Origin of the sequence: Methylomonas sp. ZR1, from assembly GCF_013141865.1 — a bacterium.
Classification (GTDB): Bacteria; Pseudomonadota; Gammaproteobacteria; order Methylococcales; family Methylomonadaceae; genus Methylomonas.
In genome coordinates this window covers 403,701-461,371 of the sequence record NZ_RCST01000001.1, presented here as the reverse complement: position 1 = coordinate 461,371, position 57,671 = coordinate 403,701, and the positions used below count along the sequence as shown (strand labels likewise).

The 57,671-nt window shown below is 51.6% G+C and carries 55 protein-coding genes and 1 rRNA gene (2 of these 56 cut by a window edge); 24 read left to right on the top strand and 32 right to left on the bottom strand.

Translation table 11 applies throughout. The features are described 5' to 3' along the window. From DDY07_RS02085 to cutA, 14 genes are all read right to left on the bottom strand, one after another. Positions 1 to 1,112, bottom strand: a 16S ribosomal RNA gene (locus DDY07_RS02085); it reaches 422 nt to the left of the window's first position. 459 nt (positions 1,113 to 1,571) lie between these two features. Continuing rightward, positions 1,572 to 2,546: a GDP-L-fucose synthase gene (locus DDY07_RS02080; protein WP_171694623.1), complete on the bottom strand. Its 975-nt coding sequence runs from the start codon at positions 2,544 to 2,546 to the stop codon at positions 1,572 to 1,574. A 4-nt stretch (positions 2,547 to 2,550) separates the two neighbouring features. After that, positions 2,551 to 3,672 (bottom strand): GDP-mannose 4,6-dehydratase, encoded by a 1,122-nt coding sequence (gene gmd / locus DDY07_RS02075; RefSeq protein WP_171694622.1) that lies wholly within the window; start codon positions 3,670 to 3,672, stop codon positions 2,551 to 2,553. An 80-nt stretch (positions 3,673 to 3,752) separates the two neighbouring features. Next, entirely contained in the window at positions 3,753 to 5,354 is a 1,602-nt protein-coding gene (gene xrtD / locus DDY07_RS02070; protein ID WP_171694621.1) for a VPLPA-CTERM-specific exosortase XrtD, read from the bottom strand. A gap of 185 nt (positions 5,355 to 5,539) precedes the next feature. Further along, positions 5,540 to 6,067 carry a hypothetical protein gene (locus tag DDY07_RS02065; protein WP_171694620.1) on the bottom strand — a complete coding sequence of 176 codons (528 nt, stop codon included), beginning with the start codon at positions 6,065 to 6,067 and terminating at the stop codon, positions 5,540 to 5,542. 179 nt (positions 6,068 to 6,246) lie between these two features. Beyond that, a complete protein-coding gene (locus DDY07_RS02060) occupies positions 6,247 to 7,443 on the bottom strand; it encodes a class I SAM-dependent rRNA methyltransferase (protein ID WP_171694619.1) in 1,197 nt (398 codons plus the stop codon). 6 nt (positions 7,444 to 7,449) lie between these two features. Continuing rightward, a complete protein-coding gene (locus DDY07_RS02055) occupies positions 7,450 to 8,094 on the bottom strand; it encodes a zinc-ribbon and DUF3426 domain-containing protein (RefSeq protein ID WP_171694618.1) in 645 nt (214 codons plus the stop codon). 4 nt (positions 8,095 to 8,098) lie between these two features. Then, on the bottom strand, positions 8,099 to 8,983 hold the full coding sequence (prmA, locus tag DDY07_RS02050; RefSeq protein WP_171694617.1) for a 50S ribosomal protein L11 methyltransferase: 885 nt from the start codon (positions 8,981 to 8,983) through the stop codon (positions 8,099 to 8,101). Between the two features lie 65 nt (positions 8,984 to 9,048). Beyond that, entirely contained in the window at positions 9,049 to 10,392 is a 1,344-nt protein-coding gene (gene accC / locus DDY07_RS02045; protein WP_101051644.1) for an acetyl-CoA carboxylase biotin carboxylase subunit, read from the bottom strand. Between the two features lie 20 nt (positions 10,393 to 10,412). Next, positions 10,413 to 10,853: an acetyl-CoA carboxylase biotin carboxyl carrier protein gene (gene accB / locus DDY07_RS02040; protein WP_171694616.1), complete on the bottom strand. Its 441-nt coding sequence runs from the start codon at positions 10,851 to 10,853 to the stop codon at positions 10,413 to 10,415. Next, entirely contained in the window at positions 10,843 to 11,304 is a 462-nt protein-coding gene (gene aroQ, locus DDY07_RS02035) for a type II 3-dehydroquinate dehydratase (RefSeq protein ID WP_101051646.1), read from the bottom strand. Before aroQ ends, accB begins: the two co-directional genes overlap by 11 nt. 114 nt (positions 11,305 to 11,418) lie before the next feature. Beyond that, the gene (locus DDY07_RS02030) at positions 11,419 to 11,946 is read right to left on the bottom strand and encodes a TlpA disulfide reductase family protein (protein ID WP_171694615.1); all 528 of its coding nucleotides are present in this window, start codon (positions 11,944 to 11,946) and stop codon (positions 11,419 to 11,421) included. Further along, positions 11,943 to 14,162 carry a protein-disulfide reductase DsbD gene (locus DDY07_RS02025; RefSeq protein WP_171694614.1) on the bottom strand — a complete coding sequence of 740 codons (2,220 nt, stop codon included), beginning with the start codon at positions 14,160 to 14,162 and terminating at the stop codon, positions 11,943 to 11,945. Before DDY07_RS02025 ends, DDY07_RS02030 begins: the two co-directional genes overlap by 4 nt. Next, a complete protein-coding gene (gene cutA, locus DDY07_RS02020) occupies positions 14,144 to 14,461 on the bottom strand; it encodes a divalent-cation tolerance protein CutA (protein WP_171694613.1) in 318 nt (105 codons plus the stop codon). The genes DDY07_RS02025 and cutA overlap by 19 nt, the downstream gene beginning before the upstream one ends. 72 nt (positions 14,462 to 14,533) lie before the next feature. Here cutA and DDY07_RS02015 point away from each other — a divergent pair, with 72 nt between their 5' ends. Then, entirely contained in the window at positions 14,534 to 14,974 is a 441-nt protein-coding gene (locus tag DDY07_RS02015; RefSeq protein WP_171694612.1) for an FxsA family protein, read from the top strand. Positions 14,975 to 15,035: 61 nt separating this feature from the next. Here DDY07_RS02015 and DDY07_RS02010 read toward each other — a convergent pair whose 3' ends face one another. Then, complete coding sequence (locus tag DDY07_RS02010) at positions 15,036 to 15,272, bottom strand: DUF2892 domain-containing protein (RefSeq protein WP_101051651.1); 237 nt, start codon at positions 15,270 to 15,272, stop codon at positions 15,036 to 15,038. Between the two features lie 101 nt (positions 15,273 to 15,373). Here DDY07_RS02010 and uvrD point away from each other — a divergent pair, with 101 nt between their 5' ends. Next, entirely contained in the window at positions 15,374 to 17,539 is a 2,166-nt protein-coding gene (gene uvrD / locus DDY07_RS02005; RefSeq protein WP_171694611.1) for a DNA helicase II, read from the top strand. Positions 17,540 to 17,605: 66 nt separating this feature from the next. Here uvrD and pyk read toward each other — a convergent pair whose 3' ends face one another. Together pyk and gap are read right to left on the bottom strand one after the other, a co-directional pair. Beyond that, positions 17,606 to 19,039, bottom strand: a complete 1,434-nt coding sequence (gene pyk / locus DDY07_RS02000) for a pyruvate kinase (RefSeq protein ID WP_033158956.1) — start codon at positions 19,037 to 19,039, stop codon at positions 17,606 to 17,608. Between the two features lie 9 nt (positions 19,040 to 19,048). Then, a complete protein-coding gene (gene gap, locus DDY07_RS01995; protein ID WP_101051653.1) occupies positions 19,049 to 20,062 on the bottom strand; it encodes a type I glyceraldehyde-3-phosphate dehydrogenase in 1,014 nt (337 codons plus the stop codon). 277 nt (positions 20,063 to 20,339) lie between these two features. On the opposite strand from gap, the gene ylqF reads away from it, so the two are divergent. Continuing rightward, on the top strand, positions 20,340 to 21,260 hold the full coding sequence (gene ylqF / locus DDY07_RS01990) for a ribosome biogenesis GTPase YlqF (RefSeq protein WP_171694610.1): 921 nt from the start codon (positions 20,340 to 20,342) through the stop codon (positions 21,258 to 21,260). A 51-nt stretch (positions 21,261 to 21,311) separates the two neighbouring features. On the opposite strand, the gene DDY07_RS01985 is transcribed toward ylqF, so the two are convergent. Beyond that, positions 21,312 to 21,968 (bottom strand): methyltransferase, encoded by a 657-nt coding sequence (locus DDY07_RS01985; RefSeq protein ID WP_165786256.1) that lies wholly within the window; start codon positions 21,966 to 21,968, stop codon positions 21,312 to 21,314. A 337-nt stretch (positions 21,969 to 22,305) separates the two neighbouring features. On the opposite strand from DDY07_RS01985, the gene DDY07_RS01980 reads away from it, so the two are divergent. The 3 genes from DDY07_RS01980 to DDY07_RS01970 all read left to right on the top strand — a co-directional run bounded on the left by DDY07_RS01980 (position 22,306) and on the right by DDY07_RS01970 (position 24,581). Beyond that, a complete protein-coding gene (locus DDY07_RS01980; protein WP_171694609.1) occupies positions 22,306 to 22,746 on the top strand; it encodes a regulator in 441 nt (146 codons plus the stop codon). Positions 22,747 to 23,232: 486 nt separating this feature from the next. Then, complete coding sequence (locus tag DDY07_RS01975) at positions 23,233 to 23,502, top strand: hypothetical protein (protein ID WP_171694608.1); 270 nt, start codon at positions 23,233 to 23,235, stop codon at positions 23,500 to 23,502. Positions 23,503 to 23,537: 35 nt separating this feature from the next. Further along, complete coding sequence (locus DDY07_RS01970) at positions 23,538 to 24,581, top strand: methyltransferase domain-containing protein (RefSeq protein WP_171694607.1); 1,044 nt, start codon at positions 23,538 to 23,540, stop codon at positions 24,579 to 24,581. Between the two features lie 223 nt (positions 24,582 to 24,804). Here DDY07_RS01970 and DDY07_RS01965 read toward each other — a convergent pair whose 3' ends face one another. Beyond that, positions 24,805 to 26,151: a peptide MFS transporter gene (locus DDY07_RS01965; protein ID WP_101051667.1), complete on the bottom strand. Its 1,347-nt coding sequence runs from the start codon at positions 26,149 to 26,151 to the stop codon at positions 24,805 to 24,807. Between the two features lie 268 nt (positions 26,152 to 26,419). On the opposite strand from DDY07_RS01965, the gene DDY07_RS01960 reads away from it, so the two are divergent. Both DDY07_RS01960 and DDY07_RS01955 read left to right on the top strand, forming a co-directional pair. Beyond that, complete coding sequence (locus tag DDY07_RS01960; RefSeq protein WP_171694606.1) at positions 26,420 to 28,162, top strand: NAD-dependent malic enzyme; 1,743 nt, start codon at positions 26,420 to 26,422, stop codon at positions 28,160 to 28,162. Positions 28,163 to 28,205: 43 nt separating this feature from the next. Continuing rightward, positions 28,206 to 28,718: a YgjV family protein gene (locus DDY07_RS01955; RefSeq protein ID WP_171694605.1), complete on the top strand. Its 513-nt coding sequence runs from the start codon at positions 28,206 to 28,208 to the stop codon at positions 28,716 to 28,718. A gap of 57 nt (positions 28,719 to 28,775) precedes the next feature. Here DDY07_RS01955 and DDY07_RS01950 read toward each other — a convergent pair whose 3' ends face one another. The 6 genes from DDY07_RS01950 to DDY07_RS01925 form a co-directional block, all read right to left on the bottom strand. Continuing rightward, positions 28,776 to 29,393, bottom strand: a complete 618-nt coding sequence (locus DDY07_RS01950) for a hypothetical protein (protein ID WP_171694604.1) — start codon at positions 29,391 to 29,393, stop codon at positions 28,776 to 28,778. A 56-nt stretch (positions 29,394 to 29,449) separates the two neighbouring features. Beyond that, positions 29,450 to 29,785, bottom strand: a complete 336-nt coding sequence (locus DDY07_RS01945; protein ID WP_020482603.1) for a DUF1508 domain-containing protein — start codon at positions 29,783 to 29,785, stop codon at positions 29,450 to 29,452. A 320-nt stretch (positions 29,786 to 30,105) separates the two neighbouring features. Further along, positions 30,106 to 30,693 (bottom strand): TIGR04282 family arsenosugar biosynthesis glycosyltransferase, encoded by a 588-nt coding sequence (locus DDY07_RS01940; RefSeq protein WP_367650846.1) that lies wholly within the window; start codon positions 30,691 to 30,693, stop codon positions 30,106 to 30,108. A 33-nt stretch (positions 30,694 to 30,726) separates the two neighbouring features. Further along, complete coding sequence (locus DDY07_RS01935; protein ID WP_171694602.1) at positions 30,727 to 32,877, bottom strand: FAD-dependent oxidoreductase; 2,151 nt, start codon at positions 32,875 to 32,877, stop codon at positions 30,727 to 30,729. Between the two features lie 22 nt (positions 32,878 to 32,899). Continuing rightward, positions 32,900 to 33,862: an arsenosugar biosynthesis radical SAM (seleno)protein ArsS gene (gene arsS, locus DDY07_RS01930; protein WP_171694601.1), complete on the bottom strand. Its 963-nt coding sequence runs from the start codon at positions 33,860 to 33,862 to the stop codon at positions 32,900 to 32,902. Positions 33,863 to 33,864: 2 nt separating this feature from the next. Then, positions 33,865 to 34,560, bottom strand: coding sequence for a DUF3047 domain-containing protein (locus DDY07_RS01925; RefSeq protein WP_171694600.1), 696 nt, complete (start codon positions 34,558 to 34,560; stop codon positions 33,865 to 33,867). A 236-nt stretch (positions 34,561 to 34,796) separates the two neighbouring features. On the opposite strand from DDY07_RS01925, the gene queG reads away from it, so the two are divergent. Continuing rightward, complete coding sequence (gene queG / locus DDY07_RS01920) at positions 34,797 to 35,897, top strand: tRNA epoxyqueuosine(34) reductase QueG (RefSeq protein WP_171694599.1); 1,101 nt, start codon at positions 34,797 to 34,799, stop codon at positions 35,895 to 35,897. Between the two features lie 212 nt (positions 35,898 to 36,109). After that, positions 36,110 to 36,631 carry a putative metalloprotease CJM1_0395 family protein gene (locus DDY07_RS01915; protein ID WP_171694596.1) on the top strand — a complete coding sequence of 174 codons (522 nt, stop codon included), beginning with the start codon at positions 36,110 to 36,112 and terminating at the stop codon, positions 36,629 to 36,631. Here DDY07_RS01915 and DDY07_RS01910 read toward each other — a convergent pair whose 3' ends face one another. Together DDY07_RS01910 and DDY07_RS01905 are read right to left on the bottom strand one after the other, a co-directional pair. After that, the gene (locus tag DDY07_RS01910; protein ID WP_020482610.1) at positions 36,632 to 36,901 is read right to left on the bottom strand and encodes a PilZ domain-containing protein; all 270 of its coding nucleotides are present in this window, start codon (positions 36,899 to 36,901) and stop codon (positions 36,632 to 36,634) included. It lies immediately after the preceding gene. Positions 36,902 to 36,987: 86 nt separating this feature from the next. After that, entirely contained in the window at positions 36,988 to 38,229 is a 1,242-nt protein-coding gene (locus DDY07_RS01905) for a glutaredoxin domain-containing protein (RefSeq protein ID WP_171694594.1), read from the bottom strand. A 159-nt stretch (positions 38,230 to 38,388) separates the two neighbouring features. On the opposite strand from DDY07_RS01905, the gene mrcB reads away from it, so the two are divergent. Both mrcB and lolA read left to right on the top strand, forming a co-directional pair. After that, positions 38,389 to 40,716: a penicillin-binding protein 1B gene (gene mrcB / locus DDY07_RS01900; protein ID WP_171694593.1), complete on the top strand. Its 2,328-nt coding sequence runs from the start codon at positions 38,389 to 38,391 to the stop codon at positions 40,714 to 40,716. 2 nt (positions 40,717 to 40,718) lie between these two features. Then, positions 40,719 to 41,345: an outer membrane lipoprotein chaperone LolA gene (gene lolA / locus DDY07_RS01895; protein ID WP_171694592.1), complete on the top strand. Its 627-nt coding sequence runs from the start codon at positions 40,719 to 40,721 to the stop codon at positions 41,343 to 41,345. 6 nt (positions 41,346 to 41,351) lie between these two features. Here lolA and DDY07_RS01890 read toward each other — a convergent pair whose 3' ends face one another. Genes DDY07_RS01890 through DDY07_RS01875 form a run of 4 tightly spaced genes read right to left on the bottom strand, consistent with a single transcriptional unit; the run spans position 41,352 to position 47,301 of the window. Further along, positions 41,352 to 43,139 carry a sigma-54-dependent Fis family transcriptional regulator gene (locus DDY07_RS01890; RefSeq protein WP_033158939.1) on the bottom strand — a complete coding sequence of 596 codons (1,788 nt, stop codon included), beginning with the start codon at positions 43,137 to 43,139 and terminating at the stop codon, positions 41,352 to 41,354. 42 nt (positions 43,140 to 43,181) lie between these two features. Next, a complete protein-coding gene (locus tag DDY07_RS01885) occupies positions 43,182 to 45,830 on the bottom strand; it encodes a hybrid sensor histidine kinase/response regulator (RefSeq protein WP_171694591.1) in 2,649 nt (882 codons plus the stop codon). After that, positions 45,827 to 46,285 carry a hypothetical protein gene (locus DDY07_RS01880; protein WP_033158938.1) on the bottom strand — a complete coding sequence of 153 codons (459 nt, stop codon included), beginning with the start codon at positions 46,283 to 46,285 and terminating at the stop codon, positions 45,827 to 45,829. Before DDY07_RS01880 ends, DDY07_RS01885 begins: the two co-directional genes overlap by 4 nt. Then, positions 46,282 to 47,301 (bottom strand): hypothetical protein, encoded by a 1,020-nt coding sequence (locus DDY07_RS01875; RefSeq protein ID WP_101051673.1) that lies wholly within the window; start codon positions 47,299 to 47,301, stop codon positions 46,282 to 46,284. The genes DDY07_RS01880 and DDY07_RS01875 overlap by 4 nt, the downstream gene beginning before the upstream one ends. 695 nt (positions 47,302 to 47,996) lie before the next feature. Here DDY07_RS01875 and DDY07_RS01870 point away from each other — a divergent pair. The 9 genes from DDY07_RS01870 (at position 47,997) to DDY07_RS01830 (ending at position 56,035) form a co-directional block, all read left to right on the top strand. Then, positions 47,997 to 48,185, top strand: a complete 189-nt coding sequence (locus tag DDY07_RS01870) for a hypothetical protein (RefSeq protein WP_171694590.1) — start codon at positions 47,997 to 47,999, stop codon at positions 48,183 to 48,185. A 204-nt stretch (positions 48,186 to 48,389) separates the two neighbouring features. After that, on the top strand, positions 48,390 to 48,698 hold the full coding sequence (locus tag DDY07_RS01865; protein ID WP_171694589.1) for a hypothetical protein: 309 nt from the start codon (positions 48,390 to 48,392) through the stop codon (positions 48,696 to 48,698). 478 nt (positions 48,699 to 49,176) lie between these two features. Further along, positions 49,177 to 50,181: a tRNA dihydrouridine(20/20a) synthase DusA gene (gene dusA / locus DDY07_RS01860; RefSeq protein WP_171694588.1), complete on the top strand. Its 1,005-nt coding sequence runs from the start codon at positions 49,177 to 49,179 to the stop codon at positions 50,179 to 50,181. A gap of 39 nt (positions 50,182 to 50,220) precedes the next feature. Then, positions 50,221 to 50,766, top strand: coding sequence for a GTP cyclohydrolase I FolE (folE, locus tag DDY07_RS01855; protein WP_033158934.1), 546 nt, complete (start codon positions 50,221 to 50,223; stop codon positions 50,764 to 50,766). 2 nt (positions 50,767 to 50,768) lie between these two features. After that, on the top strand, positions 50,769 to 51,752 hold the full coding sequence (hemH, locus tag DDY07_RS01850; RefSeq protein ID WP_171694587.1) for a ferrochelatase: 984 nt from the start codon (positions 50,769 to 50,771) through the stop codon (positions 51,750 to 51,752). Positions 51,753 to 51,785: 33 nt separating this feature from the next. After that, the gene (locus DDY07_RS01845; RefSeq protein WP_171694586.1) at positions 51,786 to 53,378 is read left to right on the top strand and encodes a DNA mismatch repair protein MutS; all 1,593 of its coding nucleotides are present in this window, start codon (positions 51,786 to 51,788) and stop codon (positions 53,376 to 53,378) included. Continuing rightward, positions 53,375 to 54,571 carry a formate-dependent phosphoribosylglycinamide formyltransferase gene (purT, locus tag DDY07_RS01840; protein ID WP_171694585.1) on the top strand — a complete coding sequence of 399 codons (1,197 nt, stop codon included), beginning with the start codon at positions 53,375 to 53,377 and terminating at the stop codon, positions 54,569 to 54,571. The genes DDY07_RS01845 and purT overlap by 4 nt, the downstream gene beginning before the upstream one ends. Before the next feature lie 24 nt (positions 54,572 to 54,595). Beyond that, positions 54,596 to 55,171 (top strand): lytic transglycosylase domain-containing protein, encoded by a 576-nt coding sequence (locus DDY07_RS01835; protein ID WP_033158930.1) that lies wholly within the window; start codon positions 54,596 to 54,598, stop codon positions 55,169 to 55,171. Next, positions 55,172 to 56,035, top strand: a complete 864-nt coding sequence (locus tag DDY07_RS01830) for an HDOD domain-containing protein (protein WP_171694584.1) — start codon at positions 55,172 to 55,174, stop codon at positions 56,033 to 56,035. Positions 56,036 to 56,078: 43 nt separating this feature from the next. Here DDY07_RS01830 and DDY07_RS01825 read toward each other — a convergent pair whose 3' ends face one another. Next, complete coding sequence (locus DDY07_RS01825) at positions 56,079 to 56,657, bottom strand: nucleoside triphosphate pyrophosphatase (protein ID WP_171694583.1); 579 nt, start codon at positions 56,655 to 56,657, stop codon at positions 56,079 to 56,081. Positions 56,658 to 56,726: 69 nt separating this feature from the next. Here DDY07_RS01825 and DDY07_RS01820 point away from each other — a divergent pair, with 69 nt between their 5' ends. The 3 genes from DDY07_RS01820 to plsX all read left to right on the top strand — a co-directional run. Further along, complete coding sequence (locus DDY07_RS01820; RefSeq protein ID WP_171694582.1) at positions 56,727 to 57,245, top strand: DUF177 domain-containing protein; 519 nt, start codon at positions 56,727 to 56,729, stop codon at positions 57,243 to 57,245. A gap of 1 nt (position 57,246) precedes the next feature. Beyond that, positions 57,247 to 57,429: a 50S ribosomal protein L32 gene (gene rpmF, locus DDY07_RS01815; protein WP_033158926.1), complete on the top strand. Its 183-nt coding sequence runs from the start codon at positions 57,247 to 57,249 to the stop codon at positions 57,427 to 57,429. A gap of 210 nt (positions 57,430 to 57,639) precedes the next feature. After that, positions 57,640 to 57,671, top strand: partial view of a phosphate acyltransferase PlsX gene (plsX, locus tag DDY07_RS01810; protein ID WP_101051676.1) — the start only. The gene runs 997 nt beyond the window's last position; only the first 32 of its 1,029 coding nucleotides appear in the window; it begins with the start codon at positions 57,640 to 57,642; the stop codon falls past the right edge of the window.

The window sequence follows — 57,671 nt, the reverse complement described above, 5'->3', positions numbered from 1 at the left end:
AGGATAAGGGTTGCGCTCGTTACGGGACTTAACCCAACATTTCACAACACGAGCTGACGACAGCCATGCAGCACCTGTCTCAGAGTTCCCGAAGGCACTCCGCTATCTCTAACAGATTCTCTGGATGTCAAGGGTAGGTAAGGTTCTTCGCGTTGCATCGAATTAAACCACATGCTCCACCGCTTGTGCGGGCCCCCGTCAATTCATTTGAGTTTTAGCCTTGCGGCCGTACTCCCCAGGCGGTCAACTTAATACGTTAGCTCCACTACTAAGTTCTTTAAGAACCCAACAGTTAGTTGACATCGTTTACGGCGTGGACTACCAGGGTATCTAATCCTGTTTGCTACCCACGCTTTCGTACCTCAGCGTCAGTTTTAGTCCAGGGAGCCGCCTTCGCCACTGGTGTTCCTTCAGATCTCTACGCATTTCACCGCTACACCTGAAATTCCACTCCCCTCTACTAAACTCTAGTTGCCCAGTATCAAATGCAGTTCCCAGGTTAAGCCCAGGGCTTTCACATCTGACTTAAACAACCGCCTACGCACGCTTTACGCCCAGTAATTCCGATTAACGCTTGCACCCTCCGTATTACCGCGGCTGCTGGCACGGAGTTAGCCGGTGCTTCTTGTATAGGTAATGTCAGTCTACCGGGTATTAACCGATAGGTATTCCTTCCTATTGAAAGTGCTTTACAACCCTCAGGCCTTCTTCACACACGCGGTATTGCTGGATCAGGCTTTCGCCCATTGTCCAATATTCCCCACTGCTGCCTCCCGTAGGAGTCTGGGCCGTGTCTCAGTCCCAGTGTGGCTGATCATCCTCTCAGACCAGCTACGGATCGTCGCCTTGGTAGGCCTTTACCCCACCAACTAGCTAATCCGACATAGGCTCATCTATTAGCGCCAGGCCCGAAGGTCCCCAGCTTTCCCCCGTAGGGCGTATGCGGTATTAGCGTGAGTTTCCCCACGTTGTCCCCCACTAATAGGCAGATTCCTATGCATTACTCACCCGTCCGCCACTCGTCAGCGCCCGAAGGCCTGCTACCGTTCGACTTGCATGTGTTAAGCATACCGCCAGCGTTCAATCTGAGCCATGATCAAACTCTTCAGTTTAATTTTAACTTGTCACTAAATAAGATTAGTGACCAATCTTGACTCGACTACAGAACATCTTTTCTTGCGAATTGACGTGGTGTCTGTGTCGACTATTTTTAAACAGCACATAGTCGCTACACATACCCACACAAATTATTTCGATTTCGTTTGTTAAAGAGCCAGAGCATTTCGCCCTGTTGAGCCGACATATTTTACAGCGTTTTCAGTGTTTGTCAAATTTATTTTTAAGTCGCTTCAAAAACCGAAACCAAAAAAACAAACCCGCCAATCAACAACCTCAAACCCGCCGAACTAAGCCGACCGCTTCACCACCAAAACTTAAAAGCCAGAGCAGTGAAGAGCCGCTCATTCTAATCACACAACATACTCGCGTCAAGAAATTATTTCTATTCGCGCAAACTTTCTTTTCCCTACTTGATAAACATGCCTCGCAGGCGCGTAGGGATTTGGGCAACACTATTCTGCTTTAAACTGGCCTTGATGCTCTAAAAACCAACGATAGGTAAGCTCCAGACCTGTTTTAAGCGGTATCTTTGGTTGCCACCCCAAAGACTTAAGCTTTGAGACATCCATCAGTTTTCGCGGAGTACCATCCGGCTTGGTACTGTCCCAGCTAATTTGCCCTTGAAAACCAACGACATCTTGGATGGTTTCAGCCAATTCACGCACCGTTACATCTTCACCAGTCCCAACATTTAAATGCGATAGCATGGGTTCAGTGCAAGATTGATATTGCTCTTTGTCCAAGGCCATCACGTGCAAACAAGCAGCAGCCATATCCTCGACGTGTAAAAACTCGCGCATAGCCTTACCGGTTCCCCACACACTGACAGTTGGAGAATTACCAAGCTTGGCATCATGAAACTTTCTGATTAATGCCGGGATAACATGGCTATTTTGCAAGTGAAAATTATCGTTTTCACCATACAAATTGGTCGGCATCACAGACCGATAATCTACGCCGTACTGCCGGTTATATGACTCACACAACTTAATCCCGGCAATCTTGGAAATTGCATACGGCTCATTGGTCGACTCTAAAACGCCTGTCAACAGCGCGCTTTCTCGCATCGGCTGCTCAGCGAATTTCGGATAGATACAAGAGCTACCCAAAAACAGCAGTTGCTTGCATCCAATCCGCCAAGCCTGATGAACCACATTGGCTTCCATCATCAGATTTTGATAGATAAATTCCGCCGGATATTCATTATTGGCATGAATGCCGCCAACCTTGGCCGCCGCGAGAATCACCTGATTCGGACGCTCTTGTTGCATAAAGTCCTGCACAGCGATTTGATCGGTCAAATCCAATTCAGCATGCGTACGCACTACAATGTTTTGATAACCCGCCTCAGTCAATTGCCGATAAATCGCCGAGCCTACCATACCTCTATGGCCCGCCAGATAAATCTTATCTTTCTTGTCTACCATGCTGTTACTCCCGGCTAACCGCCACGTTATAACCTTGTTCTTTCAGCAGAGCATGTTTTTGCGCTTGCTCAAGATCATAAGCCACCATTTCGGATACCATTTCTTGCAAAGTAATTTGCGGCACCCAACCCAATTTGTTCTTGGCATTAGTCGGATCGCCCAACAGCGTTTCCACTTCGGCAGGTCTAAAATAGCGCGGATCGATAGCGACGATGTTTTGTCCAACCGCCATACCAGGCGCTTTGTCACCGGTAATAGCATCGACATAACCTTTTTCTTCAACGCCCGCACCTTCCCAACGAATAGTCACACCCAATTCTTTAGCCGACATTTCGATAAATTGTCTCACCGAATACTGCACACCTGTAGCAATCACAAAATCTTCAGGCTGATCTTGCTGCAACATCATCCATTGCATCCGCACGTAGTCCTTCGCGTGCCCCCAGTCTCGTAGAGAATCCATATTGCCCATATATAGACATTTATCCAGACCAATTGCGATATTACTGAGGCCGCGAGTTATTTTGCGCGTCACAAAAGTTTCGCCTCGGCGCGGCGATTCGTGGTTGAACAAAATACCGTTACACGCATACATGCCATAAGCTTCACGATAATTAACGGTGATCCAATAGGCGTAGAGCTTGGCTACTGCATAAGGCGAACGGGGATAAAACGGCGTGGTTTCTCTCTGCGGAATTTCTTGGACCAGACCATACAACTCAGAAGTGGATGCCTGGTAAAAACGCGTAGTTTTCTCCATACCGAGGAAACGAATGGCTTCCAAAAGCCTTAATGTCCCCATACCGTCTACATCGGCCGTATATTCAGGAGACTCAAACGATACAGCAACATGGCTCATCGCGCCCAAGTTGTAGACTTCATCCGGACGAATTTCGCTAAGGATACGGGTGAGGTTCGAACTATCCGTCAAATCGCCGTAATGAAGAAAGAATTGGGGATCCTTAATATGTGGGTCTTGATAAATATGATCAACGCGTTCGGTATTAAATAATGACGACCGCCGTTTGATGCCATGCACTTCATAGCCTTTTTCCAACAGAAACTCGGCAAGATAGGATCCGTCTTGCCCGGTTATGCCTGTGATCAATGCTTTTTTTCTACTCATTTACAGCTCCTTTTCTTTTGAGTCAAATCGACGTAAAACCGCATAAATTCGTCAGGCAATAAAGCCGACGTCTTAATTGATTAACCCGGTAAAGCCGAATAAACCGGCTCAATGATCTTACCCGGCAAATAGGCGGGTAACTCAGGCAATAAATCTTTTAAAAATAAATGCAGGCGTTTGTCGGCAACGGCAATATCTTCCACCTTATCCACAGGAGTCACCAAGCGAATCAAAGCCCCATCGGTGCGATTCATAGTGATGGCATCATAAAATAGATACCATTTGACCATATATTCGTTAGTTATCATCCGGCCGCGCTGTTGAAACCAAAAATACACTAATTGTCTGCTTTCGCCTTTTTGGATAATGGCCCGATTTACCTGCAATGCCTGCCCGTCCAGTTGCAAATCTGTGAACTCGCGCTGCTCGAAACTGCTGATCTGCCAACCATCCCCAGGAATACAACTGCGGGGCGAATGTACTACGGCGCCCTTGCGTTGCGATTGGTAGTACGCGCTGTAAAAATTAACGCTGTTCCGAGTTTCAGGCTGAACAAAATTGACAATAACATAATCCGTCAATTTCAACTCGTTTAGATAAAATTGCGTTAAATAGTCATTGCGTCCCTGCCAACTTCCCAACGTCGTCGGAAATGTTAAAAACGCTTTTCGCGCTGGAATAATGTCTTCCCGCCCCTTAAAGACCTCTGAAGCACCTGCACCTATACAAAGCAATAGCAACACAGCGAAAACCGATTTGTTCAATATTGCGACAATATCTCGACGCGCCGTGTGGCTCCATTCTTCCGGAATCTGCACCAGTTCGCCCATTGCCAGTTTCCTACCGCTGATTCGGCTAAAAACCCACATCTCGATAAATAGCAGAAACATGCACAGCAAAAATACCGCCCAGCCTTCAAAATCATGCAAAAAGCCTTCAGCCATCTCAGTGCCCCAGTTATCAACCAGGACCCCGATGACACCAATCCGAAAGCTGTTCATGAAAATAGTCAGGGGCATCGACGACAGAAAAATCAGCAACTTCTGCCAGAATGGACCTTTAAACAGATAAGCGCATAGGAAAGCCAGACTGGCCAAAGGAAACAAATAACGCAATCCGCTACAGGCATCGACCACTTGCAACTTATAGCTGCCTAGATCGATAACATTCCCTTCCAGGTAAACCATGATGTCGCAAGCGCGTATAAATTCCACGCCCAACCAGGAAGAAATCAATTGCAGCTTTGACGACAGGTTATTCAGTATGAAAGATGGAAACGGCACCATGAAGACTAAAAACAACAGTGGGATAGCCCCAACCCGCAGCCCGCGCAGCCCGAAAGCACTGCCAAACATCCCAGTCAACACCACCAGAAAAGCATACTGCTCCATGGTTTTTATGGTTGCCAACCCGCCCAGAATAAAAAGAATCAACCCTAAGCAGATAATGATGATACCGGGCAGCGACGCTTTAAATCCTTGAACCAAGACTAGCTCGCCGCGCCGCACCCAAAGCAGGTAAATAGTGATGATAGGTATAAAAAACCCGTGACTGTATTCCTCAACGTTCGTCCATGTCGTCGCCATTTCGACAAGGCTATCCCTGAACACCACGCACAGCAGCAATAAAGCCGCACCCCATAATGACCAGACAATGGCCGGTTTCGTATTCTCTGTATTCATTCCGTGTCGAAAATAAGAATTGATGTTTAAATTTCCCCCATACCGGCACTGTTTGTTATGCGGTATGGAAATTTTGTCCTACTTGCTAACCCGATCAATCGCAATAGCCCTGACCGGTAAATCCAACCATTATCCCCGAGCTTTATTAAAGCCGAGTGACACATCATGACAGACAAATAACACTTTTAGGCTTCGGGATCGGCAGTAAAAATCGGGTTTGTTTTGTCGTCTTCATGCAATTTAGCTTTTTCTTCAGGATAAATATGCCAAAAAGATTGATCGATAGCACCGTCGGTATAGCTGTTTTTACGATCATGGGTAAATGGACACCACCAGTTTTCCACCACTTTCACCAAGTAAGCATGCCATTCGAATAAGCCCACACTCACCGGACAATACCAGGTGCAATTCAATATCCAGAATAATTTCGATTGCGCCATGCTGAATTTGAATGACCCGTCCATCGTAATCTGATTCTTTAAATCATACCGATGGCTCGCCCTGGCCGGCAGAAAATCACTCCATTTTTTAACATTTTCCGCACCGACCAATTTCAGGCTGAAATACGTCAAATAAGCGCTGGTAATCACAAACGGCAAGGTCAAAATCGGCAAATAGATAAACAGCAAACCAATAGCTCTGGATATAACCGGCATTTGTTTATGATGGCAACCGATATTGACGCGGTCTGCACAAGATTCGCAGGCTTTCATGTTTATTTCTCCTCTGGAGTCGTTATTATTATTTGCTCGCTATGGAGCAGTTGAAAAATGCTGCGACAACCCTCGCAACAGAATTTTTTTTCGCCCAGCAAAGTGTTGAGCTCAAATCCGGGAATCAACACCCGCTGACCGCACAGACCGCATTGGGGCTTGGAGTCCACCATAATTGACTATAGCCGGCTCGATACTGCACAAAAAAAGGTTTTCAAATAATCGGTCTCAGGCAAGGCCGGATGAATCGGATGATCCGGGCCTTGAGCGCCGGCACCGAAAAACACCAAGTGCCGGTCAATGTGCCGCGCCGAAGAACGCAATATTTCATGCAAATTATCTCTACTCAAATGATGCGAGCATGATGCCGAGACCAAAATACCATTATTCGACAAAACCTGTAGCGCCAAATGATTCAAGCGCCGATAGGCTTCGTACCCGGCTTTGAAATCTTTTTTACGTTTAATCAGCGCCGGCGGATCCAGGATGATCGCGTCGTAATGTTGTTGCTGTTCACGGGCTTGCTTCAAAAACTCGAACACGTCATTGCGCACGAATTGCATTTTGCCCTGCACCTGATTCAATTCGGCACTAGCGGAAGCTAAAGCCAACGCACTCTCGGAGCTATCCACACAACACACTTCCGCAGCGCCCGCCACTGCGGCAGGTATACCCCAAGCACCGGCATAGCTGAATAAATCCAACACCCTTAAACCATGGCAAGCTTTAGCAAACTGCGCCCTGCTGTTGCGATGATCGTAAAACCAACCGGTTTTTTGGCCTTCGGCCACATTGACGATAAAACGCACGTTGTTTTCTTCAATCAGCAATTGCTCAGGCAACTCGCCGTAAATCAGCTCAGGCTCCAGAGAGAGACTTTCCAACTGGCGCTGACTATTATCGTTTTTCAGCAAAATAGCCGTTGGCGCCAGCAGCTCAAGTAGGATCTTGACCAGCACATCCTTATAACGCTCCATTCCGGCAGTGGTAATTTGCACGGAAAGCACAACCCCAAAGCGATCAATTACCAAGCCTGGTAGACCATCGCTTTCGCCGAACACCAAGCGATAATAGGGCTTATCGAACAAACGCTCACGCAACCCTAAAGCTTGGGCCAAGCGCGCTTTAAAAAAACTTTCATTGATTTTGATATTGGTTTTACGCGTCAACAAGCGCGCGCAAATGAGTGCATGAGGATTCAGATACGCTATCCCCAAAGCTTTACCGCCAGAATCGTGAACAAGGACTAAGTCGCCTGCCGCAAACTGCTCCAAAGGGCTGCGCTGGGTATCGACCTCGTTGCTGAACACCCACAAATGCCCTTGCCGCAGACGTTTGTCTTCGTTTTTTTTTAGAAACAGTTCCGGGTAGCTCATATTGCCCTAAAGTAAGGTAAAGGTATAACCGCCAATTGGCGCAGCAGGCGCCACAACAAACAACCGAATTTCGACCGTTTGCTCCGGGGCGAGTGTTGTGGGTTTTAGAAGGTACTCCGCAGAACTAAACACCCGCTCCGCAATGGCCTGTCCATTAAAATTCAACACACTCAGCTTCAAATCAGGCGCGGCTTGCGCAAAAGGCGCCTGATTACTAAGTACAGCGTTAAACAAATAACTGCTATCGCTTCGAACTCGCAAATCGCTATGCGAAACGCTCAATTCCTCAAGATTTCTATATGGCGGTAACCGACAAGATAATGTCGCACAAACTTTATCTAAATGTGCTCTGAGCTGAGGCTGCATAGTTAAACGATAACCTTCGAAATACAGTATTTGTGCCACCAATAACAATGCCAATAAGCTGGTGGCAACAAACCAAACCCGCCGAGTCTGCGGCCCCTGGTCTAAAGTTTGGAGGTCTGGATACGGCAAGTCGTCGTTCAGTCGCGAATCTTTATCTTCACTAAGGAATCGCAACGCATCGAAAGAGTTACCGCAAACCGAACAATCCAACAAGCCACGCGATTGCCGCAAATGCTCGACGGTAACTTCGTGCTGCTCAGCGCAATGCGGACACCGGCTAAACATCTATTCAGTCGGGTTTATGGGCATCCAATCGACACCAGTCTTCCTGGCTGACCGGCGGCGCCACAACAAACCCCTGCTCTCGATAAGCTGCCGCTACAGACTCGGCTTGTTCGTTCAAGATGCCCGACAAAACCAACTGCCCGCCCGGCCTGACCAATGCGCCAATCGTTGGGGCCAGCTCAATCAGCGGTTTAGCGAGAATATTGGCAAGTACCAAATCAGCTGCAAACCCGGAAAACTGTTCGGGCAGATAATAATCAATCCGTTGCTGAACCTGATTTTTTTCGGCGTTGTATTGACTGGCGGTCAACGCCTGCGGATCAATATCTACCGCATGCGCCCGCTTGGCACCCAGTAACAACGCTGCGACGGCAAGAATCCCCGATCCACAGCCGTAGTCGATTAACACTTTATCCTTAATATCGTTACCGGCCAACCACTCCAAACACAATGCAGTCGTCGGATGAGTTCCGGTACCGAATGCCAAGCCGGGATCCAAAGTCATGCAAACCGTACCCGGCTCGTGCTGTTCCTGGCCGCTGGGGCAAATCCATAAACGATTGGCAAACTTCATCGCCTGGAAATGCTCCATCCACGCCCGCTCCCAGGCTTGATCTTGCAAAACCTCGGCTACCCATTCCTGCAAAGGCTGACCGATAAACTGATTGAACAACAAGTTGCGAACAATATCCGGATCGGTATCGAGCTCGAACAAAGCCGTGACCCGAGTACGAGTCCAGATTTTGGTTTGATCAATGGCCGGTTCGTAAACCGGCTCATCATCGGCATCGCTGTAAGTCACCGAGACCGCGCCCAATTCGCTGAAAAACTCCGATATGTCCGGAGCAGTGGTTTCGTCGGTGATAACGGAAAGCTGATGCCAGGCCATAGTTATATAAAGCGTTTAGCAGGGAAAGAAGACGCCATTTTCGTCATCTCCTCGCCCTTACCGAATTAATGGATACCCAATTTCTTTTCGAGGTAATGGATATTTTGCCCACCCAGAGCGAACGCCGCGTCAGCCATAATGCTCTGTTGCAAGGGGATATTGGTTTTGATGCCGTCTATCACCATTTCACTCAGTGCGGTCTTCATCCGGGCAATCGCACTGGCTCTATCGTCGCCGTGTGCAATCAGCTTGCCGATCATGGAATCGTAATACGGCGGCACTTTATAGCCATTATAGATATGCGTCTCGCAACGGATACCCGGGCCACCCGGCATATGGAATTGATCGATCACGCCGGGGCTGGGCATAAAAGTTTTCGGATCTTCGGCATTCAAACGGCATTCGATCGCATGACCGGTAAACTTCACCTGTTCTTGCGTGATCGATAACGGCTCGCCCGCAGCGATGCGTAGCTGTTCCTTCACAATATCGAAACCGGTAATCATCTCGGTGACCGGATGCTCGACCTGCACCCGCGTATTCATTTCTATGAAGTAAAACTGGCCTTTTTCATAGAGAAACTCGAAAGTACCGGCACCTAGATAACCAATTTCCCGGCAAGCCAGCGCGCAACGCTCGCCCATCTGTTTGCGTTGCTCTTCGGTAATACCCGGCGCAGGCGCTTCTTCCACCACTTTTTGATGACGGCGCTGCATGGAACAATCCCGCTCGCCCAGATGTATCGCATTGCCGTGCGAGTCTGCCAACACCTGAAACTCGATATGCCGCGGATCTTCCAGAAACTTTTCCATATAGACGGTGCTATTGCCAAACGCGGTGCCGGCCTCGGCCTTGGTCATTGCAATGGCATTTAGCAACGCGCTCTCGGTGTGCACAGTGCGCATGCCACGACCGCCGCCGCCGCCAGCAGCCTTAATGATCACAGGATAACCAATTTCCCGCGCCATTTTCAGATTGGTTTCCTCGTCATCCCCCAAAGGATCGCCGTTACCCGGCACACAAGGGATACCCGCAGCCTGCATGGCTTTTTTTGCGGCGATTTTGTCACCCATCATCCGAATGGTATCAGGCCTTGGACCGATAAATACAAAGCCGCTTTGACTCACTTTCTCAGAAAAATCGGCATTTTCGGATAAGAAACCGTAACCGGGATGGATGGCTTCGGCATCGGTGACTTCTGCGGCGCTGATAATCGCCGGGATATTCAAATAGCTGGCGGCCGACGCAGCAGGACCGATACAGACTGCTTCATCGGCCAGTCTGACGTGTTTTAAGTCACGATCTGCTTCGGAATACACTGCCACGGTTTTAATACCCAATTCGCGACAGGCCCGCAAAATGCGCAAAGCAATCTCGCCGCGATTGGCGATAACAATTTTCTCAAACATTAGTCCAGCCCCTTTGTCCGTTATTCAATGATGAACAAAGGTTGGCCATATTCGACCGGATGGCCGTTTTCAACCAGAATCTGTTTGATTTTGCCGCTTTTATCCGCTTCGATCTGATTCAAAATCTTCATCGCTTCGATGATGCACAAGGTTTGACCATTGCTAACCGACTGACCTACCTCGACAAATGCCGCTGAACCAGGCGATGCAGAGCGATAAAAAGTCCCAACCATCGGCGACTTCACAACATGACCACTGACTTTCTCTTCCACTGGCGCGACCGCGGCGGAGGCTGCAGCAACCGCTACCGGTGCCGAAGCCACCGGCGCAGCATATTGTACCGGCGCAGCCGCCGAATAACGGCTGATTTTCACTGATTCTTCGCCTTCGCGAATCTCTATTTCAGCAATATCGGATTCCTCGATAAGATCAATCAGTTTTTTTATTTTTCTAATATCCATTGTTCTGAGTTCTCTCTAGTAATATCTGATGAGCGGCTTGCAAAGCCAATTCGTAACCGTTCGCCCCCAATCCGCAGATAACGCCGACGGCGATATCCGAAAAATACGAATGCTTCCTGAAAGGCTCACGGGCATGCACGTTCGATAAATGTACTTCTATGAATGCAATCTTGGTTGCCAGCAAGGCATCGCGAATAGCCACGCTGGTATGGGTAAATGCGGCGGGATTGATAATGATAAAATCGACGCCCTGCCGATAAGCCTGATGAATTTGTTCAACAATTTCATGCTCGGCGTTGCTTTGCAGGAAATTTAATTGATGCCCCAATGTTTGGGCCAACCGCTCCATCCCCTGCTGAATGCTTTGCAATGTTTTGCTACCGTAAAGCCCAGGTTCCCGGACGCCTAACAGATTTAAATTGGGTCCATTGAGAACCGTGAGGTTTGCCATTGCCGGTGTCGAACAAAAATTAGCCAAATAAGAATGAATTCTGCCTAATTTGTAGGTTTTTGTCCAGATAAACCGCTTTTCACTTCATTAGCCTGCGTTTTAGCGATTTTTCAGTCATTTTGCCGTCAACAACGGTGCAATCACTTCCAGCACTTTTTCTCGGGTCAATTCGCCTAATTGATGATGCACAATTTGCCCTTGTTGATTAATGATCACCGTGAATGGCACGGTGTTGATGACATTGCCCAGCTGTTGAGCCAACATTGTTGCACCTTCGCCGCCAATCAACACCGGATAATTGATCTTGATACGCTTAAGGTAGTCTTCTACCGGTTGCTTGTCTTCGATGGCAATACCGACAAACTGCACGCCTTTGTCTTTATACTCGTCCTGCAGCTTGATGAACTCGGGAATTTCCTTCAAACAGGGCGGACACCAGGTTGCCCAGAAGTTGATAATCAATATTTTGCCTTGCCATTGCGCGACCGATTGCGGCGTATCCGCCAGGTCAGGCAAGCTAAAATTGATTTGCGGAGTCGGTTTACCGGCTTCAGGGGCTGCGAAATATTGTCTGACAAACAGACCGGCCGCCAGTGCAACAAAGGCAATAGCGGTGACTATCAGTATGATTTTTTTATTCATAGTTGTTGCAAGGTTCTTAAAAAAGTAGCGGCATCCTGGTAGCCGATCACGCGCTGCGCAGCCTGTTCACGGCCATCGGCACCAAAAAATATGATGCCCGGCGGCCCAACTAGCTCGAAGCGTTTTAACAAGGCTTTATCTGCCTCATTGTTATCGGTCACGTCGGCCTGGAGCAGCACAAAATCAGCCAATTGTCGCTTAACCTGCGGATCGGTGAAGGTGTAAGCCTCCATCTCTTTACAGGAAATACACCAATCGGCATAGAAATCCAGCATCACCAGCTTGCCGCTGGCCGTTGCTTGCTGGATGCGCTGGTCCAATTCCGCCACCGATGCCACCCGCTGAAAACTAAGCCCCTGAACCGGTTCCTGCGCTTGCGCATTGAAACCCATGCCTTGCAGGGGCCGTAGGGGATTATCGTTTCCGGCGCTCAAGCCGATCAACTGCAAAACGCCAAATACGAGCATGATAATGCCCAAACCTTTCCGCAGTTTACGCCAACCGGAAGCCGTTTCCGGCAAAGAATCGATTGCCCCGAGAAATATGGCCGGAATAACCAACAATAAAGCCCACAAAAACATCGTCACCGCAGCCGGCAGAATCCGCGATAACATCCACACCGCCACGGCCAGCATCGCGACGCCGAATACGGCTTTGGTGGCATTCAGCCAATCACCGGCCTTGGGCAGCAGTTTTCCAGCTGATGCGCCCAACAGTAATAACGGTGCACCCATACCAAGGCCCATCATGAACAACGCCAAACCGCCCAACACCACATCACCGGTTTGACCGATGTAAATCAATGCCGCTGCCAGCGGGGCTGCCACGCAGGGCCCGACGATCAGCGACGACAGCGCCCCCATGATACCCGCGCCGAGATATGAACCATCGCGATGCTTATCGCTGGAGTGATGCAAGGCAGACTGCAGCGATTTCGGCAGCTCCAAATGGTAAAAACCAAACATAGACAGCGATAACAGTACGAATAATCCTGAAAACACGGCGATTACCCAAGGCTCTTGAAAGGTCGCTTGCAGATTGCTGCCGAACAAAGCCGCCAAGATACCGAACAGTGTATACATCAACGCCGAAGCCAGTACATAACTCAAGGACAGCAAGAAGGCCTTGCGCGTACCGATTTGGTCACCATGGCCGACGATGATGCCGGACAGAATTGGAATCATCGGAAACACACATGGGGTAAAGGCCAGCAACAAGCCAAACCCGAAAAAACTGAGTAAAGTCAGTGCCAAGCTATCATGCCGCAAGGCATTGACAATTTTATCCTGCTCCGACAACTCGGCAACCGCGGCCGGTTTGGCTTGCGGCAATGCATCAGTAGGCGGCAAGTCAAGGCTCACCTTGGATTGCATGGGCGGATAGCACACACCGCGGTCGGCGCAACCTTGAAACTTTGCCAGCAACTCAATGGTTTCGCCGGCCTTGCTATCTCGCAACAGCGGTATATCGACGCTGATCTGGTTTCGGTAGATTTGCACCTGACCGAACTCAGCGTCGTGGTAAGCAGCGCCTTCCGGAAGTTGCAACGGCGACAACCGCGTCTGGGTAGAGCCCTCCGCTTTGACCGACAACTTATCCTTATAGAGGTAATAACCCTCGGCAATTTGCCAGGTTGCTTGCACAGTATGCGGATCTTTCAAAGTCGCGAAAAACTGAAAGGCTTGTTCCGCCGGCAATAACTCCTCAGAAAACAAGCCGGGCGACAAACCCTTTAGACCTTTGACGAACTGGTTGAGCGCCCCATTGTTTGCGGCGGCCGAAGCTGCAGGGAGCGCCACATCCAACAGTACTTTTTGCGGCGGATAACAAACCCCGGCATCCGCACAACCTTGGTATTTAACCAGCAGCTTTAATTGGGTTTCACGACCTTGACTAATCAGCGGCACCACTACATCCAGCGTGTTGCGATACACCACCACCTCGCCCAGACTTGGGTCATGCTCGGTAACGCCTTCCGGCATGCTCGCCTGGCCCAGCTGAATCGATTCGGTTTGTGACTGGAACTTGGTCTTATCGCGATACAGGTGGTAGCCTTCGACTATCTGCCAATGCAATTCAACTTTATCGGCAGTTTCGGCCGTGGCAGTTAACTTGAATGCCTGCTCCGGGGGCAAAAAATCCTGGCTGTCCAGCGCCGCCGCAGTGCGCCAAAAAACAGCGAATAAACATAATAAAATCAGTCGATGCCAAGGCATGAGTCTATCCATTTCAAATAATCCAGCGAGCCGCTTTCTATCGCGACCGCAATAATTTCCGGGAGTTGGTAAGGGTGTAGGCTTTTCAGCGTCGCTTCAATGGCCGCATAGCGGTCTTGAGGACTTTTGATGAGCAGCAAATGTTCCTGAGCGGTTTCAATTTCACCTTGCCATTCATAAACCGAGCGCACACCTGGCAAGATGTTCACGCAGGCCGCTAATTTTTGGGTTATCAGAGTGCCGGCCAGTTTGTCAGCAACCTCTAGGTCCGGGCAGGTACAAAGAATCAATTGATACATCGCGATATTATCCTGGAATTTGCACCAAGATGCTCTTAGTATTAGCGGCTTTTTACCGCAACCGGACTCACCATGAAAACCATGCAAATTCTGTTTATCGCTTTTTTGATCGTGCCGTTTGTGGAAATATACGTGCTATTGCAAGTCGGCGGCTTGATCGGCGCCTTTCCCACTATTTTGCTGGTGGTTTTTACTGCGGTTTTGGGCGCTTGGCTACTACGTCGGCAAGGTTTCACCACCTGGCAGCGCTTCCAGTCCGGGTTGGCACAAGGGGAAATTCCGGCTTATGAAATGATCGAGGGCCCGATATTGCTGGTAGGCGGAGCGTTGTTATTGACGCCGGGATTTTTCACCGACCTGTTGGGTTTCGCTTGTACGATTCCAACCTTACGCAGAAAGATTGCTCAGTACATTATCGAGCATCATTTGCTGCAAACTCAGATGGGCTCTGTGTTTAAACAGGCACGAGACTCGCAAACCATTATCGAAGGCGAGTACAACAAACAAGATTAATAAGGTTTTTTTGAATCCGAATCCGCGCCAAAGGCGCAGATTCGGAGCTGGCCACTAGCAGTTATTGACCGGTAGACCCTGCATCAGCACCCAAGGTATTTTTGTCCATACCGGAATATACCGGGCACCAGCCGGAATAACTGGTCGCAACCAAGACCAAGCCAACCAACAACATCAGGATGCTGGCGGTAAACAGCGATACGCTGAGCAACACCACGCCAGAAACCATGCGAACTTTCTTATCTTTCTCGCCGATGTTGTGCTCAAATTTGATCAAACGTTTATAATCGAAGCTCATTTCCAATCCTCTCTGTGTTGTAGTTATTAGTCCCGACGCACGGCCTTCCCTTAAAGGCAAGCAAATATACACAGCTCTTCAAAATCTGCAAGTTATAAAAAATGGACGTCTCTTCTATCATCACCTCTTTAAACGACGACCAACGTCTGGCCGTTTCCGCGCCCATGCAAGCCATGCTGGTACTGGCCGGCGCCGGTAGCGGCAAAACCCGGGTACTGGTCCATCGCATTGCCTGGCATATTCAAGTCAACCACATTTCGCCCTACAACATCCTGGCGGTGACCTTTACTAACAAAGCCGCCAACGAGATGCGCCATCGCATCGAAGATTTACTCGAAACTCCGGCCCGTGCCATGTGGATAGGCACTTTCCACGGCCTGGCCCACCGCTTATTGCGGCAGCACGCCAAGCAAGCCAATCTACCCGAAACCTTTCAGGTGATGGATAGCGACGATCAAATGCGTATCATCAAACGGCTGATGAAAAACCTGAATCTGGATGACAGCAAGTGGCCGCCCAAGCAGGCGCAATGGTTTATCAACGCGCAAAAAGACGAAGGCATCCGCGCCAAGCACGTGCAGGACAGCGGCGATTTTTATAACCGGCAGATGAAGGAAGTTTACCTGGCATATGAAGAAGTGTGCCAACGCTCCGGCTTAGTGGATTTTGCTGAATTGTTACTGAGAGCTCATGAATTGCTGCGCGATAACGACGACTTACTGGCCTTTTACCGGCAGCGCTTCCAACAAGTCCATGTCGACGAATTCCAGGACACCAACACCATCCAATACGCTTGGCTGCGCCTGCTTACCGATGGCAACAACAATCTGTTCGTGGTCGGCGACGACGATCAATCGATCTACGGCTGGCGCGGCGCTAAAATCGAGAATATTTTTAATTTCCAAAAGCACTATCCGGAGCACGGCATCGTCCGTCTGGAACAAAACTACCGCTCCAGCGGCCATATTCTGAAAGCCGCCAACACCTTGATCGCCAATAACGACAATCGGATGGGTAAGGAATTGTGGACTGATGCCGGCGAAGGCCATGCCATTTCTCTGTACTCAGCGTTCAACGAGCAAGATGAAGCCTATTTCGTCGTCGAGAAAATTCGGCAATGGGTGAAAGACGGCGGCTTGCGCAGCGACACCGCAATTCTGTATCGCTCCAATGCCCAATCCCGGCAATTTGAAGAACGCTTGATGACCACCGCCACGCCATATCGGGTTTACGGTGGCCTGCGCTTTTTCGAACGGATGGAAATCAAGAACGCCCTCGCCTATCTGCGTCTGTCCAGCAATCCGCACGACGATCCTTCGTTCGAACGGGTGGTGAATACGCCGACGCGCGGCATCGGCGCCAAAACCCTGGACGACATGCGCATCCTGGCCCGCCAACAACAGTTGTCGCTGTGGCAAGCAGCCTTGGCAATGCTGGAACACAATCAATTACCGGCGCGCGCCGCCAATGCCTTGCGCGGTTTTTTAAACCTGATTATCGCGCTCGGCGACACGACTAAAGATCTGAGCCTGCATGAAACGGTCAAACAAGTCGTCGAGACCAGCGGCTTGATCGAGCTGTATAAAAAAGAAAAGCAAGATAAAGGCGAAGCCCGGGTGGAAAACCTGGAGGAGTTGGTCAACGCCGCCCGCTTATTCGATTACGACAGCGAAAACGCCGAAAACATGGGCGAATTGGACATGTTTTTAGCGCACGCCGCATTGGAAGCCGGCGAAATGCAAGGCGAAGTCGACGAAGATTGCGTACAGTTGATGACACTGCATTCCGCCAAGGGTTTGGAATTTAAACTGGTGTTTCTGGTGGGCCTGGAAGAAGGCCTATTCCCTTCGCAACAAGCGCTGGACGATCCCGGGCGATTACAGGAAGAGCGCCGGTTGTGCTATGTCGGCATAACTCGGGCAATGCAGCAGCTATATCTGACGCACGCCGAGTCGCGGCGGCTTTACGGCAAGGATAGTTATCCGCGCGCCTCGCGGTTTTTGCGCGAACTGCCGCCGGAATCGATTCAGGAAATCAGGTTACGCGCCAACGTCAGCAGACCGGCCAGCAATAGTGCACCACAAACCAAAAGCCTGGGCAGCAAGGGTACTTACAAACTGGGCCAGCCTGTCAGGCACGAGAAATTCGGCGAAGGCGTGGTCCTGCAAATGGAAGGCGAAGGCGAACAGGAACGGGTGCAAATCAACTTCCGCAACGCGGGCATCAAATGGCTGATGCTGGCTTATGCCAAACTGGATGCTGCTTAGAATAGGTTGAAGACGCGGCGTGCGGATAAACCGAACGCCGCGAAACAAGGCAAGCCGACTAAAAAATTAGTCGGTGACGGTGATAACTTTCAGGGAGTTAGTGCCGCCGCTGGCGCCGGTCAAGTCGCCTTTGGTGCGGATCAGTGCATCGCCCGCTTTTACGACACCACGGACTTTCAAAGCCTTGATCAGGCTGTCGGTCACGCTGGCCGACTCCATTTTCTCCTTAGCAAACGGAATCGGAAACACACCTTTGTAAAGAGTCACACGCCCCAAAGTGCGCTCCTGACTGCTGAAGGCAAAGATAGGAATATCCGAGCTGATCCGCGACATCCAAAGCGGAGTAGAACCCGACTCGGTCAAAGACGCTATACCGGCAATTTTGGTATGGTTGGCCATATACATCGCAGACATCGCAATCGCTTCGTCCATCCGTTCGAACTTGTCGGTCATCCTGTGCATGGACTTGGTCACGCTAGGTTGCTTTTCAGTTTCCAAACAAATGCGAACCATGGCTTGCACGGTTTTCACCGGATGCTTGCCTGAGGCGGTTTCCGCGGACAACATGATCGCATCGGTACCATCGACAATGGCGTTGGCCACATCGAATACTTCCGCACGGGTCGGGATTGGATTCTCGATCATCGACTCCATCATTTGCGTAGCCGTGATCACCGCCCGGTTCAACTCGCGCGAACGGCTGATCAGCAGTTTTTGCGCAGCCGGCAAATTGGCGTCGCCGATTTCCACACCCAAGTCGCCACGCGCGACCATGATCGCGTCCGAGGCCAGGATGATTTCGTCGATAACTTCCATCGCTTCCGCGCGCTCTACCTTGGCCACCAAGCCGGCGTAAGAACCGGCTGCTTGCAACAGCTCACGGGCTTCGTTCATATCGGCTGCCGTACGCGGGAAGGAAATCGCCACGTAATCAGCTTGAATCACCGCGATGGTTTTGATGTCTTCTTTGTCTTTGTCAGTCAAAGCTGCCGCGGACAAACCGCCACCCAACAAATTGATGCCTTTGTTGTTGGACAAATCGCCGCCAACTACTACCGTGGTATTGACGCGGGTGTTGTTTTCAACATTGACCACGTCTAATACAACCCGCCCGTCGTCCAGCAACAACCGTGTACCCGGCTTCACTTCCCGCGCCAACGGCTCGTAGCTGATGCCGACTTGGGTGTTGTCGCCATCCAGTTTGCCTAGATTAATGTCCAAAGCAAAAGCTTGACCTTCTTCCAACCAAACTTTGTTCTCTTTAAACCGCTCGATACGGATTTTCGGACCTTGCAAATCGGCCAGAATACCGACGCGACGCCCGGTTTTTTTACTCAGCTCGCGAACCCGGTTGGCGCGGTCGATATGATCCTGTGCCGAACCGTGCGAGAAATTAAGCCTGACAACGTCGATTCCAGCCTCGAACAACTCTTCAAGTACACCGGGCTTGTCCGTAGCAGGTCCCAGCGTAGCCAGGATTTTCGTTCTTCGTAACAGCATGTAAACCCTTTATTTGGCGTTAAACAAAGCAACCGTGGTATCGAGCATACGGTTTGAGAAACCCCACTCGTTGTCATACCAGGACAGAACTTTCACGAAATTGCCGCCGGTGACTTTGGTCAGGCCTGCTTCGTAGATAGAAGAATGTGGGTTATGGTTAAAGTCCATGGACACCAAAGGCTCGTCGTTGATCGCCAAAATGCCTTTCAATGGGCCGGCAGCCGCTTCGCGCAGCACGCTATCGATTTCTTCTTTGGTGGTGTTGCGTGAGGCTTGGAAGCACAAATCCACGACAGACACGTTGATGGTTGGTACGCGCATAGCAAAACCGTCCAGTTTGCCTTTCATTTCCGGCAATACCAAGCCTACCGCGGCAGCCGCACCGGTTTTGGTTGGGATCATGGATTGAGTAGCTGAACGCGCGCGGTGCAAGTCGCTGTGGTATACGTCGGTCAACACTTGGTCGTTGGTGTACGAGTGAATGGTAGTCATCAAACCGTGATCGACACCGATGCTGTCCATCAAAGGTTTAACCAAAGGCGCCAAGCAGTTAGTGGTGCAAGAAGCATTGGAGATAACGGTGTCGGACGCTTTCAAAGTTTGGTGGTTAACACCGTAAACAATCGTGGCATCGACATCGTTGCCGCCAGGTGCAGAAATAATGACTTTTTTAGCACCGGCAGTGATATGCGCAGACGCTTTGGCTTTGCTGGTGAAGAAGCCGGTGCACTCATGAACCACATCAATTCCCAACTCAGCCCAAGGCAATTTAGCGGGATCTCTTTCAGCAAATACCCGGATTTTATCGCCGTTGATCACGATGTAATCGCCGTCGACAGACACATCAAACGGAAATTTACCGTGTACGGTATCGTATTTGGTCAAGTGTGCGTTGGTTTTGGAATCGCCCAAATCGTTGATAGCGACCACTTGGATCTCGTTGGTGCGACCTGATTCGTACAAAGCGCGCATGACATTGCGACCGATACGACCATAACCGTTAATTGCAACTTTAATTGCCATAGAGTTTTCTCCGGGATGAGTGTGAAAGACTTGCGTCGAGATGTGCCAAAAGCACCAAAAATAGGCTGGATTGTAGCAACAAGCAGTCCTGTACGTCTACCGCCGCGGCGCGTTGCGGCGTACAGAAATCCGGCTTTTTAAACATGTCGGGGCTCTACCCCTGTTGAAGGGCGCTTACCATCCTGCACCTATAGGCCCTAAAGACAAACCAGTAATCAATAGCGCCGGCCCGATAAAAGGTACAATTCTATTTTTTCCACTTACCGCAGCACAACCCATGCAAATTCAATGGTATCCCGGCCACATGCACAAGGCCAGCAAGGAGATCAAGTACGCCTTGCCCGACATCGATTTGCTGATCGAAATACTCGACGCCCGCATTCCTTACAGCAGCCAAAATCCCATGCTGGCGAATCTACGTGGAGACAAACCCACTATCCGCGTTCTCAGCAAAACTGACTTGGCCGATCCTGAACTGACTAAAACATGGCAAGCCTATCTAGAACGCGAACAGGCCGTCAAAACCCTGGCCGTCACTACCCAACAACCGGAAAAAATCAAACAGATTATTGACTTGTGCGCGAAGATGCTGCCGGAGAAAACCGCCGCCAACAAAGTCATCCGCACCATGATCATGGGCATACCCAACGTCGGCAAATCCACCATTATCAATGTGCTGGCCGGCCGTACCATCACCAAGACCGGCAACGAACCTGCCGTTACCAAGCAACAGCAGAAAATCAATTTGGCCAATAACATCGTACTATCCGACACCCCTGGCGTACTCTGGCCCAATGTGGAAAACCGCCACAGCGGCTACCGGTTGGCAGTAAGCGGTGCCATCAAGGATACGGCTTTCCAACACGACGACATCGCGCTGTATGCCCTGGAATATCTGCGTACAGCCTACCCGGAGCAGCTAAGCCAGCGCTATCGTTTGGCACCTTTGCCAGAAGAACCGCTCGCGCTATTACAAGCCATCGGCGCGAAACGCGGCTGTTTGCGTAGCGGCGGCATCGTCGAATTGGACAAAGCCGCCAAGCTACTAATGAATGAATTGCGCGCCGGTACTTTGGGTCAAATCACCCTGGAAACCCCCGAGATGATAGAAGCGGAAATGCTGGAACTGGCCGCCATCCGCGAGCAAAAGGCCGCTAAACAAGCAGCCAGACGGCGCGGCGGCAACCCACAGAATTAAAAGTCGCCAGACTAGAGTTCATCTCATCCCAAGTCCCAAGCGCGTCAGCTATTACGCTTTCATAACCTTATAAATATGGTGCGCGCCGGCATGATTAACGGTGCTTTCTTCCACGGTAACCGAAAAACCGAAATCCGGGCCGATGTTTTTCGGGTCGTGCTCCTCGCCGACAAAATCCGAGTAGGGAATATAAATCCGCGTGTGCTCGGTAATATAGTCTTTCACTTGATGGAAAAACCGTCTCAATATATCGCGCCCACCGTCTTCGTTCAGCCCGAAGGTGCCGTCGGACGGGTAATAATTAAAATTAAAAACGATCAGATCAAACAGCGTGTGCGGCACATCGGCAAATAAATCGCTGTGCAGAAAATCGATAGGCGCCAATTCAGGATTAAAGCGCGTGTTTTCCAAGGTGCAATCTACTGCGTCCCGATTAAAATCGACACCCATGACGCTGGCGCAGCCTATTTTTTTTAACAAAAACGCGAAATAGCCGCTGCCGCAGCCCATATCCAAAGCCATTTCGGCGGACGGTTGTTGCAGAATGAAATTCCCAAAAAATGAGCTGGTCAACCCAAAGTCGGACGGAAACACATTTTTCGCAATCTTCAAAGTTATGCCATCCAACTCCGTCATATAGGGTTGTTTTTCCAAATAGTGGGCCAATTCCTGCTTGCGAGCATCGATGCTCATATCCGGCTGTTTCATAATTTGCGATAGAGTTGAGTGGCGCCACGCTTTTGGACGCGATTGTTTCAGGAGCCCGCCATAAACGGCTGGCCGGTTCATACTTGAATCCTACAACAAAACCAAACCCTGTGCAGTTATTGCCTACCGTGCCAGGCCTGCATCATTGGCCAACTGCCTGCCTTTGATGTCGGCCACGCGGTTCGACCACCACGTAAGAGCGGGCAATTTGCCCGCCCTTTTCGGGCAAATATCAGCTTACCCAGGCCACCGCCTCACCTACACTGCAACTGTCCGCGATATTCAGAGCCCAAACATCAGCCTGCATACCCAGCCACTATCAAGCAGAGAACACACCATGAACACATATCTTTTCGACGACCGCCGTATCGATTGGCAAACCCTGGAGGGCTTCGAGCATTTACGCTATTTCATTCTAAACATCGACACCGACGCCAACATTGTCGACGTCTTGTTCAAATTTGCCGCCGGCCAACAAATAGTGCTGCACCGACACAAAGCGCCAAACCACATTTTCGTCATTCAAGGCGAACATAGAATCTACCACGCCGACGGCACCTTGAAGGAGATCAGACCAGTCGGCAGCTACACCGTCAGCCCAGCCAGCGAGGTTCCGCACCGGGAAGGAGGCGGCGACATTGACGTCATCCTGTTGTTCAGCATCCGCAGCACGGGGGTGCTTTACGACATACTGGACAACGATGCCAACGTTATTGGTAGCCTGGCAATGTCCGACTTCGTGGCATTACACCAAGCACAGTCCGGGCAAACGGGATAAAAATCACGCAATCCCGGTCATTCTGAACGGGTGCAATGAAAACCTCGCTCTCCGCTCCGTTACTGTGTGCTCAGAAATTGAGCTGTACCGGCACTATCCAGTAGCGCCAGACTTTACTACTATTATCTCAGCTCGGCCGTCTATTCATGGCTTGGGCTTTAACTATTTATTAACCCGAGCCTATTTATCGTGGGTATGCCGTTGGGGCTGAGATTCTATGATTATTTGTCAAGCAGTGCCTGAAACAATCAGTCTTTCCGTTCACAGAGGCGTCATCATCAATAACATCAAATTTAAGTCCTTCCCCTTTTAAAAAGAGGATCGATGGGGCTTATACGGCATGAACAATGCCCAAGCGGAACTTAACGGCATTGCGTTTATCATCAGAACCAAGCAGCGATTTATCTATTGTGGAATATTGTTGTAAGGTTTAAGCCAACCCTTACAACTTAGAGCGTGTCACCGATCCGATTAAGGAAATTTCCCATGCTCTCCCCTATTCTATTCAGCAGCAGTAGCGCCAATTTCCCGGACGAGTTGATACGTACATTACCGTTCAGAATTGCCTTCACAGCTTATGCCGGAATGCCGGTGATTCTGACGACCCATCACAGCTTTTCAGACACACAAACCAATTCGGTATCGACTTGGCAGCGGCTAGGCCAATACTGGAGTGATTGCATCGATTGCCTTATCCTGGCTGCGGGCCTTACCCTGCGCGGCTATCTGTGCCGCAGCCATTTAAAACGCCCTTAGCACTTATCTTCAATAATAAAAACACGAGGCTTTCCATGACTACCAGTATCGAAATCAGCGAATCGGTCCGCCATTATTATGGTCAGGTCTTGCAATCCAGCAACGATCTGAAAACCAGCGCCTGTTGCAGCATCGACGCCATGCCAAGCTATTTAAAAGCCTTGCTGACCAACCTGCATCCCGAAGTGTTGGAACGGTTTTACGGCTGCGGCTCTCCCTTACCCCCCGCATTAACGGGTAAAACCGTGCTGGATTTGGGCTGCGGCACCGGCCGCGATTGCTATCTGTTGTCGAAGCTGGTCGGCGCGTCAGGACGGGTAATCGGCGTAGACATGACTCCCGAGCAACTAGAAGTGGCCGTGCGTCATCGCAACTGGCATGCCGAGCGCTTTGGATTTGCCAATGTTGAGTTTTTGCACGGTCACATCGAAAACCTGCACACCGTAGGTATCGCCGACAACAGTGTCGACGTGGTGGTCTCCAATTGCGTGATCAACCTGTCGCCGGAAAAACCCAGCGTGCTGGCGGAAATATTCCGGGTGTTGAAGCCCGGCGGCGAGCTGTATTTTTCCGATGTTTTTGCCGATCGCCGCATCCCGTTCGAACTGCGCCAAGACCCGGTGCTATTAGGCGAATGTCTGGGCGGTGCTTTGTATTGGGAAGACTTCCGACGCATATTGCACGACCTAGACTGCCCCGATGTCCGCAAGGTCAAACAAAACGCCATCAGCATCGACGACCCGGACGTGTTCGCCAAAATCGGCATGGTCAAGTTCGATTCGGTGACGGTGCGCGCCTTTAAAATGCCCCTGGAAGACCGTTGCGAGGACTTCGGCCAGGTCGCAACGTATTTGGGCACTATTGAGCAGCACCCGCACAGCTTTGATTTGGACGATCATCATCATTTCGAAACCGGCCGGCCGTTAAGAGTCTGCGGAAACACCGCCGACATGCTGGCAGGTAGCCGCTATGGCGAACACTTCCAAATATTGGGCGACAAAACCCGCCATTTCGGCTTATTCGACTGCTCGCCCGGACCCGGCAGCGAATCAACCAAGACTGACAGCGCCTGCTGCTGAGATGGACTGATCCGGTAAATTGGGCGAACGACAGGCGATGTTGTTCATGTGGTGATACGCTCGCGTTGCCGCAATAAAGCCATGCATCGCCATACCGACAACTGCAAAACCGGTTGGATAAAGAATCCTGAGAAGAATCAAAAAATTGCCAGGTAGCAGCTAAACGCAGCCCGTCCCCAAACCTGTCAATCGCAAGTGGTCGGTCTACACTGATACATGATGGCTAATCCGACCCGACCGCCCTCTTTAATAGCGGTTTGAACGCCCATATAGCTAAGCCGGTAGCGCCGCCCATCGCTGCCAATAACAGAAAGAAATCCTGTCTGGGCATTTGCTCGTAAAAACTGCCGATGTAACCAGACAAATAATTGCCAAAAAACGTCGACAGAAACCACATGCCCATTAGCACGCCTACCAAGCGCGGCGGCGAGACTTTACTGACCAGCGACAAGCCAACCGGCGACAGATAAAGTTCGCCGAGCGTGTAAATCAAGGTACACAATGCCAGCCATAGAAAGCTGATTCTGTCGGTGGATTGCACACCGCTGACCGCGAAAATCAGTACCAAAAACGACGCACCCAACAATATCGAGCCGAATGCCATTTTGCCGACACTCGAACTTTGCCGGCCCTGGCCGGCGCGGTAGCGAGAAACACGGTCGAGCAACGGTACCAACAAGAATATAAAGGCCGGATTCAGGGATTGAAACCAGGTGGAGGGCATTTCCCAGCCGAAGATATGCCAATCGGTGTTGTGCTCGGCGAACAGTTGCAGCGTGTTGCCTTGTTGCTCGTAAACTGCCCAGAACAAAATATTCAGCACTGCTAAAGCCGTTAAGCCGCCTAGTGCCTGCCATTCTTTAGTAGTCAGCGGTTCGGGCTTTATCACCTCAGCCGCAGGTTTAACAAATTGATCCGCACCCAGATATTTCTGCCCAAACAGATAGACCAGCAAACCCAGCAACATCCCGACGCCGGCGGCGCCGAAGCCGTAATGCCAGCCGTAGCGTTGCCCCAAGGTGCCGCAGATCAACGGCGAGAAAAACGCGCCCAGGTTGATGCCCATATAAAAAATCGTAAACGCGCCGTCGCGGCGCGGATCGCCGGGGGGATATAAATTGCCCACCTGTGTCGAAATGTTGGGCTTGAAACAGCCGTTACCTAAAATCAAAAACAACAGCGCCAACAAGAAAAACGCTTCGGCAACCATCAAAAAATGGCCGATAGCCATCAACACGCAGCCGACTATCACGCATTTGCGCGGCCCCAACACTCGGTCGGCCAAAATGCCGCCGAACAGCGGGGTGAAGTACACCAAGCCGGTATATAAACCGTAAATCTGCGAGGCCAGGGCTTGCGTGGATAAAGGCCCGAAAAAGGCTTCCAAACCAGTCCGTAGCATCGCAAATCCGAATACCAAGGTATCGGTTTGCGCGGCTTGAATTAAATGCTGGGTCATATACAACACCAGCAAAGCGCGCATGCCGTAATAGGAAAAGCGCTCCCACATTTCAGTGAAAAACAGCACGAATAAGCCGATGGGATGACCAAACAGAGTTTTTTGATTCACGAGGGAAAGTCTTGTTAAGTGTCTTTGCAAAGCCTGCTGAACATCATCTCACAAGCGCCAATCTGGGGCATTTTTGCGGTAAACACTCAGTAATTGCACCGCCTTGAAACACGGCAACTATAAGCGACAAAAAAAGTGCCGATTCAGCGTGTTTTCGGCTACCGCATCGCCGATTAGGCTGTTATAAAGGGAACACGCGCCATCGTTTGTGCTATTCGAGCTCCTGGTTTGCCCCTGGATTTCGATTAAATATTTTCAAGGAAACTTAATGACAACGCTAAGCGATTATTTCGACTACCGGCTAGATGCCGACGGTAATAAATATGTAGAGGTTTCGATTCGGGGCGTGACCTTACTCAGGCTACCGGCCACCAATAAAGGCACCGCGTTTAGTGTGCAGGAACGTATCGAACTGGGCTTGGATGGCATGCTGCCGCCGCAAGTCACGGATATGGCGCAGCAACTCGACCGCTTGTATGTCAATTATCAAAAACAAGCGAACAATATTTCCAAGTATCAATTTCTCAGAGCTCTGCAGGACCGCAACGAGGTGTTGTTTTACGCGCTGTTAGAACGGCATCTTGAGGAAATGGTGCCCGTTGTCTACACCCCAACCATAGGCTTGGCGGTGCAACAATTCAGTTCCAACTTCACCAGCACGCGCGGTTTGACTTTTTCCGCAGCCAATATCGATCGGGCCGAAACGATTTTACAAAACTACCCGTTACACGATATTCGCATGATTGTGGTGACCGATTCTTCGTCGATTTTGGGTATCGGCGACCAAGGTATGGGCGGTTTGGCGATTTGCATCGGCAAACTGGGGCTGTATACCGTCGGCGGCGGCATGTGCCCGTTTCAAACCTTGCCGGTCAATCTGGATGTGGGCACCAACCGCAGTGAATTGTTGGACGATCCGTTCTATTTGGGCGCGCATAGCAAGCGCTTGCACGACCAGCCTTATTTCGAATTGGTCGATAAATTTGTTAACGCGGTACAAACAGTCTGGCCCAAAGCCATTATCCAATGGGAAGATTTTGCGAAAAACATCGCCTTCGATTTGTTGGCCAAATACAAAGATCTGCTGCCCTGTTTTAACGACGACATCCAGGGTACCGGGGCGATGGCCTTGGCAGGTCTGCTCTCGGCTTGCCATAAAAAAGGCGAAACCCTCGCAGAACAAACCGTGGTGGTGGTGGGCGCCGGTGCCGGCGGATTCGGCGTAGCCAGTACCATTAAAAAAGGCATGCTGCGCGAAGGTTTAACCATGGAGCAAATTCTGCAGCGGATTTTCGTGGTGGATGCGCATGGCCTGGTGGTCAAGGAAGCTACGACCGAGGCCTACAAATTACCGCTATCGCATACTCAGGAAAGTTACCACGACTGGGATATTCCCGATGATAGGGTGCCCAACCTACTGGAGGTGGTCACTCACGCCAAGCCAACGGTATTGCTCGGACTAACCGGTGTAGCGGGTTTGTTCACCGAGACTGTGATTAAAACCATGGCGGCAAACCACGCCCAGCCCATTATTTTCCCTTTATCCAACCCCACCGCCAATTGCGAAGCCACGCCGGAAGACATCTTGGTGTGGACGCAAGGGTCGGCTATGGTCGCGACCGGCAGCCCATTCGCTGACGTCGAATATCAAGGCCGGCTTTATCCGATTGGGCAGGGCAATAATGCCTTTATATTTCCGGGCTTGGGCTTTGCCGCGGTGTTGGGCGAGTGCAGCCGGATTAGCGACGCAATGGTCTTGGAGTCTGCCTATGCTTTGGCCGACTACATCGTGGAGAAATGTTCGGCTGCCGACCTGATTTTCCCGCCGGTGGGCGATCTGAAGCAAGTCAGTTTATTTGTGGCTAATCGGGTATTGGCTAAAGCGCTGGAAGACGGCTCCGCGACCCGGCAAGATTTAGTGGGCATCGATCTGGAAGCTTACGTTAAGGCCAATCTCTGGAAAGCCGAGTATCTGCCGTTCAAATATGCCGGGGCAACGGCAACGCATTAATGGAATTTCCCCGCTTACAAAGCTCAGCGGTAAGGCTTATAGCTTGCAACTGGATTTGAATCTGCTGCACCTCGCCTACCTGATTGGCGGGATTGGTATTCTGGTGGAATGGCGGGCTTATTGTTTGCCGGATGGCTTAGCGTTTCGGCGTTGGTCCGCAGCCGGGGCCGTGCTGTGGGCCGCTCAATACCTGTTGCTGGATGCCTGGACCGCTGGTTTGACCATGGCCAGTACCGCCCTGCGCACCCTGCTGTCCAGCCGTTTGGAGAGCGGTTTGCACAAACACTGGACGGCGGCGAGCTTCGTGGCTTTGTTTAGCGGGCTTACGGCATGCTCTTGGCAAGGCCCTGTCTCTTTATTGCCGGCCTTTGCCGTGATCAACACCACACTGGCTCTGTTTTACCTGAACAATCGCCACATGCGCGTTGCGCTGTTGGCTTCCAGTCTTGCATGGATAAGCAACGATTACATCTGGCAGGCCTGGCCGGCATTGGTGGCCGAGACCGTGGCGATGGGCATTAATCTGCGGACGATACGCAAGCTGTTTGCCCAATAACAACGCGCACCTTAAATATGCCGTCCCCTACCCCATAACGGCGTTTCTGAAATGGCTTTATGCCGTTTCAGTCTGCCCAACGGGTTCTTCCAGGACTATCCAGTTATTTTCAAGCAAGGCGCAATACGGGCGTAGCGCGGCCATCAGCGTTTGATAAATAGTGAATGCATCGGTTGGGTCTTTTTGCTTAAGCTCGGATACCTCGGTCAGAAACCGATAGAGCATTTTTACCAAATTCTCGATGGACATTGCCAGCCAGGCATCGTTGGTTATCCATTTATCGATAAACTCATCCAGGCGTGCGAAGGTCAGTTTTAGCAGCGGATAAGCAGTTTGGGCCTCCTTAAATTCCCGGAGCAGCATGTAATCTAGGTAAGCCCGCTCCGATGCCACCCGTGGCCGGTTGGTAATACTCAGGTAAGTGGCTTTGTGGTGGGCATAGACGGCATCGAATTGTTCGCAAAACTCGGTTTCGGTGGTCATCGCCAGCCAAGTCTCTAGACTCTCGATGCTTACGCCGTAACACTCCTTGATTGAGTTTGCCATTTTGTCGAATTGCTCGATGAATGCCGGCTTGGTCAGTTCGCCTTTAAGCAGATTTTCAATCGCCACCAGTTCGCTTGCAGTCACGCATACCGTGGCCAACTCTCGAACAATTTTTAGCTCGACACCCATATTGTCTTTACCTATTTTCGCTATGTAAAAATTAAAGCAGCGCTTTCAGCCCAAGTTTACAGTGTCAGATCGACGATTTCGGCAACGCAGGCATTGTCTTTAACCGTGTGCAGCGCATTGTCGAATACCATGTTTGAATTAAATAAAACGCTTTTTACAATGATGGCACCGGCCGCATCTTTAATCACAAAAAAAGTATCGCCTTCAGGAACCTTGCTGGCGGCAATCTGGTTGCTCATTAAGGAGCCGGTTCGCACTTCTTTAATGCCCTGGAGAGCTTCTTCTTTGTTATCGTAATCGCCGCTGATCAGAATCAGTTCGCCCTTACTGTTCACAAAAGAAAAGGAATACTGATTGTCGTCGTTGGCTTTAAGTTGAAAAGTGGCTGGCATATTCTGTCCCGGAAGTTAACAGTTGAATGGAAGTTCATCGCCGATCAAATTTCAATCTCCCGACTACAGAAGAGCCAAAGCGTGACCGGCAGAGGCTATAAATCCAAAAGCAAGCGTTATGCCAATAAAAAATCCTTAAAAATCAGCCAGAAACAACTCGACAGCTATTCAATTGTCGGGTTCGCTACACAACATTGACGACGAGCCGATCGCCAGTGAACTGTTCTCTTCAATCATGGGCTCTCGCTTTCCAGCCTATGCCTGAATTCCGCCCCCCTCCCGGCAATAACGCGAATCAAGCTAGGTTTTGCCCATAATGTTTACATAGCCGAATAACGCAGCCAGTCGGAGTAAGTGTCCACATCCCATTGGCTATCCAGTTCGTAAAGGTTCAAACCCATTTCATTTGCCCGACTGCGCGTGGTGGCCATGACCTGATCATGGCCCCAGCTCATGTCGCTGAACAGTCTCGGTTGCGTTTCGTTTAAGCCGATCAGCACATAACCGCCGTCGTCGGCTGGTGCGATAACCGCATCATGACCTTCGTGTAAGACCACTAATGCGCGATGCAGATCGTCACTCGACAGACTGGGGCAATCGCAACCCATCAGCATGGCGTGACGGTAACGGCCTAAGGCATCAGCAAAGGCGTGGTGCATGCGTTCGCCCAAGTCGGCGCCGGATTGCCCTTTGAGCGTCAACGGATAACGCCGCGCACACTCCTGAAAAAAGCCATGGCTGGCGTCTGGCGCGCAATGCAGTTCGACCGCACACAAAGGCTGCTCGAAGGCGCGGTCCAGGGTCATAGAAGTCAGTTGCCGGTGTGCTGCGGCAGCCTGTTCGGCATTTAAGGCTGGTTGCAGCCGGGTTTTGACTTGGCCGGGAATCGGCGCTTTGCAAAAAATCATAAGCACACTGTCGGGATAGAGCGCTGGCATGGCTTAAACCTTGCGCCGCCAGGCGTGATAACGGCCCAGCCATTTCAGCAGACCTTGCGGGGCATGATTGCGTTTCCAGACGCCCGCCACATGCTTATTGGCTTCCGCCAGGGTGGGATAGATATGAATAGTGCCTAGGATTTTATTCAAACCGATACCGTGCTTCATCGCCAGCACAAATTCAGCCAGTAAGTCGCCGGCATGTTCACCAACGATGGTGACGCCGAGGATTTTATCCTTCCCGGGCACGGTCAGTACTTTGACGAAGCCGTGTGCCTCGCCGTCGGCTATTGCTCTATCCAGGTCATCAATGCCATAAGTAGAGACTTCATACGCGATGTTCTGTGCTTGCGCCTCCTGCTCGTTCAAACCCACGCGGGCCACTTCCGGATCGGTAAAGGTTGACCAAGGGATGACGGCGTAATCGGTGCGAAACTTTTTGAAGGGGCCAAACAGCGCATTCACCGTCGCGTACCAGGCTTGATGCGCCGCGGTGTGGGTAAACTGGTACGGCCCGGCCACGTCGCCGACCGCATAGATGTTGGGATAATTGGTTTGCTGGAATGGATTGGTGTCCAAGGTACGGCGCGGCGACAGGGCGATGCCCATTTCTTCCACGCCGTAACCCTGCACATTGGCCGAGCGGCCAAGCGCCACCAGCACCTTATCAAAGGCAATCCTGACCATCTGGCCGACATGTTCGGCCAGCAGAATGTGTTCGCCGTTTTCGACAATAAATTCCTTGGCTGTATGCCGAACTTTGACCTCCACGCCTTCCGCCTGGAAACGAGCCTGGACCATGTCCGATACCTCCGGATCTTCCCGAAGCATAATGCGCGGGGCCATTTCCACCTGCGTAACCTGACTACCCAAGCGAGCGAAGGTTTGCGTCAGTTCGCAGCCTATTGGACCACCGCCCAACACCAACAGGCGCTTGGGCAATTCGCGCAAGTTCCAGACGTTATCCGAGGTCAGATAATCGATGTTTTCCAGTCCTGCTATCGGCGGCACTAGGGGGCTAGCACCAGCGGCGATGACAATGGCGCGGCTAGTGAGGGTTTGCACACCGGTTTCCGTCGTGACTTCCACCGCCCAGGGCGAGACGATTTTGGCACTGCCTTCGATCACTTCCACACCCAGCGCGGTATAACGCTCCACGGAATCGTGCGGCGCTATCGTTTCGATCACCCGCTGCACCCGCGCCATCGCTTCGGCGAAATCGAACTCGGCTTCGGCTTTGGCAATGCCGAATTCCTTAGCACGTTTGATATGCGACAGCAACTTGGCCGAGCGAATCAACGCCTTCGACGGCACGCAACCGGTGTTCAGGCAATCGCCGCCCATTTTGTGCTTTTCGATCAGCGTGACTTTGGCTTTGACGGCCGCGGCGATATAAGCCGAGACCAAGCCGCCGGCGCCCGCGCCGATGACGATCAGGTTGTTGTCGAAACGCGCCGGTTTGGTCCAGCGCGCGTAGACTTTGCGCTGTTGAATGACTTCGAGCATTTTCTTCGCCGCTAATGGAAACACACCGAGCAAGGCAAACGAACCCAACAAAGCGGGAGAGAGAATAGCGGATAGGGAGTCGATTTTTGCCAGCTGGGTGCCGGCATTGACGTAAACCAAGGTGCCGGCCAGCATGCCTAGCTGGCTGACCCAGTAAAAAGTCCTGGTCTTGATGGGCGTCAAACCCATCGCCAGATTGATCATGAAGAACGGGAACAATGGCACCAGACGCAAGGTAAACAAATAAACAGCACCGTCTCGTCTCACGCCGTCGTCGATAGCCTGCAAACGGGTGCCGAAGCGGGATTTGACCCAGTCTCGGAACAAAAACCGTGCCGCCAAAAACGCCAGCGTCGCGCCGATAGTGGAAGCAAACGAGACGATCAGTGTCCCCCAGAGCAAACCGAACACCGCGCCGCCGGCCAGCGTCAATATCGTCGCCCCCGGTAATGACAACCCAGTAACCGCGATGTACAGCCCAGCATACAGGGCAAGCGCTGATAGCGGATTGTTTTGGCGATAGTCCACTATCGCCGCTTGCTGTAATTTTAGGTTGTCCAGACTTAGCTCATGCTGGAGATCACAGCTGAAAAACAGCCCGATCAATCCCGCCATTATCAGTAGTAAGATGAGTCTTGACGGCTTCATGCGACGGGGCATGCCCTTGGATTTATCCTAAAGCCCCACCGCAACTGCTACCTTGGCCGGCCGTGCAACCGTAACAATGGGCGGCGGTGGCGATGGGGGCGCCTTGCAGTGGCTCAAGTCGCAACTCGCTGATATGGGTTTGGGGTTTGGCTGTAGCGCCCAAGGGCAAACCCAGCATTTGGTTGAAATCGCAGTCGTAGACGTAACCTTGCCAGTCGATACTGAGGGTATTCAGGCACATCAGGTTTTCAAGGTTGTCCGCACGATAACTGTCTTTCAGTAATGTCAGATAAGCTTCGAAGCGCCCGAGACTGACCAAGGTGCTGCCGAAGCGCTGAATCGGCATATTGGCGATGGCAAACAGGCGGTTGAAGACAATGCCGTAATGTTGCTGCAAATGTTGTTTATAAGCCCGTTCCAGATTATGTTGATCGGGTGGCAACACCGCGTCTTGCGGGTTGAACACCAGATTCAATTCCAGTCCGCTGTCCGGCTGGCCATAACCCAGCCGATTCAAACGCTGCAAGGCCGCCAGGCTGTCTTTGAACACGCCTTTGCCGCGTTGTTTGTCGACATTTTCTTCCAGATAACACGGCAGAGAGGCGACGATCTTGACCTGCTGCGCGGCCAGAAACGCGGCGAGATCGGCGTATTCAGGTTCTTCCAGAATGGTCAGATTGCAACGGTCGATCACCGCTATGCCACGATCCCGCGCGGCTCGCACCAAATAGCGAAAATCCGGATGCATTTCCGGCGCGCCGCCGGTCAGATCCAGGCTGTGAATGTTGGCGGCGTCGGCCAGCGCCAATATTTCATCGATAGTCTCCCGACTCATCATTTCGGTACGTTTGGGGCCGGCGTTGACATGGCAATGCACGCAGCTCAAGTTGCACCGATAGCCCAGATTGATTTGCAAAATCTGCAACGACTTGCGAAAAATGGCCGGAAAATCGCTGTCGGCCAGTAGTGGTTTGGTGTCGTGCATGCTTAATCCTTGGAAAACCAGATGTCGCCATACACGGCGGAAACCTGGCCGCCACTGTTGTCGGTATCGGTCATGATGGCGACGGCATCGATGCTGCGAATGTCTTCACCGAATAGTTGCTTGAAGTCGGTCCGGATATTTCGTTTTTCGTGTTCCCAGACATTCAACGGTGCCTCCTGATCGCGTAAAGCCATCATCATCGCATGATCGCCGGCAAACGCATTCGGCCAGACGCTATCCCGTTTGCTGTTGCCGGCCCAGACATAATTAACAGCCTTAGTTTGCCAAAACGCCAGCCCGCCTTTGACCACCACATACACCCTCGCCGCATAATCATCACCAGCCTTACTTTGTTCGTTCAAGCCGGATAAACGATTGCCGATGCGCCAAGACCAGTTCAGAAACGGAGTTTGGTCCAAATCGATGCGTTGCTCCTTGAACAGGCCGGAGCCGGCGGCGCGGCTATCGGCTACCAGCGCTGTCACGCCGTCGATTGCTTGCAATCGGTAGTGGGTTTCACCTTTGAAGCTTTTATGTTCCCAGCCGTCCAGGCGATTCTGGCTGAACTCACCGATAGATAGCTTGTTATCGGCAAGCACTGGGTGATGAGACAACCACATAGCCAGGCACAGCAATAGCTTATGCTTCACCATTGTCAGTCTGCCGCTGGTATAAGCCGGATACAGGGAAATTGTCATAATCGGTCGTCCAAGTTTTGCTTGATAAGGATGTCGCGCTTTTCCAGTCGATAATAAAACGCCCCGCTTAGCTTTTCTACGTAATCCTTCGTGACTGGCAGGGATTTCTTACCAATGACTTGAACAGCTTAACGGTTGATCTTCATGTTTGATACGGTTAGCTTATCCAGCTATCCGCGAGCCATTCCTTACTAGGCCACGACAACCTCCCCTAATATTTCCCAAGGTTCCGTAAATTGCACACGCCTTTAACCCAAGCCGAAGATCTTAACGCACTTGTCCAACGCATCAAGCACTGGGGCGAGGAATTGGGATTTCAGCAGATTGGTGTCAGCGATACGGATTTGAATACCGCCGAAGAGCATCTGCACAACTGGCTGGACAAGGGCTTTAACGGCGAGATGCAATACATGGCCGCACACGGTTTGAAACGCAGTCGCCCGGCTTTGTTGCAGGAAGGTACGCGCAGCATTATCTCGGCACGGATGGATTATTTGCCGGAACCATCGGCAACCAGCAAACAATTATTGGAAGACCCGGCCGCCGCCTTCGTATCGCGGTATGCCTTAGGACGCGATTACCACAAGCTGCTACGGAATAGATTGCAAAAACTGGCGGACAAAATCGCCGAGACCATCGGTCCGTTCGGCTATCGGGCGTTTGTCGACAGCGCACCGGTGTTGGAAAAAGCCATCGCCGAGAAAGCCGGCTTGGGCTGGATAGGCAAGCACAGCAACCTGATCAATCGCCGCGCCGGCTCCTGGTTTTTTCTCGGGGAAATTTATACCGACTTGGCCTTACCCAGCGATCAGCCCGTCAGCAACCACTGCGGACAATGCCGGGCTTGTCTGGACATTTGCCCGACGCAAGCCATCGTCGGCCCGTATCAGGTTGATGCGCGCCGTTGCGTCTCTTACTTAACTATCGAATTGCACGGCAGCATTCCAGTGGCATTACGACCCTTGCTGGGTAATCGAATTTACGGTTGCGACGATTGCCAATTGGTGTGCCCGTGGAATCGCTTCGCCAAACTCAGCGCGGAAAGCGATTTTAAACCCCGGCATCGTTTGGATCAGGCGACTTTGCTTGAATTGTTTGCCTGGACCGAAGCCGAATTTCTGCAAAAAACCGAAGGCTCGGCGATTCGCCGCATCGGTCATCAGCGTTGGCTGCGCAATATCGCCGTGGCGCTGGGAAATGGCAAAGCCACTGATGCCGCTAAAACGGTATTGGCCGGCAGATTGAGTGATGAATCGGAGATGGTGCGCGAGCATACACAATGGGCTTTGCAGAAATTGGACAGTTTGCACATTGAACCGGAACTTCCGACAATTTAGAAGCGTCTTTCCCAGCGCAAGCCGGAGCCGAGTGCCATTAACAAACGGGATTGGTAGTTGCGGGAATGACGAGTAAAAGGGATTTAATCAGCCAGACTGCGATAATCGCCCTACCGCGAAAACTCAGGCTAAAAATGCTTTGGTTACTTGAACTCGCATGAAGTCAAGGTGTATTCTTAGAGCCAGTTAACACAATTCGTTCGAGGCCCAATATGCTGGTCACCGCCTCTTCCCATCAAACTTCGCTATATCGGCTGACCGGCCGCAATCTGGCCGCGAGCGGCGAACAGGCGCCTGTCGAACCTATCGCCCAAACTGCGAAAAGCGCAAACGCCCAATCCGACCAATACAGTCCGGAACAGCTAAGCCAAATTGCCGAGCTTAAAGCCCGCGACCAGGAAGTTAGAGCTCACGAACAAGCTCATTTAAGTGCCGCCGGCGGTATCGCCGTCAGCGGGGCGCGTTTTACGTTTGTGACGGGGCCGGATGGCCAACGTTACGCCACCGGCGGTGAAGTGAATATTGATGTCTCAGAGGTTGCCGGCGATCCGGAAGCGACTCTGCGCAAAGCCGAGACTATCCGCCGTGCAGCATTAGCGCCGGCCAGTCCTTCAGGCCCGGATCAAAGCATCGCCGCCAAGGCAGCGGCGATGGCTAATAAAGCTCGCGGAGAATTGTTGAATTCGCAAAAGCAACCCAGCCGTAACGGCGAGCTCCTCGACCTGACCGCCTGATCAACGCGGCGCAAACTCCAGACCAAACCCCACGTCCGGCTCTACCCGCACCACAATCGCAGTTTGTATCGGCGCATCGTCGAATTCGGTGGTTTGCACTTCCACTAGCGCGCCAATCGGCGGGATTAATTCGTTGGCACACAGTAAAAACAATCCAGTCTCGGAAAAGTCCCGCATATCCACCACGACCGCTTCAGCCGATGCCGGCACCGTCATCCTGATTTTGGCACGGTGCTTTAGGCGCGGGTGCCTGCGCTTGTTATCAATCACGAATTCTCCTATCTCGTTTCGGTTCTATCGCACATGTAGTGATAAAGAAAAGCGCTGTTAATCAGCGCCCCAAGCCAACCGGCCATCTACTCGCCTAAACCGCGCAATATTAAATACAACCCTAAACTTACCATCGCCAAGCCGCTAAGCAATTTCAGCCAACGACCTTCTTTTTCCTGCAAACGACGCTGACTCAGGGTCACGACTCCCACACCCAGCACAACGACGTCATCCAGCATATAGGCCAGATTGTACAACATTAAATAACCGTAATAGTCCCAGCCGCTTAATTCCCGCAAGGTGAGTATGCGTGTGTAAAGGGCCGGGAATCCGGAGGTACACAACAATTCGACGATCTGGACCAGCAAAGCCAGTACCACGGCCCCCAACATGGCGCCCGCCAAATTCTCGGCTTGCAGGATGCGCCGAATCCGGTTGTAGATACCGGGTTTGGCGGCAACCGGAATCGACAGCGAGATACCCCTGCCAAACGCCCAAAAATCTTTCAGGTTGATCGCGCCGGCCAACACGGCAATGCCGGCGATAGCCAATTCCGAAGCTCGCGATAAGCCTATCAGTAAAAACAGATTCAACCAGGCGGCCATAAACACGAAGTAAGCCATCCCTTCGACGACAACAAACGTGCCGGCCACCGCCAACATCCGGGGCCGATTATTCATAGGTGCCAGCATCGAAATCATCAAAATCAACACCCACATCGAACAGGGATTGAAGCCATCCAGCAAGCCCATGGCTAGTGTAAAAGCCGGCAAACCAACCTCATCAAGACCGATGCGCCTGCCAAACCAATTCACGGCAAACACCTCCGTTGCGGGTGCGGGTGGCTGGCTAACCGGCACATCGCAGGACTCGCTGACTTGCACTTCACAGCTACCGGCTTCTGCGCCGGACACTTCACTCGGCAGCGCACCGGCACGCAAGGCATTCCTAATCAAACCGCTACTACCGGCTTCTTCGGAATAACCGACGATGTATTCGCCATGCACCAGAAATGTCGGCAACCTGATTGGCCCGGCTTGCCGGGATTCGGTAATCTGCTGCAATCGCTCCAAGGCGGTTGGCTCAGCAGAGATATTGCGAATAACTATCCGTAAACCGGGTTGCTCGCCTTGCAGCACCGCCAAAAATTGTTCGGCTTGTTGGCAATGCGGACAACCGTTACGTACAAAAGCTTCGATATCGATCCGGTTTTCAACCGCTCCGACACTCGGCATGATTGCCAGCGCAAGCACCAGCACCAAACCAAAACGCATCAGTGTCGACGGTAGCTGGGCCAAGCATTTTGGAAACAGTTTCAGTATCAACACTCGCCTATTCTCCTCAATAACGCCAGCAATCTGTGCGGAAGTGGGCATTTTATTAGATAATAGTAAGCTAAATGAACTGCGCCGAACCAGCAGGTGCCATCTTCGCCCCATTCACACAGCCGCCGCTAACTGCCGTCGGCGAGATCAGATACCGACTTAATGCCTAGACGACCCAGAAGCAGCAAATCGACCGTTAGACGCAGAAAATCGCAACCCCAAGCATCGTGGCTGAAACGCGCGCTGGTTTCGCTAGTGCTGATCGGGGCTTTCGTATTGGCGGTGTATGTTAGCTACCTAGATTACACGGTACGCCAGCAATTCGAGGGCAAGCGCTGGTCGATTCCGGCCCGCGTCTATGCCAGCCCCGTCGAGCTTTACGCCGGTTACGAAATTTCCAGCAAAAATCTGGAAGACTTATTGCTGGAATTGCATTACCGCCAGGACAACCAACTGGCCGGCGAAGGCTCCTATTCCATTAAGGGTGGCCAGATCAACATCCGCACCCGCGCCTTTAATTTCGGCAATACGCCTCAGGAAAGCCGCAATATCAGCGTGAGTTTCACGAGCGGCGGCATCGCCGGTATTACCGACGCCGCCACCGGCGAGAGTTTGGCCATCGTCCGCATGGACCCGGTGCAAATCGGCAGCTTTTATCCCACCCGCAAGGAAGACCGAATTCTGATCAAACTGGACGAAGCGCCGCCAACCCTGGTGCAAGGCCTGCTGTCCACCGAAGACAAGGACTTTTACAACCATTTCGGCATCTCGCCCAAAGGCATCGTCCGCGCCATGTGGTCCAACGTGAAAGCCGGCGGCATGGTGCAAGGCGGCAGTACCATCACCCAGCAGTTGGTGAAAAACTTTTTCCTGAACCCCAAACGCACGCTGCGCCGCAAGCTGAAAGAAGCCTTGATGTCTTTTATTCTGGAATACCGCTACAGCAAGGACGAAATTCTGGAAGCCTATCTCAACGAAATATTCCTGGGCCAAGACGGCGCCAGCGCGGTGCATGGCTTTGGTTTGGCAAGCGAATTTTATTTTGGGCAATCGTTAAAAACTCTGAATTTACATCAAGTCGCCACGCTGGTGGCATTGGTACGCGGGCCGTCCGAGTATGATCCGCGCCGCAATCCGGAACACACTTTAGAGCGCCGCAACATCGTCCTGGACGCGATGCATACGGAAGGCTTTATCGACGCACAGCAACTAAGCGAAGCCAAAAAACAACCGATAGGCGTCGCAACGGTGATTCATCGCTCCGCCAATCGCTATCCGGGCTTTATCGATCTGGTGAAACGCCAACTGAAACAAGAATATAAAGAAGACGATCTGACCTCGGAAGGCTTGCGCATCGTCACCACCTTGGATACCCGTATCCAGGACACGCTGGAAAAATCCATCGCCAGCAAGCTGAAACATTTGGAAAAAAGTCCGAAAAGTAACGACTTGGAAACTGCCTCCATCGTTACCCGCCGCGACAGCGGTGAAATTGTCGCCCTTGCCGGCGGCCGCGATGCCGAAGACACCGGCTTCAATCGCGCTTTGGACGCGGTGCGGCCGATAGGTTCGCTGATTAAGCCGGTAGTCTATTTGACCGCACTGGAATATCCGGACCGCTACACCATCGCCACACCGATCAGCGATACCCGCCTGGAAATCCCCGCCGAAAGAGGCAAAACCTGGTCGCCGGACAATTACGACAATCAGGAACACGGCGTCGTGCCGCTGCATAGCGCCCTCACCCACTCCTACAATATGGCGACTGTGCGGATTGGCATGGACATTGGTTTGGCCAAAGTCGCCAACACCTTAAAAAGCATGGGGGTCAGCCGGCCGGTGGATTTGTTTCCGTCCTTCCTGCTGGGCGCGCAACCGCTGACGCCGCTGGAAGTCACCCAACTCTACCAAACCTTGGCCGGCGACGGTTTTGCCACACCGCTGCGCTCGATCCGTGCGGTCAATGCCGCCGACGGCAAGGCCCTGCAAAGTTATCCGTTTACCGTGCGTCAAGCCGTCGATCCGGCCGCTACCTTTATCACCAACACCATTTTGCAGGAAGTCATGTACGCCGGCACCGGCCATTCTGCGTATAACTATCTGCCGCAGAACATGGCTTTAGTCGGCAAGACCGGTACTACCAACCAATTACGCGACAGCTGGTTTGCCGGTTTTAGCGGCGATTTTCTGTCGGTGGTGTGGGTAGGCCGCGACGACAACAAACCAACCGGTTTGACTGGTGGAACCGGCGCCTTGCAAATCTGGTCCGAGCTGATGCGGCAAGTGTCGAAGAAGCCGGTCAGTCTGGTACCACCGGATAATGTACAGATGACTTGGATAGACGCTGCCAGCGGTTTGCTCAGCAATGAAGGCTGCCCCGGCGCCAAACTCATGCCGTTCGTGGATGGCTCCGGACCCAGCCAATTTGCCGACTGCGGAGCAAGCCCGGAATCCGGCGAAAGCTGGCTTAATAACCTGAACCCATTTTAACTATGTTGCTTAAACACATTTTTGCTCTGATTTTCCTAATCGCCACCACCCCATCAGCCTGGGCCGACGAAACACCGATTGCCCGATTGAAAAGCTTTTTAGCCAGCAGCAGTTCCTTGACGGCGGATTTCAAGCAAACCAGTTTCGATAAAAGCGGCCGCCCCGCGCAAAACAGCACCGGTAAATTTTATCTGAGCCGGCCCGGCAAATTTCGTTGGAACTACCAAAAACCCTTTGTGCAAGAGATTGTGTCCAATACTGGCAAAGTCTGGTTTTACGATGCTGATCTGGAGCAAGTAACGGTCAAACAATTGGACGATTCGCTGGGTTCCACGCCGGCATTGTTATTGACCGGCGAAGTAGATATAGAGGAAAAATTCATCCTGCAGGAACAAGGCAAGGAAGACGACGGCATGAACTGGGTGAAACTATCACCCAAGAATGAAGAAAGCGGGTTCAAGTATATTTTGATCGGCCTGAACGGCAACCAATTGGGCGGTATGGAACTGAGCGACAATTTCGGCCAATTAACCCGTATTTATTTTTCCAACATCCAGCTCAATCCCAAGCTGGACGACGCCTTGTTTAATTTCAAAGCGCCGAAAGGCGTGGATGTGTTTGAAAATTAGCCAACGTCAGGCCGGTTTACTAATCCCCAGCTTTTCCATCCGCGACCGCAAAGTCGTGGATGGCACCCCCAAAATCTTCGCCGCTCCCTGATTACCGGCGATTCGCCAGGACGTGGCTTCCAGCGCTTTCAAAATATGCGCGCGCTCGGCTTCGTCCAGCGTGACAATCGGTGCCGCGTTGGGCGCGCCGCCGGCCCCCATCACATTCACGCAATCCACGGCGGCCAGTTGACTGCCCTTGGTTAAAATCACCGCACGTTCGATGATATGTTGCAGCTCGCGAATATTGCCGGGCCAGAAATAACTTTGCAGATCAGCCATCATCCGTTCCGGAATAGACTGAATTTTCTTGCCGAATTTTGCCGCGTACTTATCGATGAAATGCTTCACCAAAAACGGCACGTCTTCCTTGCGTTCGCGCAGCGGCGGCAAATTAATGGGGAAAACATTTAGCCGGTAATACAAGTCGGCCCGGAATTTACCTTGTTGCGAAAACTGCGCCAAATCCCGATGGGTGGCGGCGATGACCCGCACGTCGCAGGTCAGGGTTTGCGTGCCGCCCACCCGTTCGAATTCGCCTTCCTGTAGCACCCGCAATAATTTGGCCTGCATCTCCAACGGCAATTCGCCGATTTCATCCAGAAACAAGGTACCGCCGTTAGCCAGTTCAAAACGTCCCAATTTGCGGGCAATCGCCCCGGTAAACGAGCCCTTTTCGTGACCGAACAACTCGCTCTCGGCCAGATTTTCCGGGATCGTCGCGCAATTCAATTTCACCAAGGTTTTGTCTTTGCGAGCGCTGAGATTGTGAATCGCCCGAGCAATCAATTCCTTGCCGGTACCGGTTTCACCGGTGATTAACACCGTTGCGTCGGTGTTGGCTACCTGCCTGACCAGATCCATCGCTTGATGCAATGCCGGAGAATTGCCGATCAATTCCTCGCCATCGCGGCTGGCCAAGACTTCTTCTTGTAGATAAAGATTGATGCCGCGCAGGGTGTTGCATTCTGCTTCGGCCTGTTGCCGGGCTTTACGTTCGTTGATGTCACGCAAAATTAGGATATACAGTTTCTGCCCAATGGCTTCCACGCGGGAAATGGTGGCTTCAATGGGAAAAGTGCTCTCATCCGCGCGTACCGCACTCATGCCTTCCGACACCCAAATGGCCTGCTCGGCCGGCACGCCGTTGCGAAAATTGGTTAGCGTTTTGTAAAGCTCGGGCGACAAAAATCTATCCACCGCCCTGCCGATGCTGTCGGCGGCTTTGCAGCGAAACATCTGTTCGGCCGCCGCGTTGAATAAGGTAATCCGCCCGATGTCATCCAGCGTCAGAATCGCATCCATCGCGTTCTCGAAAATCCGCGACAGGCGCTGCTCTTTTTCTTGCAACTCCAGCTTCAACTTTTGCAGCGTCAGGTGGGTTTGTACGCGGGCAAGCACTTCTTCGTATTGAAACGGCTTGGTGATGTAATCCACCGCCCCGACTTGAAAACCCTTTAATTTATCGGCGGTATCCGCCAAGGCCGTCATGAATAACACCGGAATATCGCGCGTCGTCGGAATGGTTTTCAAGGTCTGGCAGACGGTAAAACCGTCCATGCCCGGCATCAACACATCCAGCAAAATCAGGTCGGGCAACTGGGCCACGGCTTGGACCAAAGCAATTTCGCCTGTTTCCGCACGCAATACGTCAAAGCCGGCTTCATCGACCAAACCCGCCAACTCTTCCAAGTTGACCGGATTGTCGTCCAGCATCAAGATTAACGGTTTATCGCGCTGGCGCTTATGAGTCATGCCTATCTCCTTCTTAACCTATCCCAACCACCGGCGGCAGCATCATTCCTGAAACTCGTGCAAATATTCCTGAATAGCCGGCTCCAGCCGAATGCTGGCTTGTTGCAGTAACTCGTAACTGGCGGCCGCATCAGTAAAGGCCGCCTCGTGGCCCATCGTCTCCAGCTGCTGGGCTATCTTGCCGAACGGGAAGGCGCCGATACTGTTAGCCGAGCTTTTCAGGGTATGTGCGGATAGCCGTAACAATTCGGCATCCTGACGCTGTATCGCATCGGCCATGTCATTCAGCAGCGGCGCTGACTGTTCCTGAAATAAAGTCATCATTTTGCACAACATCTGCTGTCTACCGCGCACCCGGCTTAAGGCTTGTTGCCAATCCAGCGCCGGCTCAGCCAACAGCGCCGACGCCATGCTGTGCTTATCCGCTTGTTCTGTTCCCGCCATATTCCAACACTCCACCATTGCCAACAAATCCTGCTCCTGCACGGGTTTGGCGATGTAATCGTCCATACCAACGGCTAAACAGCGTTCCCTATCACCTTTCAAGGCGTGTGCGGTCATCGCGATAATCCGCATATGTTTACCGGTCTCGCGCTCGCTGGCCCGAATCGCTTCGGTAGCCTGAAAACCATCCATTACCGGCATCTGCACGTCCATTAAGATCAAATCGAACAAAATATCGGTAGCCAATATATCCAGCACCTCCTGGCCGTTGTTGGCCACCTTCACGGTGTGGCCGCGCTCTTCCAGCAACACCACCGCCATGTATTGGTTAACCGGATTATCTTCCGCCAACAAAATTCTTAATTTACGCGGCGGCTCGGCCAATACTGTCAACGCGGCTTCTGCGGCTTTAGCGGATTTACCCAACGCCGATTGAATGGCATTCCACAATTCCGAATGTTTGACCGGTTTACGCACGTACAAATTGATGCCCAAATCGTGGCAGCGTTCGCAATCGTCCGGCCGGTCGGCAGACGACAACATCATGATGGTTACCGGCTCGAAGCGTTGATCCTCTCTGATGGCTTGCGCTACCATAAAGCCGTCCATGATCGGCATCATCGCATCGAGTAAAATCAAAGCGTAGGCTTCGCCGGTTTCCGCCATACTCTTCAATGCGGTAATGGCCGCCTCGCCGCTATCCACCGTGGTGGGCCGCATGCCCCAATGGCTCAAGATTTCCGAGAACACCCGTAAATTGATGGCATTGTCGTCGACGATCAACACCGGTAGATTTTTCACGTCTATCAGTGGCTGAAATGGCGCGTCGGCCTCGCTTTTAGTGTGCCGGTCAAACACGGCGGTAAAGAAAAAAGTGCTGCCTTTATGTTCTTCGCTTTCCAATGACAAATGCCCGCCCATCAATTCGACGAGGCGAGAAGAAATCGACAAACCCAGGCCGGTGCCGCCGAATTTGCGCGTGGAGGATGCGTCTATTTGCGCGAAGGCTTCGAAAATAAGCTGTTGTTTATCGGGGGAAATACCGATACCGGTGTCGCTGACCGCAATCTGCAAACAAACCTTGTTTTCATCGACCGATTCCGGTTTGACTTGCACCACGATTTCGCCGTGCTGGGTAAACTTAATCGCGTTTCCAACCAGGTTAATGATGACTTGATTCAAGCGCCCGACGTCGCCCAGCAAATCGTCCGGGGTTTCCGGGTCGATGCGCAACATCAACTCCAGATCTTTTTCATGGGCATGGCCGGCCAGCAGCTTTAAGGTGTCGCCGAGGCTTTCGCGGACTTTGAACGGTGCATGATCGAGTTCGAGCTTACGCGCCTCAATCTTGGAGAAATCCAGAATGTCATTGACGATGCGCAGCAAAGCATCCGCCGAGCTGTTCGCCATCCCCAGAAACTCGCGCTGCTGCGGGGTGAGTTCGGTGCGCAAGGCCAAGCCTATCATGCCGATGATGCCGTTCATCGGCGTGCGGATTTCATGGCTCATATTAGCCAGAAACTCGCTCTTCGCGCCGGCGGCCTGCAATGCCGCGTCGCGGGCGGACAGCAAGGCTTGGCGCATTTTTTCCAGATGCTCGGCCAACGCCGCTACTTCGGTAATTTTGGTGCCGGAATTAAATTGCCCGGTGTGATTGCCGGCGGCGATTTGTTCGGCTTCGTCGCGTAAACGTTCCAGCGGCATAACCAGTTTGCGCCCGAACAATCCCACCACCAGCAGCGTCAAGCCCATGTAAACCGCGACAAAATAGGCGCTACGCTGATAGATCGTGGCAATGTCGCGTTGAATCTGCCGCTCGTCGTAACCCAGCCTTAGCATCGCCAACGAGCCGTCTTCAGGATTCAAAATCGGCACCGCTAGAAAATAAATATCGTCGTCGTGCTCGCCGAAGAAAAAATCTTCCTGAAATTGCTGCTGGGCGTTCAGTTCGATGTCGGCGCGAATATTGCCGCGCTCGGTGGCGATTTCCGCAAACGCCAAACGGCCATTCAACAGAAACTCCCCTAACAAGCCTTGCAATTCGCCGGCCTTACTGTGTTGCAGGCGCGGTGTCACCAGATTACTGAACAGCAAGGCATCGGAGCGGACGTAATTGACAAACTGCGCTTCCAGACTGGGTTTGATTACCCGATAAATGCCGAACAACAACACCGGCACCAGCAGTAAATGAATGCCGACAACCGCCAGAATCATTCGGCCGTTAAAACTATGAAAAAACCGACTCATTCCAGGGCTCCCTGCCATAACACGTTAACCGCTTTCAGGCCTTGATTGGCCCGGACTTGATCTTCCCACAAATAGGTCACCGTACCCGGATTTTGTTGCAGCGTATCGACCAAGCTCTTCAGATCGTTAAAACTCTCCGGACGCTTACCGCCGAGGCGGAAAACCACTGATATGGTTTGACTTTCATAGGCATTAGCCGACATGAAAGCCACTTTTTGCAGAAATACTTCGAAAATTAACGGATCGCTGATATTCAATAAGGGCACGGGGTGTTCGCCGCCCTTCTCCAGCGGCACGCCCAAGAACAATTTTCTGGCTTCTTGCACGGTTAGAGCCGGCATCGACGAGTTGGCGCTGGTGGCCAATACCAGAGAATGGCGAGTGATAGCCCATAGGCTCTGCGCTCCAAGCAGCAATAGCAAAACAATGATGCAAAGACCGCGCAGCAGCTTCATGGGAACACCGCGCTCCATTGAAACATCACTTGCCCGAAATGATCGTCGCGCAAATGATCGCGGGAGGCTTCTAGCTTTAGGGCATTCGTGTGGTTGAGTTTATAGCGTATGCCACCGAGAAACCTGTCCTCGACATACTTAGGAAACATCGCCAGGTAGGGATCGTCCCTACCGCCAAAAGTGCCTTCTACGCGCCCGACCACAGTCCAGGCCGGATTGAGGTCCCATTCCACTTGCCCGTAAGCGCTGAGAAAATCGTCGTAAGTTTTGCCGCCCAACGGGCTTTCCAAGGTATTATTCACATAGACAATTTCGCTTAATAGCCTTAGCGATTGGATTTGCTTAGCGGCATAGGCACTGGCGACGAACTGATTAACGTTTTTAACGGCCAGTTCGTCGGAATGAATTTGATTGTAGGCCCCGGAAATGCCGAATTCGTCTACCCCATAGCTGATAGGTTGGTAGCCCAACCGAAACGACACACCAGGCCGGCGGGAACCTCCCGGCTCCACCAGATTGAACGCTTCCAAACCTTTATTAATTTGCGGGCCCGCACCAGCGCCAACTGTGTAATACAAGCCGCCCTCACCCAGATCGTGGACACCTTCCCATAAAAACCCGGTCAAATGATTGGGAATCACGCCTCCCGCCGTTTCGAAAGCCATAATACCGGGCCTGCTGATCGTGGTTTGCAGAAACGCGCCGTGGTGGAACTGCATGTTCCAATAGCCGATCGGGTTATGAAAGCGCCCCAACCACAGCGTGGCTTCGTCGCCGACATGCATGCCTAATTGAAAGCGTTCCAGATTATGGGTTTTGGTGCTGACCAGCCATTCGCCGAGAAAGCGGAAGCGCTGATAGTCGGTGGTGTAAAACACGTTAATCTCGGGGATAACGTCACCTGTACTGAGTTTTTTCTGCGGTTCTTGATCGAAACGTTCGATGCCGGTCACAGCCGGAAACAATAACAAATCACCCGGCAGTCCGGTGGTGCCATGGCTGGGCATATGTCCCATATGACCCCCGGCAACTACAGAGGCAGGCACTATGGCTGCGAGTGCGCAGACATAGGAAACGATAGCAGCGTTTAGCGTTTTGAATATGGCCGGATAGTATCGTTGCCGCATGCGGACTCTCAAGCATTTCATCGGTAGCACACTCATACTACCTAGTTAATTGGGAATATTCTCCCGATACGTTTAAAGCGAAATGTATCACATATTTTTGAATGGTTGACGATATTTCGTCAAAACTTAAGTGCAGATCAAACACCTGAGCAGCATCATTCAAGACAGAGGTAGATTTGATTAAACCCGCATTTGCCCGCCAATTACAAATCTTCAAGCCAGCGCTGGAGATACCCCTGTAGCGACAGCCATTAACCTAAAAATTCATACCAACTTTAAACCTGCAAAAGCGTCTAACGCCCCTGCATCATCGACTGGCGCTGACACCTTGTACGACATTTCGTAAGCGATACGATATTTAGTGCTGAAATCAACAATTTCTTGTGCATTTTTTCACTGTTTTCCAGCATTGCCAGCTCATAAAATAATGCATAAACAATTACTTAGAATAATTAAGGTGCACGCGGTTTTGTAGTGGCATTGGTTTTGCGCTACATAAAGTAGCTCTGCAATGACGAAGAGCGGAATACCCAACAAACCCATAGCGCATTATTTTCAGATATTCGGATTACGAGGTGATCACCATGAAAACACTCCAGCAGATTACTCGTTGCAAAAGGTGCGGCGACTTATTGTCAGCCCATGAAAAGTCACATACCGCCCACGAAGGCCTCTGTGCATTTTGCGCCCAGATGCGTAGTGAAGCACTGGAAATTCACCAAGAAATACATACAAAAAACCGCGTGGCAAAAATTCACTTCAGATTGGTTTAAGCATGGCTTTGTTATAAGGCTGGCCGCGCCACAATGAAAGTTTGCCGATAACCATCGTAGGCTTGAGGCCACGTTCAACCGGATCGCGAAATGGCGTCGTTATTCAGCGCCTTAGCTGCCCACAGCGAAACGATTGGCGCGAATACCTGAAACATGCGCATCAGCTCGCTAAGTTTTTATAACCCCAACATAAGGAGACAAACTATGAATTCCGAAGACATCCTGAAAACTTGTATACGCGAATTAAAGCGCTGCGGCATAAGCTTCGTACTGATCATAATCGGCGTATTTCTGGCCACCCAAAACGCCCCCGCCGCAACCATGCCAAAACCCAAGCAATGCATAGGGAGCATGGAAACGATTAACGCACTTGCCTCCCGCCCTCTAAAACCCGGCACTCGTGCGTTGGTCCAGCCGGTTAGCAATTCGCTCCATCAGTTTCATAACAAACAAACTTACAGTAAATGCGTTGGAAGCCTGGCCGAAAACAAAGCTAGCAAACAATACAAATGAGTGTTTTTCGGCAATCCGTATAATTTTGAATCGTCCGCGCGGACAACCCAGATAGCCATCCCGAATCCCAAGTCACTCGTCAAGGCGACGTCAACACGGCACCAAGGCTTTTTTTGATCTATCTGCAACATTTAGATGCAAGTTGTTAACTTTTAGCTTCATCTGATAGCAGCGGGCCAATACGCATCCGACAAGCCTGAGCAGAATCAACTGTGCGATTGTCTTTGTCGTGTTTATGCTGTTTAGTGTCAGCCCCATCCCGATTACCAGCAGCATCGGTTTATACCTAGTGATTTTCAGGCCGCGTTGGTTTAAAGAACTGACCAACTACGCCGATAAAGCAGACTGATATTCTCCTATCGCCTTCCTGCTTCAGCCTTCAGCACGGGCTGATTTCCTATTGCGGTTTTTATTCAGCCCGGCAAAGTATAATAAACTCACCAATTTGAATCCTGATTCCCAACCACCAGAACCACCCATGACCGCTGACCGCGACCATCCCCCCTCCCAAGCTGACAAACACCTAACCTACAGATTCTCAGTCGCCCCCATGCTGGATTGGACTGACCGACACTGTCGGTATTTCCACCGTACTTTATCCCACCATGCCTTGCTATACACGGAAATGGTCACCACCGGCGCCATCTTGCACGGCAACCGCGACCGGCATTTACAGTTCAGCTCAGAGGAACACCCACTGGCTTTACAGCTAGGCGGCAGCAATCCAGCCGATTTAGCGGAATGCGCCAAAATTGCCGCCGACTATGGTTACGACGAGATCAATTTAAACGTCGGCTGTCCCAGTGATCGCGTGCAAAATGGCCGCTTCGGCGCCTGCTTAATGGCAGAACCCGAACTGGTCGCCGAATGCGTAGCGGCAATGCGGGAAGCAGTATTGATGCCGGTGACGGTGAAATCGCGGATTGGTATCGATGATCGCGATTCTTACGCAGAACTGACACACTTCATAAGCACTGTAGCGGCGGCCGGTTGCGAGACCTTTATCGTGCACGCCCGCAAAGCTTGGCTATCAGGGCTTTCACCCAAGCAAAATCGCGACGTACCGCCGCTACGTTATGACGTGGTGTTGCAATTGAAACACGATTTTCCGATGCTCAATATTGTTATCAACGGCGGCATCGAATCCTTGGATAGCTCGCTCCATTTATTAGAGCAACTTGACGGCGTCATGCTAGGCCGGGAGGTTTATCACAATCCCTATCTACTAGCAGAAGTAGACCGGCGCTTGTTTAACGACGAGCATTCCATCCCGTCGCGGCAAGAAACGGTATTAGCCCTGTTGCCTTATATAGAGCAGCAATTACAACAAGGCGTGAGACTGCATTGCATCACCCGACACATGCTAGGGCTGTTTCATGGGGTCGATGGCGCGCGGGCCTGGCGCCGCCATCTCAGCGAAAACGCCACCCGTTTTGGCGCCGGTAGCCAGGTGGTTTTGGACGCCTTAGAATTTACAGTTTGATGCTGTATACTCACGACATTTTTTTACTCGAGGGCGGCAATGGAAGAATATTTCTCCAAAATCATTCAAGCAATAGGCGAAGATGTGAATCGGGAAGGTTTGCGGGACACGCCTAAACGTGCCGCTAAAGCCTTCAAATTCCTGAATAACGGTTACGAAAAAACCCTGGAAGAGGTATTGAACGGCGCGATATTTGAAGCCGATACCGAAGACATGGTGATCGTAAAAGACATCGAGCTTTACTCTTTGTGCGAGCATCATTTATTGCCCTTTATTGGCAAATGCCACATCGGTTATTTGCCTAAAGGCAAAGTCTTGGGTTTGTCCAAACTGGCCCGTATCGTTGATATGTACGGTCGGCGGCTGCAAATTCAAGAACAATTGACTCGGCAAATCGCCAAAGCGGTGGAAACCGCCATCGACGCCCGCGGCGTAGCGGTAGTCATCGAAGCCAAGCACTTGTGCATGATGATGCGCGGCGTGGAAAAACAAAACTCGGTGATGACCACATCGGTCATGCTGGGTATCTTCAGAGAAGAAATAAGCACCCGTTCCGAATTCCTGAACCTGATCAATCGCAAGTAACCATGACTGAAACCGGCCAAAAAAAGATCGGGGTGTTACTGGTCAATCTGGGCTCGCCCGCCTCCCCAAAAACCGGCGACGTACGCCGCTTCCTGCGCGAATTTCTCGGCGACCCGCGGGTGGTCAATCTGCCCAGGCCCTTGTGGTGGCTGATCCTGAATTTGTTCGTGCTGCCGTTTCGCCCTAAAAAATCGGCGCATGCCTATCAATCGATCTGGACCGAGCAAGGCTCGCCCTTGATCGTATTCACCGAAAAGCTGACCGCCAAATTGCAAGGTTTTACCGGTGTAGACGACGCCGATTTAATCATTGATTGCGCGATGCGCTACGGCAAACCGGCCTTGCGGGAAAAATTGCAAAACTTTCAGAAGCAAGGTGTCCACGAAATCGTTATCCTGCCGCTCTATCCACAATATTCCTCCACCACGACCGCCTCGATTTTCGATGTGGTGGCCGAGGAATTTGTCAGTTGGCGGCACATGCCCGGCCTGCACTTCATCAGCGACTTTCATGAACACCCCAGTTACATCGAAGCCCTGGCGCAATCGGTACGCCAGCATTGGCAAGCCAACGGCCAAGCGGAATTGCTGTTGCTGTCATTTCACGGCTTACCGGCCAAACTGACCGAATGGGGCGACCCCTATTTCTATCAATGCCAAACCACCGGCCGCCTGCTCGCCGAGCAATTAGGCCTCAAAGACCAACAATGGAAATTGGTATTTCAATCGCGCTTCGGCAAGGCCGAGTGGTTGAAGCCTTATTGCGTGGAAGTCTTGCAGGAATTACCGCAACAAGGCATCAAGCACGTGGACGTGATTTGTCCGGGATTCTCGGTAGACTGTCTGGAAACGCTGGAAGAGATCGCTATCGCCAACCAAGAGATATTTCTGGAAGCCGGTGGCGAGACGTATCGTTATATTCCGTGTTTAAACGACAGCGACGCTCATGTCGAGGTGATGCTTGATTTAATTAAAACCGTGCACTAAATAAAGCGCGGCCACTAAAAAACCGGGGGTAATATGCAACAAAACATCTTACAAAGCTGGAACGACGAATGGCCGACAGTGCGCTCGAGCCACCCCTTGCCCACCGGTGAAGGCGTCATCGACCAAGGCGCGTTTAACACCATAGAAGTGGACGAATTGTTCGATTACGTCAACTACGCCAGCACCACCGCCGGTAAATCGGTGCTGTATCGTTCGCTAAGCCAACCCTTGGATAATCTGGAGGCGATAGCCGCCAAACAAGCCGCAGTGCGGGAAATTCAAGACAACCCCGATGTGCGCGCCAATGTGGAAAACATTATCGCCAATGCCGCCGCTTCGGAAAACCGGCTTTACTTGTTATTGTTCGGCGAGTTTCTCGGCGGTTTCGGCACGGCTCGAGAGGATAATCAAATCGAAGGTTACGGCTACAAACAATACGTGCGTGGTGTGCGCGTGGTCTTGAATCTGGTCGGTGCGATCTACAACTCCGGCAAGCCGCAAAGCCCTTATCTGCAAAGCGTCTTCGAGAAAATCGGCAATTTTTCGCACAGTAACGAATATTCGTTGATGGTCGGCCCGGTTTACAACAGCGAAAAAGGCCTGCAAAGCAAAGAAGAGCGCAAAAACTCCTTCTCACCGGCGACGATTTTCCGCCCCACCCTGTTCAAACCGATGTTGATCGCTCTACTGATCGCCGCCATCTGGGGCTTGATGCAGATTTTCCCAACCGATATGTTCCAGGTCACCCGTGACGGTTTGTCGGTGGCTTCGGTGTTTTTCCTGCCCTTAGCCTTAGCTTATATTCCGGTCATTGGCGGCTACGATAGAGACAACTGCATCATACCCCTGCGTAACATTTATAAAAATTCGCAGGCGCTCGGCGATATGCTGGACGGCCTGGGACAGTTGGATGAGTTATTGGCTTTTATTAAATACGCCGAAGACTTCGGCAGCGAAATGGTGCTGCCAGAACTGAACGCCGGCGAACGTCACAATATCAAATTAGTCGCTGCGAAAAACCCGGTACTGGGCCAGAAAAATCCCGCCTACGTCGGCAACGATTTCAGCATGGACGACGAACGTCTGGTGTGCGTGACCGGCCCCAACAGCGGCGGCAAAACCGCATTTTGCAAAACCATCACGCAAATTCAATTGTTGGCGCAGATCGGTTGTTTCGTGCCGGCTCAGGCCGCCAATTTAAGCGTGGCGGACCGCATTTTCTATCAATGCCCGGAGATCAGCCATCTCGATGACGGCGAAGGCCGCTTCGGTACGGAATTGAAACGTACCCGCGATATTTTCTTGGCCAGCAGCGCAAAAAGCTTGGTGGTGCTTGACGAAATGGCGGAAGGCACTACTTTTGAAGAGAAGATGCAGTCGTCTATCGACGTGCTGGACGGTTTTTACCGCAAAGGTAACAGTACTATTTTGATTACCCACAACCATCAATTGGTGGATGAGTTCGTGAAACGAAAAATCGCCGTGCCTAAACAAGTGGAATTTGCCGACGACTTGCCGACTTTTAAATTGATCGCCGGCATTTCCAGAGTCAGCCACGCCGACCGGGTCGCGAAAAAAATTGGCTTTTCCAAACAAGACATCGATAACTATTTAGCAAAATCATGAAAATCGGCACCCCTGACAGCGGCAGCGCCACCAAAGCTTTATTGCTGGGTAGCGGCGAATTAGGCAAGGAAATCGCCATTTCCCTGCAACGCTATGGCGTGGAAGTCATTGCGGTTGACCGCTATGCCGGCGCGCCAGCCATGCAAGTGGCGCATCGCAGCCACGTGATTGATATGACCGACACGACAGCAGTAAAAACCCTGATTGCCCGCGAACAGCCGCATTACATCATCCCCGAAATCGAAGCGATTGCTACCGAGGCCTTAGCGGAGATTGAAGCTCAAGGTGAAACCACTATTGTCCCTAATGCTAGGGCGATTCAATTGACTATGAATCGTGAAGGCATCCGCGAGCTGGCAGCCGCTGAACTAGGTCTACCGACATCGAAATACGCTTTTGCCGAAACCTTCGAGCAATTGAGGAGCGCAGTTGATAGCGGCATAGGCTACCCCTGTTTTATCAAGCCAACGATGTCGTCTTCCGGCAAAGGCCAGTCCATGGTAAAAAGCGCCGATCAGCTGCAAGCCGCCTGGGATTACGCCATGGCCGGCGGGCGCGCCGATACGGGTAAGGTGATCGTCGAAGCGAAGATCGACTTTGATTTTGAAATTACGCTACTCACTGTCCGGGCGTTGGATAGCAACGGCCAAGTGCAAACCTATTTCTGCGAACCCATCGGCCACCGCCAGGAGAACGGCGACTACCGGGAAAGCTGGCAACCACAGGCGATGAGCAGCAAGGCCATTGAGTTATCTCAGCAAATCGCCGATAAAGTCACCACAGCGTTAGGTGGATTAGGTTTATTTGGTGTGGAATTATTCATCGCCGGCGATCAAGTCTGGTTTAGCGAAGTCAGCCCCAGACCGCACGACACCGGCATGGTGACGATGGCCAGCCAGCGGCAGAGCGAATTTGATTTGCATACCCGCGCCATTCTTGGCCTGCCGGTCAACACGGCGCTAGATAAAACCGCCGCCAGCGCGGTGATTTTAGGTGGCGTAGACGCCAAAGCCGTGAGCTATGCAGGCTTGGCACAAGCATTGGCGGTCGCAGACACCGACATTCGCCTGTTCGGCAAACCGGAGGCTTTCGTGTCAAGGCGCATGGGTGTGGCGCTCGCCACGGCCGACAACGTCAATGATGCTCGATCTAAAGCGTTACAGGCCGCCAGCCTAATTCGTGTGACTGAATGAGTCCAATCGGTAAAAGGTGACGCGATGAAACCCCTGTTGATTGCCACACTATCGATAGCGCTAATCACCGATGCGGGGGCCGACATTTTTAAATACACCGATCCTAGCGGTCGGGTGTATTACACCGACGAACCCAAAAAAGGTTTCGATTACCGCTTGATCATCCGTACCCGGCCGCGTACTTATAAACACGACCTAAAGTTCATGTCGGGCAACAAGCTCAAGTTCAACGATCTAGTTGCCAAGGCCGCGGCCAAACATCAAATGGACCCCAAACTGCTGCACGCAGTGATTCAAGCCGAATCAGCCTATAACCCCAATGCGGTGTCCTCGGCCGGCGCGGTGGGCTTGATGCAATTAATGCCGGATACCGCACGCCGCTATGGCGTGACCGACCGGCGCGATGCCGAACAGAATGTCGATGGCGGCACCCGCTACTTGAAAGATTTACTGGCGATGTTCAACTCCAATCTAACCTTGGCGGTAGCCGGTTATAATGCCGGCGAAGGCGCGGTGATGAAATACAATAATAGCGTGCCGCCCTATCCCGAAACCCGTAATTATGTGCAGCACGTGATGGCGCTGTATCGGAAGAGTTAATTGAAAGCTGCTGCCATCAAGCAATTGATTGCCGGCTCGACCGAACTGTTTTCCCTGCCCGATATTTATTTTCAACTCAGCGAAATGATTCGGGATTCGCGTTATTCGCTGGCGGACATCGGCAAGGTGATCGCCAAGGATCCTGCTCTGAGCGCCCGGTTACTGCGGGTAGTGAATAGTCCTTTCTACGGTTTTCAAGCCAAAATCGACACCATTTCCCGCGCCGTTACCGTAATAGGCATCGACGACTTGAGTAATCTGGTATTGGCTACCACGGTCGTTGATCGCTTCGGAAAAATTCCCGACGAGCTGATCGACATGACCTCGTTTTGGATGCGCAGTATACATTGCGCGGTGATTGCCCGGATGCTAGCTAAAGCCAGCGCCGTTCTGCATACCGAAAGACTGTTTCTGGCCGGCCTTTTACACGACATAGGCTCACTGATACTCAGTCAAAAAATGCCCGAGCAATATCTAAGCGTATTGCTTGCCGCAGACCACAACCGCGCTTTGTTGGCCGGTTTCGAACAAGAACTGATTGGTTTCACTCATGCTGAGGTCGGCGGGGAATTACTAAAAATCTGGGGCTTACCGGAATCCCTCTACGAAACCATAGGCTGTTATCTGAATCCTGCCGATGCACAAATACACAAACTGGACGCGCATTTGCTGCATATGGCGGCGCGCTTGGTCGATAGCGGCCAACAAGCCGATGGCTTGGAAATAGCCGTAGCTGAATTTTCTAACCAATCGTTAACGCTAGTGCGTCTGACACGAGAGCAAACCATTTCGATAATGGAGCAGGTGGAAGAGGAGTTTTTGCAGATGTTTGAATTACTCGGACCGAACAAAAAATTTCACTAAACGGTACTGGCAAGCATTTTCTGCTACCGTAAGTCGCGGTAAATCAGAGAATATTGACCCCAAACTTGTCGAGTAAAGCCACCAATTTTATCAAGGGCAATCCTACTAATGCATTGGGGTCCTCGCCGACAATTTTACTAAATAGCGCGATCCCTAAACCCTCGGATTTGAAGCTGCCGGCACAGTCGAAGGGCCGATCCAAATCAATGTATTTTTCAATCTGCGACGAGGTCAGCGTTTTGAATTGCACACTACAAACATCCATATCGCTCAGATGCCGGCCCGATACGCTATTAAAAACGCAGACTCCAGTATAAAATTGCACGGTCCGGCCGGATTGCTTGGCAAGTTGTTGAATTGCCGCGTCGCGCCCGCCGGGTTTTCCCAATATCTCTTGGTCCAGCACGGCAACCTGATCGGAACCGATGATTAAATGATCAGGGTACGTTTTGCCGACTTCTTCAGCCTTCGCCAGCGATAATCTGCGCACCAAAGCATCGGGCGATTCGCCGGCTTGCGGGCTCTCATCGACGTCACTGCTGCAACTTAAAAAAGCAAGACCCAGTTTTTCCAACAACTGGCAACGGTATTTCGAACTCGAAGCAAGGACTATGGCGGTCATCGGCTAGGTAGTGGTTTGAGTCGGTGTGCGTTTGACGCAACAGTTAGTTATCTGTATCATTGTACAGTTATGTCAGACAAGTTTCCCGACCTTATCGATCCCTTATTATTCGCCGAAAGACGCGGCGCGTTTTCCGGGGATATAAAAATCGCTGCGCTCGAGCGCTTGTCTGGTAGCGTGATCGATCATGGTGGCAGCGTTAGCGCCAAGATCGAATTTGGTAAGGAAGGTAAACGCATTGTCGTTGCCGGCCATATCGAGGGTGTTGTGGAATTGGCGTGTCAGTCTTGTTTGCAAGCACTGGTCTGGCCGCTGAATATCGATTTTAAATTGGCTGTTGTTGCTTCGCTACAGGAAGCAAAGCAACTGGACGATTGCGAACCACTATTGCTGGACGGCGACACCCTATCGTTGAACACGGTGATCGAAGACGAAATCCTGCTGGCATTGCCCGACTACCCTCGGCATGAACACGATTGTCTCGCCCACAACCGTTCGGAAGATGCCGATTACAGCGCAACAGATAGTCAGACTAAGGCTAACAACCCTTTTTCTGTTTTAGCAAAACTTAAAAAAACTGGAGATTGAAATGGCAGTACAAAAGAGCAAAGTATCGCGTTCCAGACGCGGTCAACGTCGTTCACACGATGCATTAGTCGGTAAAACCCTGTCTCAGGATCCGTTGACCGGCGAAACCCATCTGCGTCACCACATGACGCCGGACGGTTTCTTCAAAGGCCGTCAAATCATTGCCGGCAACGACGAAGATTAATCGTTTTAAACTGCCATAGGCCGACTTGTAACTCATTCGCAAATCGAGTCGAGCAGCCCTTAGTCCACGACGGGCCGCAAACATCGCGTTTTACCGCGCAATCGTCAGCATGACGGGCAGTAATATTTGATTTATTGATAGTCTCTGAGTAAGCCAACACGTCGCTGGACAGCTGTTGGCTCCTTTCAACTTCTGGAGTTAGTCCTAAGCGTGAGCTCAACTCTCTCAATTGATGCCATGGG

What these genes read in the sequence shown, in the direction of transcription:
- DDY07_RS02080 (WP_171694623.1), bottom strand. Translation starts at nt 2,546, where the DNA reads ATGGTAGACAAGAAAGATAAGATTTATCTGGCGGGCCATAGAGGTATG.
- gmd (WP_171694622.1), bottom strand. Translation starts at nt 3,672, where the DNA reads ATGAGTAGAAAAAAAGCATTGATCACAGGCATAACCGGGCAAGACGGA.
- xrtD (WP_171694621.1), bottom strand. Translation starts at nt 5,354, where the DNA reads ATGAATACAGAGAATACGAAACCGGCCATTGTCTGGTCATTATGGGGT.
- DDY07_RS02065 (WP_171694620.1), bottom strand. Translation starts at nt 6,067, where the DNA reads ATGAAAGCCTGCGAATCTTGTGCAGACCGCGTCAATATCGGTTGCCAT.
- DDY07_RS02060 (WP_171694619.1), bottom strand. Translation starts at nt 7,443, where the DNA reads ATGAGCTACCCGGAACTGTTTCTAAAAAAAAACGAAGACAAACGTCTG.
- DDY07_RS02055 (WP_171694618.1), bottom strand. Translation starts at nt 8,094, where the DNA reads ATGTTTAGCCGGTGTCCGCATTGCGCTGAGCAGCACGAAGTTACCGTC.
- prmA (WP_171694617.1), bottom strand. Translation starts at nt 8,983, where the DNA reads ATGGCCTGGCATCAGCTTTCCGTTATCACCGACGAAACCACTGCTCCG.
- accC (WP_101051644.1), bottom strand. Translation starts at nt 10,392, where the DNA reads ATGTTTGAGAAAATTGTTATCGCCAATCGCGGCGAGATTGCTTTGCGC.
- accB (WP_171694616.1), bottom strand. Translation starts at nt 10,853, where the DNA reads ATGGATATTAGAAAAATAAAAAAACTGATTGATCTTATCGAGGAATCC.
- aroQ (WP_101051646.1), bottom strand. Translation starts at nt 11,304, where the DNA reads ATGGCAAACCTCACGGTTCTCAATGGACCCAATTTAAATCTGTTAGGC.
- DDY07_RS02030 (WP_171694615.1), bottom strand. Translation starts at nt 11,946, where the DNA reads ATGAATAAAAAAATCATACTGATAGTCACCGCTATTGCCTTTGTTGCA.
- DDY07_RS02025 (WP_171694614.1), bottom strand. Translation starts at nt 14,162, where the DNA reads ATGCCTTGGCATCGACTGATTTTATTATGTTTATTCGCTGTTTTTTGG.
- cutA (WP_171694613.1), bottom strand. Translation starts at nt 14,461, where the DNA reads ATGTATCAATTGATTCTTTGTACCTGCCCGGACCTAGAGGTTGCTGAC.
- DDY07_RS02015 (WP_171694612.1), top strand. Translation starts at nt 14,534, where the DNA reads ATGAAAACCATGCAAATTCTGTTTATCGCTTTTTTGATCGTGCCGTTT.
- DDY07_RS02010 (WP_101051651.1), bottom strand. Translation starts at nt 15,272, where the DNA reads ATGAGCTTCGATTATAAACGTTTGATCAAATTTGAGCACAACATCGGC.
- uvrD (WP_171694611.1), top strand. Translation starts at nt 15,374, where the DNA reads ATGGACGTCTCTTCTATCATCACCTCTTTAAACGACGACCAACGTCTG.
- pyk (WP_033158956.1), bottom strand. Translation starts at nt 19,039, where the DNA reads ATGCTGTTACGAAGAACGAAAATCCTGGCTACGCTGGGACCTGCTACG.
- gap (WP_101051653.1), bottom strand. Translation starts at nt 20,062, where the DNA reads ATGGCAATTAAAGTTGCAATTAACGGTTATGGTCGTATCGGTCGCAAT.
- ylqF (WP_171694610.1), top strand. Translation starts at nt 20,340, where the DNA reads ATGCAAATTCAATGGTATCCCGGCCACATGCACAAGGCCAGCAAGGAG.
- DDY07_RS01985 (WP_165786256.1), bottom strand. Translation starts at nt 21,968, where the DNA reads ATGAAACAGCCGGATATGAGCATCGATGCTCGCAAGCAGGAATTGGCC.
- DDY07_RS01980 (WP_171694609.1), top strand. Translation starts at nt 22,306, where the DNA reads ATGAACACATATCTTTTCGACGACCGCCGTATCGATTGGCAAACCCTG.
- DDY07_RS01975 (WP_171694608.1), top strand. Translation starts at nt 23,233, where the DNA reads ATGCTCTCCCCTATTCTATTCAGCAGCAGTAGCGCCAATTTCCCGGAC.
- DDY07_RS01970 (WP_171694607.1), top strand. Translation starts at nt 23,538, where the DNA reads ATGACTACCAGTATCGAAATCAGCGAATCGGTCCGCCATTATTATGGT.
- DDY07_RS01960 (WP_171694606.1), top strand. Translation starts at nt 26,420, where the DNA reads ATGACAACGCTAAGCGATTATTTCGACTACCGGCTAGATGCCGACGGT.
- DDY07_RS01950 (WP_171694604.1), bottom strand. Translation starts at nt 29,393, where the DNA reads ATGGGTGTCGAGCTAAAAATTGTTCGAGAGTTGGCCACGGTATGCGTG.
- DDY07_RS01945 (WP_020482603.1), bottom strand. Translation starts at nt 29,785, where the DNA reads ATGCCAGCCACTTTTCAACTTAAAGCCAACGACGACAATCAGTATTCC.
- DDY07_RS01940 (WP_367650846.1), bottom strand. Translation starts at nt 30,693, where the DNA reads ATGATTTTTTGCAAAGCGCCGATTCCCGGCCAAGTCAAAACCCGGCTG.
- DDY07_RS01935 (WP_171694602.1), bottom strand. Translation starts at nt 32,877, where the DNA reads ATGAAGCCGTCAAGACTCATCTTACTACTGATAATGGCGGGATTGATC.
- arsS (WP_171694601.1), bottom strand. Translation starts at nt 33,862, where the DNA reads ATGCACGACACCAAACCACTACTGGCCGACAGCGATTTTCCGGCCATT.
- DDY07_RS01925 (WP_171694600.1), bottom strand. Translation starts at nt 34,560, where the DNA reads ATGACAATTTCCCTGTATCCGGCTTATACCAGCGGCAGACTGACAATG.
- DDY07_RS01915 (WP_171694596.1), top strand. Translation starts at nt 36,110, where the DNA reads ATGCTGGTCACCGCCTCTTCCCATCAAACTTCGCTATATCGGCTGACC.
- mrcB (WP_171694593.1), top strand. Translation starts at nt 38,389, where the DNA reads ATGCCTAGACGACCCAGAAGCAGCAAATCGACCGTTAGACGCAGAAAA.
- lolA (WP_171694592.1), top strand. Translation starts at nt 40,719, where the DNA reads ATGTTGCTTAAACACATTTTTGCTCTGATTTTCCTAATCGCCACCACC.
- DDY07_RS01890 (WP_033158939.1), bottom strand. Translation starts at nt 43,139, where the DNA reads ATGACTCATAAGCGCCAGCGCGATAAACCGTTAATCTTGATGCTGGAC.
- DDY07_RS01885 (WP_171694591.1), bottom strand. Translation starts at nt 45,830, where the DNA reads ATGAGTCGGTTTTTTCATAGTTTTAACGGCCGAATGATTCTGGCGGTT.
- DDY07_RS01880 (WP_033158938.1), bottom strand. Translation starts at nt 46,285, where the DNA reads ATGAAGCTGCTGCGCGGTCTTTGCATCATTGTTTTGCTATTGCTGCTT.
- DDY07_RS01875 (WP_101051673.1), bottom strand. Translation starts at nt 47,301, where the DNA reads ATGGGACATATGCCCAGCCATGGCACCACCGGACTGCCGGGTGATTTG.
- DDY07_RS01870 (WP_171694590.1), top strand. Translation starts at nt 47,997, where the DNA reads ATGAAAACACTCCAGCAGATTACTCGTTGCAAAAGGTGCGGCGACTTA.
- DDY07_RS01865 (WP_171694589.1), top strand. Translation starts at nt 48,390, where the DNA reads ATGAATTCCGAAGACATCCTGAAAACTTGTATACGCGAATTAAAGCGC.
- dusA (WP_171694588.1), top strand. Translation starts at nt 49,177, where the DNA reads ATGACCGCTGACCGCGACCATCCCCCCTCCCAAGCTGACAAACACCTA.
- folE (WP_033158934.1), top strand. Translation starts at nt 50,221, where the DNA reads ATGGAAGAATATTTCTCCAAAATCATTCAAGCAATAGGCGAAGATGTG.
- hemH (WP_171694587.1), top strand. Translation starts at nt 50,769, where the DNA reads ATGACTGAAACCGGCCAAAAAAAGATCGGGGTGTTACTGGTCAATCTG.
- DDY07_RS01845 (WP_171694586.1), top strand. Translation starts at nt 51,786, where the DNA reads ATGCAACAAAACATCTTACAAAGCTGGAACGACGAATGGCCGACAGTG.
- purT (WP_171694585.1), top strand. Translation starts at nt 53,375, where the DNA reads ATGAAAATCGGCACCCCTGACAGCGGCAGCGCCACCAAAGCTTTATTG.
- DDY07_RS01835 (WP_033158930.1), top strand. Translation starts at nt 54,596, where the DNA reads ATGAAACCCCTGTTGATTGCCACACTATCGATAGCGCTAATCACCGAT.
- DDY07_RS01825 (WP_171694583.1), bottom strand. Translation starts at nt 56,657, where the DNA reads ATGACCGCCATAGTCCTTGCTTCGAGTTCGAAATACCGTTGCCAGTTG.
- DDY07_RS01820 (WP_171694582.1), top strand. Translation starts at nt 56,727, where the DNA reads ATGTCAGACAAGTTTCCCGACCTTATCGATCCCTTATTATTCGCCGAA.
- rpmF (WP_033158926.1), top strand. Translation starts at nt 57,247, where the DNA reads ATGGCAGTACAAAAGAGCAAAGTATCGCGTTCCAGACGCGGTCAACGT.